The sequence below is a fragment of the Methylococcus mesophilus genome (assembly GCF_026247885.1).
GTDB classification, from domain to species: Bacteria; Pseudomonadota; Gammaproteobacteria; order Methylococcales; family Methylococcaceae; genus Methylococcus; species Methylococcus mesophilus.
In genome coordinates, this window is sequence record NZ_CP110921.1 from 57,672 (window position 1) to 114,466 (window position 56,795).

Genomic DNA, 56,795 nt, shown 5'->3' on the forward strand with positions numbered 1-56,795 from the left:
TGTCCCACTGGGACGTAGTCCTCACCCTGCTGTCAGGCAGCCTCGCCGGGGCCTGGTTCGGCGCGGGCTGGGCGACTCGGCTTCGATCGCAGACTTTGTATCGCGTGATCACCGTGCTGCTGGTCGTCATCGCCGCAGCCTTGCTGTGGGGTCACGGGGTGCAATCTGGGGAGTCTGCTGCGTTCGATGGCCTGAGCCTGGTGCTGGCCGGTTCGTTCGCCGGCGTCGGCATCGGAATCGTGGCGGCGGTATTGGGCGTGGCCGGCGGCGAGTTGCTCATTCCGACCATCGTTCTGCTGTTCGGCCTGGACCTCAAATTGGCAGGCAGCCTTTCCCTCGCCGTGAGTCTGCCCACCATGGTGACGAGCTTCACCCGCTACAGCCAGGACCGGAGCTTTGCGGTGATCGGCACCCAACGCCGCTTCATCGCCGTCATGGCCTTGGGTTCGCTCGTCGGCGCCTGGCTCGGCGGCCTGCTGTTGGGCCTTGTCCCGACGGGCTGGCTGCTGCCGCTGTTGGCGGCCATCCTGGTGGTATCGGCGGTCAAAGTATGGCGCCACGGCTGAACTTTGCCGCCCCATTTTTCTGGTCTTCGCGATATCACCGGACCCGGCCCCGGCTCACAGCGCGCTGCTTGCGCAGCCTCAACGCTCGCGGGGTGGTCGCTTTTCGGCTATCGAGGCGCCTGCAATCGCCGAAAACCGTGATTGCAGGCCAGCATGAAGTTCTCGATGGAAAAAACAGACCCGCCGAGACCACTCAGCGCCGAATACCCAAGTGTCAGGCTTAAGTGTCGCCTGGGCTGGGGAGTGCGCACTCAGGCAGGGCTCGCGCTAGTGTGGATAACCGTCCCAACGTGTTCGCCGCGCAGTGCAGCGGTGAGCCGGCCCGGTACCAGTCCGTTCACGACCTGCACGTGCCCGAGGTGACGCGCGGTTGTCATGACCTCGAGAAGGGCACGGTCGACCGGCAGGGTGCCTTGGAGCTTTGCCAGGTCGGCAACGCTCGTCTCGCGGAGTAACTGCGCCGTTTCTCCGCCGAGGCCGTTGGGGTCGGTGGTGTACACCCCGTCCACGTCCTCCACGATCGTCAGGCCGGCGGCTCCGAGCGCATCGGCGAGCAGGAACGCGCCCGTGTCGGCCCGGTGAGGCGGAATGCGCGAACCCGGAAACTCGTGGTGGTGGTACGGCGGGAAGGCGCTGCCTACGACCGCGCGGGCCGAGGTGAGGTGGATGGCAAGCTGGTTCGCGAGCGTGGGGTGCTCAACGTAGGAGACGCCCTCCGGCGCGAGCAGCGACGCGAGGATGTGGCCGTTCTGGCCGGCCTCGCTCGCGGCGAGGGGAGCGAGCGAGCCGACCGGCAGCCCGAGGTCGAGGCCGACGCTGTAGACGTGGCGGGCACGGATGCCGGCACCGGTCAATATGAGCAGACGGTGCTCCGGCAGCAGTTTGCGAAGCTCGTCCACGATGGGGAGGATTGCGTCCCGGCCGCGATCCATGATGGAGCGGCCGCCGATCTTCACGACCTGCAGCCAGGGGAGGATCCGGATCGGGCGTCCGCCCGCGACGGGGCGGGTAAGTTCACCGTCGAGCAGAGTCTGGCGCGCGAGCGGCGAGGAGACGTGCTTGATATTGTTGGTCTGGTTGGGCATGGCAGTGATCCTTTAGCTCGCGGTGATGATAGTGCCGACGTGCTCGCCGGCGAGCGCGCGGGTCAGATTGCCGGGAACGAGGCCGTTCACAACCTGTACCTCTCGAACGTGGCGTGCCGCCTTGAGCAGGTCGAGCATCGGGAACTCGAGGATCGAGTCGTGCAGCCCCTGTGCCTTCATTTCATCGACCGAGATTTTCGGAATGAAGGTGGCGTTTTTGGCGGTTTTCGGGTTCGCGGTGTAAAGGCCGTCTTCGTCCTTCACGAAGATCATCGCTTTGCAGCCGAACTGCTCGGCGAGGAGGAAGCAGCCGGCGTCGGTGCGATAGGGCGGGATGACCCCATCCGCGGGAGGTCGCATCCAGAGACTGTAGGGCGGCATGCCGCTGAAGATGACGGCGTTCACCTCGGCGAGGTAGAGCGGCACCGCCGAGAGCCCCGCTCCGCTGACTGCGGAGATGCCGTGCTTCGCGAGGAGTTGGCCCAGCATCGCGGCATTCTGGTCGGCAACCGAGTCGCCGAGCTGCGAAAGCACGCCCGCCGGCAGATTGAGTTCCGCCGCGATCGAGTAGAGGTGCCGGGCGCGGGTGCCTGCGCCGGTCCCGATGAGCAGCTTGTGCTCTTTGCGGGCGGCGACGATCTCGTCCACGAGTGGATAGACGGCTGCGCGGCCACGGTCGATGACGCTCTGCCCGCCAATTTTGATCACCGTAGCGTCCGGCAGTATCCGGAAATCCGCCGCCGTTTCCGTTGCGGCCAGAAGCTGCGCGTCGGTCAGTGATCGCTGCATAAGCAGCTCTTCGAGTTCAACTGTTGTATTGGTCATGTGGGATTCCCTAGGTGCATGTGGTGGCCATTCAAAACCTGTCCGGTAAAAATTCAGGCGCATTTAGCAAGCGTCAGCTGGAGCACGACGATGTCAATGATGATCTTGGCGGTGGCGGTAAGGATTCCGCCATCCTTAGCGAGTCTGCCGATTGGCTTTGCCGCTCGTTCTTGATCCAAGACCGGTGCCCCCTTCCTCACTTCTCTTCGGAGCCGCGAGCTTCTCGGGCAATACCCTGGTGAAATATCCGGGTTAGCTTCCGAGAAATTGTTCAGGACCTGTGCGGCGGTTCGTTATATCTTAAAAATCATATCACAGGGCATCGTCAGTGGCGGTGTCCTCGGAGCCTTGCCAACCTTGAAACTGCAGATCTTTCGAGTCGACAGCCGTTCCGCCGGACGGCAGGGAGAATGGTTATCCCTCATCCCAATCCCTCTCTCAGAAGGAGAGGGGCTCGAGGTCCGTTGGGAATGCCCGGCTCAGCGCAGGTTCTGCAGCGCGGCGATGCGCTCTTCCAGCGGCGGATGGCTCATGAACAGCCGGCTCATGCCGCCGCCACCGCCGATGCCGAAGGCGGCGAGCTGGCCTGGCAGGTCGTGCGGTTCCTGCGCCCGCTGAAGTGCGCGCAGGGCGTCGATCATTTTGCCCCGGCCGGCCAGGCTGGCACCGCCGGCGTCGGCACGGAACTCGCGCCAGCGCGAGAACCACATCACGACCATGGTGGCCAGAATCGACAGTACGATCTGCGCGATCACTTGGGTGATGTAGTAAGCCGGGCCGTAACCGCCGCGGTCGTCGTCGGACCGAAACAGCACGCGATCGACCAGATGACCGGCAATGGTCGCGAAGAAATACACGAAGGTGTTGACCACGCCTTGCAGGAGGCCCATGGTCACCATGTCGCCGTTGGCGACGTGGCTCATTTCATGGCCGAGCACGGCTTCGACTGCGTCCGGGTTCATGTTCTGCAGCAGGCCGGTGCTGACCGCGACCAGCGAGCTGTTCTTGCTGGCGCCGGTAGCGAAGGCGTTCGGTTCCGGCGATTCGAAAATGCCGACTTCCGGCATGCCGAGCCCGAGTTGCCGGGCCTGGCGGGCCACGGTGTCGACCAGCCAGCTCTCGGTGTTGTTGGACGGTTGTGCGATGACGAAGACGCCCATGGATTGCTTCGCCATCCACTTGGACATCAGCAGCGAGATGAAGGAACCGCTCATGCCCATGACGGCGGAGAACGCCAGCAGGCTGTTCAGGTTGAGGTCGACGCCCTGCTGCGCCAGCAACTGGCCCAGGCCGAGCACGTTGAAGACGATGCTGATCAGCACCAGCACGGCGGCGTTGGTCAGCAGGAACAAGAGGATGCGCATGGCGGGAATACCCGTGGTTGGTTTGAGTGCTACCATGATCTGCGGCGTCCGGGTGAAAAATCAAGCGCCGGCCGATTGTCCTTCGACGATAGAGCAACTTCCCTTCGATGAACGCGATTCCGAATTCACATACCGCCGAGAGGCTGTTCTCCGGCCTGATAGCCGAAGAATACGAAAAGCTCAAATTGATCTGTCCCGCCGCTGCGGACATGAGCCGGCGCGTCGGCGAGTTTCTGGCCGAATGGGGGCGGGGGCGAGTGGTCCCGAAAACGGTGCTGGAGCTGGGTTGCGGTACCGGGGTGACCACCGCCGCCTTGCTCGCAGCGCTGGGTGCGGCGCCGCTGACCGCCATTGATTCGGAGCCCGCCATGCTGGCCCAGGCCGAAGCGAACCTTGAGCCCTGGATCGAGGCGGGGCGCTTGCGGCTCATCCAGAACGATGCCCTGTCGTTTCTCCGTGCCCAGGCCGATGACAGCGTCGACGCCATCGCTTCCGCCTTCACCCTGCACAACTTCATGTATGGCTACCGCAGCGAGGTGCTGCGGGAAATCTTCCGGGTGCTCAAGCCCGGCGGGCTGTTCGTGAACGGCGACCGCTACGGGCTGGACGACACTGTGGAGCATACCCGGCTGATCCAGGAGGAGGTGAAACAGTATTTCAAGATTTTCCGCGAGCTGGACCAGCTCGACCTGTTGGAACACTGGATCGTCCATCTGTTCAGCGACGAGTCGCCAGACCGAGTGATGCGGCTGGCTCCGGCTCTGGAAAGCATGGCGGAAATCGGATACCAAGCCGTCACCGTGCATTATCGGAACGAGGTGAACGCGCTCGTGAGCGGAGTCAAGCCCTGAGCGCGATTCGTTCCAAGCCCGGCCGGGTCGTCTACCGCTGTACCGAGTGCGGCCAGGCGCAGCCCAAATGGGGAGGCCAGTGCGGCGGCTGCGGTTTGTGGAATACCCTGGTCGAGGAGGTCGAAGCACCCGCGCCGAGCCGGCGCCAGGTCGGCTATGCCGGTGTCGCCGAGGCGAGCGTCCCGGTCTCCCTGGCCGAGGTGTCCCTGGAGGAACTGGCGCGCGTCGGCAGCGGCCTGGCCGAACTCGACCGGGTGCTCGGCGGCGGCGTGGTGCCGGGTTCGGCGATCCTGCTCGGCGGCGATCCCGGCATCGGCAAATCCACCCTGTTGCTGCAGACTCTGGCTTTTCTGGGCAAGAGCGCTCGCACGCTGTACGTGACCGGCGAGGAGTCACTCAGCCAGGTCAGCCTCAGGGCACACCGTCTGGGCCTTGATGGCCACGATATTCAGGCATTGGCCGAGACCTCGCTGGAACGCATCCTCGGCACTGCGAGCCAGTACAAGCCCGAGGTGCTGGTGGTCGATTCGATCCAGACCGTGTACAGCGAGGCCCTGCAATCGGCGCCCGGTTCGGTGGGGCAGGTCCGGGAGTGCGCGGCGCAACTGGTGCGCTATGCCAAGCAGAGTTCGACCACGGTGTTCTTGGTCGGCCACGTCACCAAGGAGGGCGCGCTGGCCGGTCCCCGGGTGCTGGAGCACATGGTCGACACCGTGCTGTACTTCGAGGGCGATGCCTCCAGCCGCTACCGGGTGGTGCGTTCGTTCAAGAACCGCTTCGGCGCGGTCAACGAACTCGGCGTGTTCGCCATGACCGAGACCGGCCTCAAGGAAGTCCGCAACCCTTCGGCCATCTTCCTGTCGCGGGGCGACGAGGACATGCCGGGCAGCATCGTCACCGTGACCCGCGAGGGTAGCCGGCCTCTGCTGGTCGAAGTCCAGGCCCTGGTCGACGAATCCCATCTCCAGGCCCCGCGGCGGCTGGTGGTGGGCATGGAGATGAATCGCCTGGCGATGCTGCTGGCGGTGCTGCACCGCCATGGCGGCGTGCCGGTCGCGGCGCAGGACGTGTTCGTCAACCTGGTCGGTGGGGTCCGCCTCACTGAGACCGCCGGCGACCTCGCCGTGGCCTGTGCCGTGGTCTCCAGTTTCCGCGACCGTCCCGTGCCCGGCGACTGGGTCATCTTCGGCGAACTCGGCCTCAACGGCGAAATCCGCCCCGTGCCCAACGGCGACGAACGGCTGCGCGAAGCCGCCAAGCACGGCTTCAAGCACGCCCTGGTGCCGGCCAAGAACGCGCCGAAGCAGGGCGTGCCCGGCGTTTCCATCATCCCTGCGAAAAATTTGCGGGAAGCGATCAACGCGCTTTGACGGCGCACTTCTCGCCGGCGCATCTGCCGGATTTCCTCCCTCTCACCGGCAAAGTCCGGGCTCGACGCCATCGCGTAAGCGAAACGTAAGCCTCACGAAAGGACTCCCCGAAACCGCACTGCTAACCTCGCGTCGCTTTTTCCGGTTGCAAGCTGACGGATGCAAGGCGGGACCCGGGGCAACTTCATCCACTCCAAGGGTTTCGCTGTAGTCCTGTGCCTGCATTCGGACGGGATGAATCGAAATCATGTAGAGAGGAATCATATGATGATGAGGGATGCAAGCCCGTTATCTTTGAGCCCGGTGCTGAGGTTAGTGCTGGCGCTGGCCGCCGGGCTCTGGGGTCCGGCGGCCGCTCATGCCGCGGCTGTTCCAGCGATTCCAAGCGAACTCGAGACGGCGGTAAGCGCGGATCTGCGCCGCATCGAAGCGGCGGGCGCGAGCGGTTACCGGGGGTTGAATCCGGAAAACCGGATGACGCTGAACTTCGACGGGCACAGCCTCCAGGTTGCCCCGGTCGGCAAGGGCAAGTCCTGGCACTGGGGTCTGGAGCTGGCCGGTTTTGGCACGCCGGGTCATCTGCAACCGGTTCTGCCGGCGGAAGTCGCGGTGTCCGGGCAGCGGATGGAATACCGCCGAGGACCCTTGACCGAATGGTACGAAAACCGTCCCGAAGGGCTGGAGCAAGGCTTTACCCTCGCCAGGTCGCCGGTGGCTGGCGCATCAGAAATCGAGTTGAGTCTGAGCGCGACCGGGAATCTCAAGGCCGAGATCGAAGCGGGAGGGCACAGCGCCAGGCTGCGCGACCCAAGCGGCCGTGTGGAGCTGGCCTACCGCGACTTGCGTGTGGCCGATGCCAAAGGCAAAGCACTCCCGGCACAGATGACCTCGGCCGGAGAAAATCTCGCCATCCGGGTCGATGTCCGCGGCGCGGCTTGGCCCATCGTGGTCGATCCCCTGATTGTCAGCGAGCAGGCCAAGCTCACAGCCAGTGATGGGAGCACGCAAGATTATTTCGGCGGTTCGGTAGCGGTGTCGGGCGACACCGCGGTCGTGGGAGCCCCTGGCGCTGACGGCCCCGGAGTTCCGGGAGCTCCCGACGTGGGCGCAGCTTATGTGTATGTGCGGGTTGCGGGAGGAACGACCTGGGCTCAGCAAGCCAAACTCACGGCCGGCGTCTGGACGCCGGCCGATTATTTTGGCGCGTCCGTCGCCATAGGGGGCGACACCATCGTCGTCGGAGCGCCGGCGGCAGAAGTGCTCAGCGAGTGCTGCGTCGGGGCGGCGTATGTCTTCGTCAAGCCTGCCGGGGGTTGGACGAACGCCACCGAGACGGCCAAGCTGACGGCGAGCGACTGGGTTCAGGGCAGTGATTTTGGCAGGTCGGTGGCGGTCTCGGGGGACACCGTACTGGTAGGGGCACCAGTCGGATCCGCCGGTTACGGCGCGGCCTACGTCTACTCCAAACCTCCGGGCGGCTGGGCGAGCGGGACCGAGACGGCCAAGCTGACCGGAACTGATTCGGTGGTCAACGACAGTTTCGGTTTCTCCGTGGCGCTGACGGGGGAGACCGCAGTCGTGGGCGCGCCGTACGCCATTTTGGGGGGCACCCAGTCCTGGAATGGCGCGGCCTATGTATATGTCAAGCCTGCCGGTGGCTGGGTCGATACGACCGAGCAGGCGAGACTCCGCGCCAGCGATGGCGATACGGGGGATTCTTTCGGTTGGTCGATCGCCACTGCGGAAAACACGATTGTTGCGGGGGCTCCGTATGCGGACACGTCGGCCGCCGCCGATTCCGGCGCCGCTTATGTCTTCGTAAAGCCCCTCGGGGGCTGGGCGAGCGGAACGGAAACGGCCAAGCTCGCCGCCAGTGACGGACAATTCTTTGATTTGTTGGGCTGGTCGGTGGGGGCATGGGGCGATACCGTGTTGACGGGCGCCATCTACGCCCAAGTTGCGGGGGAGGTGAAGGGGGCTGCCTACCTCTATACCCGGCCTGCGGGAGGATGGGCGAATGGAACCGAGGCGGCGAGGCTTACGGCCTCGGATGGCGGCCAGTACGATAACTTCGGCTCTGCCGTGTCGGTATCGGGGGCGACGGCGGTGGTTGGTGCGCCTTACGCCAGTGGGGCATAGCGGCGCCTCAGGCCGGCGCTGCCTACGTCTACGTGCGTCCGGAGCACGCCCTGACCGTGACCAAGAGCGGGACCGGCAGCGGTAAGGTGACGGGCGATCCCGCGGGCATCGACTCCGGCGCTGTGTGCCAGGCGAGCTACCCTGAAGGCACCATCGTCACCCTGACCGCCCAGGCTTCTCCCGGGCCGATCTTCCTGGGGCGGGTCACTTCTTGCAGCTATCAGCCGATCGGCGCACCGGTACTGCCGCTCAGCCAGTGCCAGGTCAAGCTGAACAAGGCCAAGACCGTCAAGGCCAAGTTCGTCAAGGTATTGCCTTAGCCGCAAGGGCGGGTCCGTTTCGACCGGCCTTCGATCTTGATCATTGCGCAATTGTCCTGTTCCAAGTGCGCTTTCGTCCAAGAAAACGTCCGGGCGTTCGTTCAGAATCCACGCATACTTTTGATTGTTGGGCCAGGACAAAGTGAAGACAGCGATATCTACCACTGCCGCATTGCAACCGCGCCGGCTCGATGCGCCGATCGCAAGGTCGGGCCAGCCGTCGCGGCGGAATGCCAGCTTCCTCTTGAGGGGAGTGATCCGGGACTACGTCCGCGCCCGTCATAACAAAGTCCGCTATGAACGGTTGCGGCAGGCGGAAAGCCATCTGGTCCGCTGCGCCGAAATCCTCGGCGACCGGCCGATCGGTGTGTACCGGCCCGAGGATATCCGTATTCTGCTGAACGACCTGCACAGCGCCTATGGCTTGTCCGCCGCGACCGCCAACGGTTATCTCGGTTCGCTGTCGGCGTTGTTCAACTGGGCCATCGCGGAGCGGCGCTACGGCCTTGAGCGAAATCCTTGCAACCGCTGCCGGCTGCCGGACGAGAGCGTCGTGGCGGAACTGCGCCAGCAGAGTGGCGACAAACCGTTCAGCCTGGAGCAGCTGAAAATTTTCTTCGAGTCCGAGCATGCACGGAAAGGCGTCAACACGGCCTACAAGTACTGGATTCCCCTGATCCAGCTCTATGCGGGCGCTCGAATCGGGGAAATTTGCCGGCTCACGTCCGAAGACATCGTGGAGCTTCCGGGTGGCATCCCGGCTTTCCGTCTGGTAGCGGCCAACGCCCGGTTGTCCGTCATGCGCAAATTGCGTTTCGTGCCTGTTCACCCCCAGCTGATAGCCCTCGGACTGCTCGAGCACACAAGAAATCAGCACGGCCGGGACACGCTGTGGCCGGGGCTGAAGATTCCGCGCCTGGGTAGCCAAGGACAGAATCTTGGAATGTGGCTCAACCGGCATTTGAACGTGTTGGGGCTGAAGCGGGAAGGGCGACGTTCCGACGTCTTCCGCGCCACATTCCGGGCTTCTTTGAGGCAGGCGGGCGTAGCCGAAGTCCACGTCGACGCCCTGCTGGGGCTGACCGGACGCGGTGGCGGCGGCTCCGCCAAGCCCCTCTGGGAAACTCATCCGGATGTGCTCCTGCGCGAACTGGCCAAGCTCGACTATGGCATCGAGCACGCCGCGCCTCCGGGGAGATAGCGGCGGAAACCTTCGGTGCGCTATGAGGGCGATGCGAGCGCCTGCGGGCTGAGCGGTCGGAGAGCCCCCATCAGGGTTCCAGCCAGGGTCCTGCTTTCGTCATCGTCGCCTAAGCCATCGGCAAGTCCGCGGAGCACGGTTGCGGCCTGGCGGTGATGTTCCGCCGCAGCAGCGCTATCGCCCCGGCGCTCATGCAATTCCGCAGCCGTGGCATGCACCCGCCAGGCCGCCAGTGGCGCTTGGCCGTCCTCCACGAAAGTCAGCGCTTGCTCCATTCGGGCCGCGGCTTCGTGCCGGTCGTTTTCAGCCTGGGCGCACAACGCGAGAAGCCGGTTGCCGACTGCCTGGAAGTGGCGATTGCCCGGCGGGGTGGCCAGTGCCAGGAGCCGTCCCGCCGCGGAGCGCGCTTTTCCGGAGTCGCCTTCGGCCAGCCAATAGGCGCCGAGGTTTTCGTAGAACATCAGCCGGTAACGCAATTCGATCAGGGTGCCATCGTCCAAAGCTTGCTCGATTTGGTGAAAGAGCTTCCAGGCTTCGGCAAGACGGCCCTGGCCCAGGTAGGTATGCCCGTACATGAGCTGGTAAACGTACTTGGTGTATTGGTCGCCAAGATAGTTGGCCGCATTCATGCGGAAGACTTCGGCGCCTTGAAAATCAAGTGCTTGCAAATGCAGTGCCGCCTTAACCAGTTGATATGCTGTGTCGATGAAGAGGTTGGAGTTTTGGCTGGCGGTATGCAGGCCTTCGTCGATAGCCGCAACCAATTGCGGCCAGTTTCCGGAATATAGCGGTGGCCAGGTGCGGTAATACTGTCCCCCCATGTAATTGAAGCTGTCTCTCTGACGTAGACTGAGCTGCACGACTTCATCGGCTGCGCATAGAGCGTCCAAATAGCAAGACTGCGAACATAGCAGGGCGGATTGCATCGCTCCGAAATGTGCAAGGAGGTTTGCGTCGTTCAGCGCTCGCACGCCTTGGAGTGCGGATTCGAAATCGGCCCGCTCGGTGTCTCTTCATCCGCCGAAATCCAGATGAAAATAAGCCAGATAACCCGACGCGTAAGCCTGGAATCTTGAGTCCGCAATCTCCAGGCTGCGATGGTGCGAAGATTTCAGCAACTCCTGAAAATGCCTGCGGTCGCAAAAGGAAGTCGCCAGGGTCAACAGGTGCAAAGCGCTGATTTCCGTTTCGATACGCCCGGCGTCGCGGGCAAGTTCGACGAGCGCTTCGAGGTCTGAGAGAACCGCGGCCCATTCGGTAAGTGCCCAGTTCACGCGGGACCGCAGTTGGAGGAGCTTCAGCCGGGCATCGATGCGTACGGCTTCGGGCAGACGATCCGTCCAGCCAAGGGCGCGGTTCAGGTAATCCAGCGCCTCACGGTTGGCATAGCGGCGGGCTGAGTGTTCCGCCGCCACGGTCAGGTAATGTGCCGCCTGGGTGGGGCATTCCGGCCCGCCTCGAAATGCCGGGCCAGTTCGGCGGCGATATCGCTCGCCTGCGCGCCATGGGCGGACTCCAGCCGCTCGGCCAGACGCAGATGCAGCGAAATGCGGCAGGCGGGAGTCAGGTCCTGATACAACACGTCGGCGTACAGCGCGTGACGGAAGGCATACTGTCCGGCGACCGTGCCGTCCGGCCATTCTGAAATACCCGTGTTGGCGAGTATCGCCCCGCCTCGCGCCAGTCTTTCACAGACGGCTTCGACGTCCACGACGTCACGATCCAGCGCCGATGCCAGCAGCGCCGCCGAACTCTCCACGCCGGCGGCGCTGGCTACCCCGAGCAACCGCTGCTCCTCGGGCGACAGCCGCGATACCTGGTGCCGGATCATCTGGCGAACGTCGTCCGGAATCTGAGTCTCCAGCGTATCGGCGTCGCTGAAATGCCAGCCGCTCGCCAACGGCTGGAGCTGACCTCGGGAAAGGAGGTAATCCAGCAGGTTCACCAGGAACAGGGGATGGCCTCCGCTTCTGCGGTGGAGGAGGCGCCCGACCGGTTCCGGGGGAGCCTGTTCCGGAAACCGCTTGGCCAGATAATCCTGCACCTCCTCGAAACGCCAGGTGTCCAGCGCCAGCTCGGCGCACAAGCGGTGGGACGCCAGTTCCTGCTGCACCTGTTTCACCGGGTGCTCCCGCAGTGCGGCATCCCCTGCCCGGTAGCTGCCGATGACCAACAGCGCCGCCCGGCCGCGTCTTCGCCCCAAGAGGCTCAAGAGCTCCAGGGTCGCATTGTCGCTCCAATGCAGGTCTTCGAGCACCAGAACCAGCGGCGTCCGGGTACTCAATGCCTCCAGCAGCTCGCAGCCTTCGCGCAGCATGCGTACCCGGTTCGCGCCGATCACTTCCTGCTGCAAGCCGGCACGTTCCTCCGGCGTGACCGCTCCCGGCAACTGCGCTAACCAGGTTGGCGCCCGGCTGCGCAAAACCGACTTACAGCGGGCCGCGTGGCTGCCCAGGGCGCTGAGCAGGGGCAGGAAGGCTTCGCCCGTGCCGAAATGGTCGATGCACTGCCCCCACAGGACAGGCGGCGGGGCAGGCTCCCGGCCCAGGTCGCGCAGCAGCATCTCGATGAGGGTGGTCTTGCCGATACCTGCCTCGCCGGTGAGAAAGAGAATCCGCCGTTCGCCGGCGAGCGTCTCGGCCCAGAGACGGTGGAGCCGGGCCAGTGCTCCCTTCCGGCCCGCCCAACGCTCGGCGTCGGGAGGCGCCGTATGGGCATGGGACGTAACCGCTGTCGCGGTCTCGTCCAATTCGGCACACCGAACCGCGACTTCGGCGATGAAGCGGTAACCCCGTTTGGGAACGGTCTCGATGTCGCGCGGCGACCGGGAGTCGTCTTCCAATGCCTTCCGCAACTGATTGATGCATACCTCGACGACCGAGTCCCTGACATAACCGCGGGGCCAGACCGCATTCAGCAGTTCGTCCTTGCCGACCAGCCGACCCGAACGCTCGACCAGATGGCACAACACCGCAAAGGCCTTGGGCCGCAGCGGCAGCGTCTCTCCCGCGCGCGTAAGCCGGGCGTCGGCCGGTTCGAGCCGGTAGGGACCAAAATTCCACTCGGGAAGGGTCATGTCGGTATGTGGGGCTACGGGGTGAAGTTGCCGGAGGTTTTATTGACGGGCCCTCCCAGCTCTTGCCCGCCTTGGCCGCAGGTCTCGATGCGAAGCAGGATCCGGGGCTGTCGCAGCAGGTTTCGACGTTCACCCAATCGGAATTCAGCCGGACTCTTCAGTCCTGGGGCAACCACCACTTGATGCCGGGCGGCGCTTCGGACGCCGAACCGGCCGCAGAGCTTCCGAATCTGACTTGGTTTCCGGTCGTCGACATCGGGTTCATGGCCTCGTGAAGTCCGTCGCCGGCCTCGTCCGCAGATAGCGAACGATCGCGTCGGCGGTACGGTAGCGCTCGGCTTCGGGCAACAGCGCGTCCAGCGGCGGCATCGAAGTGCCGGGGCGCATTTTCTGGGGTTCGATGATCCAGCTTTGCAGCGCTTGGTCGCTGAGAGGGCGGGAGATTTCGCGCAGGTCGGCGGGAAATTTCTCGCCGCCGATGCCAGCTACCCGGTGACAGGTCAGGCAGTATTTCCTGGCGTGCTTGAAGCCTTCGGTAGCCGCGGTGTCGGCCTCTTGCGGACGCGCCGCGGCGTAGTCCGCCGGCGTGGCCAGGTCGATCCTTACGACCTGGTAGGGCCAGCCGTACGCGCCTTGGGCACGAGCGGCCGGGTCGTGCAGGTTGTCCCAGATGAGGTAGTAAGGCCCCAGCGCCACGCCGCTTTCATGCTGGCTCGGGTTGTCGACCGTAAAGGGCCTGCCGTCGGCTCGGCTGACAGCGAGCCAGGCGGAGCCGGCGAGAAAACGCCCTGAGTCGACGCCGGAGCGGTAGCCGTCGCGGGAGAAAAACACGACCTCTGTGCCAGGAATTTTCCAGCGTTCCCCGAACAGCCGGGTCAATAATCCGGTCATTCCGAACCCCCGGTAGCTGATCCGCAGTTCGTGTCCGGGGCTGGAAGCGTGCGGCTCGACCACCTCGACGGTTTCTGCCGGAACGCGGGCCTCGGATTCCAGTCTGCCCGGCGGGGGGAGTTCGACGGCGAGGACGGGCAGTGCCATGGCCGCGACAGCCGCCCGGACAAAGGTACGAAAAATATCCGCTGCGGCACAGGGCCGCCGGGTGGCGAGCCTTCCGTTGCGAACGGTTACCCTCATGCGGGCACCATGAGGACCGGCACGGAAGTCCCGCGCAGGACGCCCTCACAACTGCTCCCGACGATGAGCCGGGCCAGCAGTCCCTTGCCGTGGGAACCGAGTACGATCATGTCTGCCTGCAGCCGCTCGGCTTCCTTGAGAATCGTGTCCACCGCCGGCCCCTGGATCATGAGTCCGGTGCAGCTGAATCCCTCCGCCCGCAAGGCTTCGGCCGCCTCCTGGACCCGCCGGTGCCAAATCTTGTAGGTTTCGGCGGCCAGGTCGCGCATGACCAGAGGATCGGCGTCGTAGCCGACGAAGTCCGGCTCCGGTTCGGCAACGTGCAGCAGCCATATTTCGGCGGATAACGCTTTGGCCAGGAGCTTGGCCTGGCCCAGTACCTTGTCGGTGATTTCGGAAAAATCGATCGCAACCAGCAGCTTCATGGGTGGTCAGCCTGTTCGATGGATGAGTGGTCATCGGCCCGGTTGCGGGCCGCGGACATTATTGGGCGGGATTTGCGGCAATGTAAACCGGAGCCTTCGTTCGGACGAGGGCTCGAATTCCGGCGATGCCGCCGGGAGGGAAAAATGCGCCATCCATGGCTGAACATTCCTTGATGGGGAATGCCAGGAGACCGTGTCCTGAAGATGGGAGATGATGGACGCACGCATGCCGGCAGAGGTTAAGCGCCGGCATCGGCGTCGGCGTCGGCAAATGACAAGCATGATCGATGCCAGACGCCCTGGGAACGGAGAGGTCGCGGCATCGGACTAGCGGGTTGGCGCAGGTTCACGGAGCCGGTGTCGCTCCAGCACGACCACGAGGGCGAAGATCAGGAGCAGAAGGCTGTTGCTGAAGGTTAATTCGGCCCAGAGCGGCAACGATGGCATCTGGTCGGTCAGCTGCCAGATGCTCACGGCGAGCAGGGGATAGCCAAGAATTCGTCGCAGGTCGTAGCGGACCGGGTAGAACCGCCGGCCCATGACGTAGGACAGCAAGGCCATGCTGCCATAGCAGGCCAACGTCGCCCAGGCGGCGCCCATGTAGCCGAGCCGCGGTATCCAATAGAGGTTGAGCGCTAGGGTGACCGCCGCTCCCCAGAGGGTCAGGTAGGTGCCGAAGCGCGTCTGTTCGGTCAGTTTGTACCAGATGGAAAAATTGAAGAAGACGCCCAGCCACAGGTTCGCCATCAGAAGGATGGGGACGACGCCGATGCCGGCGCGGTACTTGGCTCCGACGAAATACTGGATCCAGCCGAGGTTGAGCATCACACCCAGGAAGATCAGGGAACATGCGATGATGAACCAGTTCATGACCAGGGCATAGAGTTCCCGCGCATCCTTCTGCCGGTAGTAGGAGAAGAAAAACGGCTCGGCAGCATAGCGGAACGCCTGGATGAAAAGGCTCATCAGGATGGCGATCTTGTAGCAGGCACCGTAAATGCCGAGCTGTTCCATGGCGATGTCCGGCGGCAACAGATACTTCAGCAGAATGCGGTCTAGGGTCTCGTTGACCATGCCCGCAAGGCCGGCGATCAGGAGCGGCAGGGCATAGGCCAGCATCCGTCGCCACAGTGCGACATCAAACCGAAGTTTCACCGCGGCCAGTTCGGGCACCAGCAGCAACAGGGTCAGGCCGCTGGCAATCAGATTGGCAATGAACACATAGCCGATGCCGATGGCGGGATCATAGAGCCGTGCCGCCCAAGCCAGCGAATCTTCCGCTCCGCTGTCATATGCCCATTTGCACAAGCCGATGAGAAAGGCATTGGCTGCGATGTTGACGAGGATATTCGTGGTCTTGAGCACCGCGAAACGCTTCGCTTGCTGTTGCTCCCTCAGCTTGGCGAAAGGGATGGCGGCGAGCGTGTCCAGGGCGATGATCCAGGCGACCCAGCGTACGTAATCGGTGTGGTCGGGATGGCGAAGCACGGCGGCAAGGGTGTCGGCTTGCCATGACACCGCTGCCAGGTACAGCGCTGTCGACAGTGTCAGAGACAGCAGCGCGGTGCTGTACACTGTGGCTTTGCCTTCGGATTTTGCAGAAAAGTTGAACAGGGCGGTTTCCATGCCGTAGGTCAGGACGACGTTCAGAAACGACGTATAGGCATAGAACTCGGTTATGACGCCGAATTCGCCCGGATCGGCGAACTGGTAGGTGTACAGCGGGACCAGGAAGTAATTGAGCAGTCTGCCGATGATGGTGCTGAGGCCGTAGATCGCGGTCTGGCCTGCCAGCTTCTTGAGCGGATTCATGATCGGGGGATGCGGTGCAAAGCGTCAATGCTACCACTGCGGGTGTTGGCGGATACGGAGTGTGGACAGGAGGGTGGATGCTGCGTGAGTTTCTGGGATGGCGCCGGTGCCTGGCGGTTGCATTGGGGATGCTTGCGATCGCCGGTTGCATCGAGGCTTACCGCACCGATTATGACACGCGCTACGGTCCGCCCGTGCCGCGGGAGCGGCGCCTGAGCGAGGAGGCCTATCTGGCGCAGCTCGCCGCCGGCAAGGCGTCCTATGCCCGCGATGTCCAGCCTATCCTCGATTCGCGCTGTGTCGTCTGTCATGGTTGTTATGACGCGCCTTGCCAGTTGAAGCTGGAGTCTTTCGAGGGTCTGGAGCGCGGCGGCAGCAAGACATCCGTATACGACACCACCCGCCTCCAGACCGCATCGCCGACGCGCTTGTTCATCGATGCCGACGGCGTCCCGGCTTGGCGTTCGAAGGGGTTCTTCCCGGCGCTGAACGAACGGGGCGATTCGTCCGAGGCGAACCTGCTGGGCTCCTTGCTGTTTCGGATGCTCGAGTTGAAGAAGGCGCATCCCCTGCCCACTTCAGGCGTGTTGCCTGACACTTTCGACTTCGGCCTCGACCGCACGCTGAACTGTCCCGCCATCGAGGAGTTCGACGATTTCGCCGGCGATCACCCAGAATGGGGCATGCCTTACGGTTTCCCCGGCCTGAGCGAGCGTGAGCACGATACCTTGGTAAGCTGGCTGCGCCAGGGCGGGTTCGCGCCGCCTCCCGATCCCGTGTCGCCCGAGGCCGGGGCGGCCGTGGCACGCTGGGAGGCGTTCCTCAATGGCCCGAGTCCGAAGGAGCGGCTGTTCGCCCGCTACGTTTACGAGCATCTGTTCATCGGCAACCTCCATTTCAGCGGATTGGCACCCCGCGAGTTCTTCCGGCTGGTCCGCTCCCGCACGCCGCCCGGGGAGCCCATCCGGGAAATCGCGACGACCCGGCCGTACGATAGTCCGGGACCAGGGGAATTCTATTACCGCTTGCGGCCGGTGCGGCAGAGCATCGTCGACAAGATACACATGGTCTACGAACTCGACGACGCACGGATCCTCCGTTACCGGGCGCTGTTTCTGGAGCCTGAGTACACGGTCGACCGGCTGCCGGGTTATGCCGCCGCCGACGCCGCCAACCCATTCAAGACTTTCGTCGCCATTCCTCCCAGGTCGCGCTACCGGTTCCTGCTCGACGATGCCCATTTCTTCTTTTCCGGTTTCATGAAGGGGCCGGTCTGCCGGGGACAAGCTGCGCTCAACGTGATCCAGGACCGTTTTTGGGTCGCCTTCACCGATCCCGATGCTGATCCCGTCAGCAACGACGCCCAATTTCTGGCGAACCAGGCGGAGCGCCTGCGGCTGCCGGCCGAGAAGGAAAATTCTCCCGGCATCGGCGACATCTGGTACACCTACCGGGTGCTGGAAGAAGACTATCAGGCAGCGAAGGCGGGCTGGCTACGGATCCACGGCGATCGCGGCGGCACCGCGCTGCACGACCTCTGGGGCGGCGACGGCAACAATCCCGATGCCTTGCTGACGGTGTTCCGACATTTCGACAGCGCTTCGGTCGAGCGGGGCCTGGTCGGAGACACGCCGCTGACCGCCTGGGTCGTCGACTACCCCTTGCTGGAGCGGATTCATTATCTGTTGGTCGCGGGGTTCGATGTGTTCGGCAATGTCGGCCATCAGCTGGCGACCCGCTTGTACATGGATTTCATGCGCATGGAGGCGGAGAACAATTTTCTCCGGTTCCTGCCGTCGGACATGAGGCAGGCCGAACGTGCTAGCTGGTACAAAGGCGTTGGCGGCGAAATCAACGGCCTCTGGCAGAATCCGCTTTGGGGGCTCGCCGGTGAGACGGTCATCGGTTACCGGACCGGCGATCCCAAGAAGGAATTTTTCGATCTGGTCCGGCGTCGCTTCGGCGATGCGGTGGGTCAGCCAGACCCGTTCACCGGCTGCGGTGTCGCGGGATGCGGGCAGGGCGGTACGCCGACGGATCCGCCGGCGCAGGCATCCGTGGAGCGCGAACTGCGGCGCCTGGCGTACGCCAAGGGCGGCGGGATCGCCTTTCTTCCCGAGTTGTCCTATCTGCGCATCCGGACCGGGACGGGCGGGACGGACGACGGCTGGATCTACAGCCTGGTCAAAAACACCGCGCTCGAAAATGTGTCGATGCTGTTCCTCGAAGAATTGCGGCGGACGCCGGCGGAAGACACACTGACGCTGGTCCGAGGCATCGTCGGTAGCTATCCGAATTTCTTTTTCGACCTCCACGAAGCCGAGGCCGGCGAATTCGTGGACGCCATCCTGAGCCTGGACAGCCCGAAAGCGTTCGGTCCGAAGCTGGCCGAGCGCTTTGGCGTCCGCCGCAGCAATCCGGGATTCTGGAAGATATCGGACTGGTTCAACCGGCATCACCTCGAGGCGAACCCCGTCACGGCGGGCTGGCTGGATCTGAGCCGTTACGACAATTTATGACGGTTTCCGGGTTCCAGCGGACGACAACGTTGGCCTGTTCCGGGGGACCTGCGAACTCGGAAGCCAGCCAACGGTTGTCGCCGATCGCGGCGATCCTGCCGTCGATACAGACGATGGGCTGGCGGTTTCGCAGCCACGGCGGCAGCCCCGCCTCCTGGAACAGTTTCTTGAGTTCCCGGTGTCCCTTGCGGCCCGCCGGTTCGATCCGGTCGCCATCCCTCCGGTAACGTACGGAGATGCGCCCGCCACGCCATTTGTCCGGATCGATGCCGGGGCCAGGTTGCAGCGAAGCGTCGAGGCTGCCATTGCCGGCCAGCATGAGCGGCGTCTCGCCGCTCCAGGCGGCCGTCCAGGAAGCGTCGAAATCCGCTGAGGCAGGAACCAGATAGATGCAGTGACGGTAGCGCCGCATCTCTCCGTCGGTCCAGGCAATCGTCGGCGAATGCTCGCCGGCCGTTTCGACGATTTCCCTCCTCATCCGCTCCAGCAGCTTCGCGGGGGGGGCGCGCAGACCCCGGTTCCGTATCCAGCGGCGCAGCAGGAGCCGTTGTTCGTCCGGCTGGAATTTCCGGACAGCATCGAGGTCTAGGCTGCCCGAATCAACCGCGGCCGCCGCGGCGGCCGTCAGGACGTCGGCGTGCTTATCCAGGAGTTCGACGGCTTCGGCACAGTGTCCGGCGCTGCGGGACAGATTGGCCACGACTGCCGGCCAGCGTCCGGCGAGCTGCGGCATGATCCGCCGACGGATGAAATTGCGATCGTAGCGCTCGTCGCGGTTGCTGGGGTCTTCGATCCAGTTCAGGCCTCGGGCTCGCGCGTACGCCAGAACTTCCCGGCGGCTGAAAGGGAGGAGGGGCCGGTGCAGGAGGCCCGGGCCGAAAGGGGCGGCGTTCGGCATGGCGGCGAGGCCGGCCAAGCCCGCCCCGCGCAGCAGTTGAAGCAGCAGCGTTTCGGCTTGGTCATCGAGATGTTGTGCCGTCACGAGGATATCTCCCGGACGCAGCAAGCCTTCGAGGGCCAGGTAGCGTGCGGTACGCGCCGCCGCCTCGGGACTCTCGCCGGGCTTGGGGCGTCCGTCGACCCGAAGAATGTCCAGAGCGATGCCGTACTTGTCGGCGACCGCCGCGCAGTGCCGGCACCAGGCATCGGCTTCGGGCAGGAGTCCGTGGTGAATGTGGATGGCGCGCAGGTCGATGGCGGAGAGGCGGCGAACCTCCTGCATCAGATCGAGCAGGACGGCGGAGTCCAGCCCGCCGCTGAAAGCCACCCGGTAGGCGGTGCCAGTGTGGAGGCCGGCGCGGAAACTCTCGAGGCTCAATCTCACCGGATTCGCCTCTCGCCGGCGGGCTTTCCTCAGGCGGCCGGCTCTTCGTAAACGCCGTAGCCCATGAGGCGTTCGTAGCGCATGGCCAGGAGTTCGTCCATCGGCAAGGCGGCGAGTTCCTCGAGATTGCGCTTGAGTTCGGTCTTGAGGTTGTCGGCCATCCGCTCCCGGTCGCGATGCGCGCCTCCCAGTGGCTCCGGCACGATCGAATCGATCAGCCCCAGCTCCATCAGGCGCTCGGACGTGATGCCCATGGCTTCCGCTGCCAGCTCGGCCTTCTCCGCGCTCTTCCACAGAATGGAGGCGCAACCTTCGGGCGTGATGACGGAATAAGTGCTGTACTGGAGCATCACCAGACGGTCGCCCACGCCGATGGCCAAAGCGCCTCCGGATCCGCCTTCGCCGATCACCACACAGACGATGGGGGTCTGCAGCTGCGCCATTTCGAACAGGTTGCGGGCGATCGCCTCGCTCTGGCCGCGTTCCTCGGCATTGATGCCCGGGTAGGCGCCGGGGGTGTCGATGAGGCAGACGATGGGCAACTGGAAGCGCTCGGCGAGCCGCATCAGCCGCAGCGCCTTGCGATACCCTTCCGGCCTCGGCATGCCGAAATTCCGGTAGATTTTTTCCTTGGTGTCGCGTCCTTTCTGGTGCCCGATGACCAGCACCGCCGTGCCGTCGAGCCGGGCCAGGCCGCCGATGATGGCGGGGTCGTCGGCGAAGGCTCGGTCGCCGTGCAGTTCGTGGAACTCCTGGAAGATCAGGTCGATGTAATCGCGGCTGTGCGGCCTTTGCGGATGCCGGGATATCTGGGAAATTTGCCAGGCGCTGAGGGAGGAAAAGACCGATTCGGTGAGCTTGCGGCTTTTCTCTTCGAGTTTGGCGATTTCCTCGGAGATGTTGATTTCGTTGTCGAATCCGACGTGTCTGAGCTCTTCGATCTTGGCTTCGAGCTCGGCGATCGGCTGTTCGAAATCCAGGAATTTCAGATCCATTTAGGTCTTGTTTTTGAATGCCGGGAATGATGCGGCCAATTAGTTTAACACTTCAGTCAGGAAATTCTGCATAGCCTGCCAGGAGCGTCGGTCGGCCGTCGGATCATAGACGGTGCCGAAGGACGGGTCGTTGGCCAAGGGGTTGGTAAAGGCATGGACAACGTGGCCGTACATATGGATCTGCCAGTCGGCACCGGCTTCAGTCAATTCGCGGCTGAGGGCGATGACCTGATCCGGCGGTGTCATGGGATCCTCGTAGCCGTGCAGCACCAGTACCTTGGCGCGGATTTTCCGGCCCGCGGTATTGCCGGGCGGGGTGAACAGGCCGTGGAAGCTGACCACGCCGCGGAGATCGGCGCCGGTGCGGGCGAGATCGAGGACGCACAGGCCGCCGAAACAGAATCCCATCGCGGCGATGTGCGCCGGATCGACCTCGGGAAGCGCCCGCAGGGTGTCCAGGGCGGCGGTGATCCGCGCCTGCAGCAGCCCGCGGTCGGACACGAACGGCTGCATGAGCCTTACGTTCTGCTCCGGCCCTTCGCCCAGCACGCCCTTGCCGTACATGTCCAGGGCGAAGGCGACATAGCCCAGTTCCGCCAGTCGGCGCGCCTTGGTACATACGAATTCGTCGCGGCCGCCCCAGGCATGTGAAATCAGGACGGCGGGGCGGGGCAGGGAGAGGTCATCGTCGTAGGCGAGGAAACCGGACAGAAGCGCATCGGCGTGGCGGTAATCGATGTCCCTTGTTTGCACGGCCATGGGGTATTCCCCTCAAAACGTTTAGCGGCGGGCGGTGATTTTGCCCCGGCTTCCCGGCCTCCCGCAAGCCGGTCGGATGGCGGGTGATACAATCCGCGGCCTGTGCATTCCACGGAGTGGCATCCGATGAGTTCCGACCGTTTCAACGCGGCGTTGCGGGCGATCGACGCGGCCAACGCCCAGGATCCAAACCTTGAGGAATGGGAGGGCGCTTTGCATCCCAAGGAGCTGCTCTATGGCCGGCGCATGACCGAATGGCAGGCGCGACTTTGTCCCGAGGCTTCGGAAGCATTGCGGCTGGCAGCGCGGGGACAGCATATCAAACGCTGGGAGGTTCCCCGCAGCGACTACCCCAAGACCCGCGAGGGTTATCTGCGCTGGCGGACCCGCCTCTATGGTTTTCACGGCGATCAGATCGGGCTGATCATGGCCGAAGCCGGTTACGACGAGGCTTCGATCCAGCGGGTGAAACGCATGTTGACCAAACGGGATCTGCGCACCGACTCCGAATCACAGGCTCTCGAAGACACGGCTTGCCTGGTTTTCCTCGAACACTATTTCGCCCCGTTTGCTGCGGGTCAGGACGAGTCCAAGCTCATCGACATCGTCCGCAAGACCTGGAGAAAGATGTCGGATGCGGCTCGGACCCATGCACAGGAACTCGATCTTCCTGGCAATCTCGGCGCCGTCGTCGCGAAGGCGCTGGATACTGGGATTTCCTGAGGCGGCGTTCGCGGATATTGCGATGATTCGGCCGGAATCCCTGACCCGCTACGCTTGGCTGTCGATCTTCGTAGCGCTCTTCACCATGGCGGTCAAGGCCGCGGCTTACCAAGTGACAGGATCGGTGGGTCTGCTGTCGGATGCCATGGAGTCGATAGTCAACCTGTCGGCCGCGGTCATGGCGCTGGCGATGCTGAGGTTTTCGGCGCAGCCGGCGGATGAACATCACCACTTCGGGCACGGCAAGGCCGAATATTTCGCCAGCGGATTCGAAGGCGTACTAATCATCGCGGCTGCGGCGGCGATTCTGTTCGCGGCTTGGGAGCGCTATCTGCACCCACGCGCGCTGGCTTCGCTCGATCTCGGCCTGGGGCTGTCGGCCGCTGCGGCGGCGGTCAACGGTCTGGCCGGTTGGTTCCTGGTATCGGTGGGTCGAAAGGCCGGCTCGATTGTGCTGGAGGCGGACGGGCACCATCTCTTGACCGATGTCTGGACTTCGGTCGGCGTCGTATTCGGCGTGGCCGCAGCCGGTCTTAGCGGCTGGCACGATTTCGACCCAGGTGTTGCCGCGCTGGTGGGACTGAACATCGTATGGACCGGCGCCGGACTTATCCGGCGCTCGATCGCCGGTCTGCTCGACGCCTCGCTTCCGAAGGAAGAAAACCTGAGGATACGAGGGGTTCTCGAGACGTTCCGCGAGCGTGGCGTCGGCTTTCACGACTTGAGAACCCGCCAGTCCGGAGCGCATCGCTTCATGAGCGTGCACCTCCTAGTGCCGGGAGCCTGGACGGTGCAGGCGGCGCACGACCTGGCGGAGGAGATTGAGGCGGCGCTGTGCGCTGCACTGGCGAATCTCACCGTGGTCACGCACGTCGAGCCGATCGAGGATCCTGCGTCATTCGACCATCAGGAGCCGTTTCCGGAGATCGCTCCGGAAATCGCGAATCCGTGTTCTATGCAGATTTCCCGACCGTCTCACCGGACTACGCGGCGGCGCCGGACAGTTTCCGCGACAGGAATGGTTTTGCTCGTGGGCGGCAGCGCTTCCAGCATGATGGTGTCGGGAGCCTGGACCGATCTTTCGCTGGCCGCGGCCCTGCTCGGTTTCGTCCTGATTCTGGCGGCGCGAAGGCGGGTTGGTGTTCGAGGCCGGAAGAGCGGCGTCAGTAGCCGAAGACGTCTGTCCTGAAATTGCGCTGCCAGGCGCGGGCATAAATCGCCTCGCGCAGGCGATCGCCGTGAGGTGACGTTTCGCCCGCCGACCGGGTTTCGAGCTGGCCGTCGTTTCGCGAGTAGCCGTAAACGCCGGTGATGGAGATGGCTTCGTCGGGTGCGACGAAACTGTAGCAGTGATTGATCAGCAGAGGTTGCGGCGGTGGCTCGCCCGCAAGCGAAGCAACGACGGCTGCCGCGCAGACCTTGGCCTGGGAGTTGGCCGAAAAGGCCGATTTGGGCATGGGGGCCGCCCGGCAGGCGTCGCCGATGATATGGATCGCGGAATCGTACGGTGATGCGAAGGTCACGGGATCTATCGGGCACCAGCCGGAGGCGTCCGTCAAACCCGACGTTTCAGCCAAAGCCCCGGCCTTTTGCGGCGGGATGACGTTGAGCACATCCGGACGGAAGGCATCGAATTCGGTCTCGACGGTCCGCGCGACCGCATCGATTCGTTCCAGCCTCCCCTGTTTTTCCGAGGAAATCCATTCCACCATGTCGCCGTAGAGTTCACGCCAAGCCTGTTCGAACGCCGGTTGCTTGGAAAACCGGGTTTTAGCGTCCAGTATCAGAATTTTGGAGCGGGGTTTGTGCTTCTTAAGGTAACAGGCGATGAGCGAGGCCCGTTCGTAGGGGCCAGGCGGACAGCGATAGGGATTGGGTGGGGCGGTGATCAGTACCACGCCACCGTCGGACATCGTGCGGATTTGCCGAGTGAGCAATGCGGTCTGGGGACCGGCTCTCCATGCGTGGGGAACGGTTCGGCTCGCCGCTTCGTCATAGCCTTCTATCGCATCCCAGCGAAAGTCGATGCCGGGAGAGAGGACCAACCGGTCGTAGGGTACCTCGGCACCGTCAGTCAGCACTGCGCGCCGTCGAGACCGGTCCAGCCGGGCAACCTGGGCGTTTACCGTCTTTATGTCCAGTTCCCGTCGTAAGGAATCATAAGAACGCACGAGTGTGCTCATGTCTTTGAGGCCGGCGACGGTTTCGTTCGAGCCGGGGCAGGACAGATAGCTGTCGCGCGGCTCGATGAGCGTGACGGTAAGGTCGGGATTCATAAGCTTCAGATAGCGAGCCGCTGTGGCGCCGCCATAGCCGCCGCCGACGACCACGACCCGGCCGGAGCCATTGCGGCGAACAAATCTACCGAAAGTGCATCCACACAAACCCCAGCCGAAGCCGCAGCCGGCCAACAGATGCAGGAATCGACGCCGGGGGTTCACGGCCTCTTTCCTAGCAAGCCGGCAATTTCTTCGATTTCACCATCTTTGAGACCGGCTGCGATCCGGTTCATGACTGTGCCCGATCGCTTGCCGTCACGGTAATCCCGCAAGCGCGAGGCTATTTCGCCCGGTGCAAAGCGACGGAGCGATGCCAGATCGGAAAGCTGCCCGTTTTCTTGCCCTTCCTTTTCCGCATGACAGCCGCGACACCCGAGGGACGACAGAGCAACATCCGGAGTTTCGGCGTAGGCGGGGAGGCGGAGCGTGAACGCGATCGTGGCGGCCTGGGCGGTCCTCGTAAACCATCGAAAGGTGCAACGGGTGTTCAACTGGTGACTCACGGCGGGTCATCCTGTAGCGTTCGGCCTTACCGATATTATGCAAGGCATCGATTCCTCCAAGTCGAGATTCAACGAGAGATGCCACATAAATCGCACACAACCTGTTGATTTATATTGAATCACCCCTGCGTCAAAATGTCGCAGATTTTTCTTGACAGTTTGATGAAGGGTGATAGACTCCCTCGCACCGAAGGACCGGAACCGCCTCTGTTGCGGGACCAATAGAATGCCCGTTAGAGGCAAAAAGATAGGGAATTAGAGAAGTGGGGTGTCGGTTGAAACACCGGCCCCTGTTCAACCATAACGAGGAGGATAAAACAATGGCAGCAACAACCATTGGTGGTGCAGCTGCGGCCGAAGCGCCGCTGCTGGACAAGAAGTGGCTCACGTTCGCGCTGGCGCTCTACACCGTGTTCTACATGTGGGTGCGCTGGTATGAAGGCGTTTACGGCTGGTCCGCCGGCCTGGACTCGTTCGCACCGGAGTTCGAAACCTACTGGATGAACTTCCTGTACACCGAGATCGTCCTGGAAATCATGACGGCTTCGATCCTGTGGGGCTACCTGTGGAAGACCCGCGACCGCAACCTGGCCGCGCTGAGCCCGCGTGAAGAACTGCGCCGCAACTTCACCCATCTGGTGTGGCTGGTGGCCTACGCCTGGGCCATCTACTGGGGCGCTTCCTACTTCACCGAGCAGGACGGCACCTGGCATCAGACGATCGTGCGCGACACCGACTTCACCCCGTCGCACATCATCGAGTTCTATCTGAGCTACCCGATCTACATCATCACCGGCTTTGCGGCGTTCCTCTACGCCAAGACGCGTCTGCCGTTCTTCGCGAAGGGCATCTCGCTGCCGTACCTAGTGCTGGTGGTGGGTCCGTTCATGATTCTGCCGAACGTGGGTCTGAACGAGTGGGGTCACACCTTCTGGTTCATGGAAGAGCTGTTCGTGGCGCCGCTGCACTACGGCTTCGTGATCTTCGGCTGGCTGGCGCTGGCCGTCATGGGCACGCTGACCCAGACCTTCTACAGCTTCGCTCAGAGCGGGTTCGGTCAGTCCATCTGTGAAGCCGTGGACGAAGGCTTGATCGCGAAATAAGGAACTGTCAGGCCGGCGGCCGGTTTTCGGGGTTCTGGCGACAGGCCTCAAGCCGGTCCGGCGGCCGGAAGGGACTCGCGGCGATGGGTGTCCGGGGATTCCCGGGCACCGTCGAAAATAAGAAAACGACAAATTTGGAGGTAACTTTAATGAGTGCTGCGCAATCTGCGGTTCGTTCGCACGCCGAAGCGGTCCAGCTGTCCCGGACCATCGACTGGCTGGCCTTGTTCGTGGTGTTCTTCGTGATCGTGGGCTCGTACCACATTCACGCCATGCTCACCATGGGCGACTGGGACTTCTGGTCGGACTGGAAAGACCGTCGACTGTGGGTCACCGTGACCCCGATCGTGCTGGTCACCTTCCCGGCGGCCGTCCAATCCTACCTGTGGGAACGGTATCGTCTGCCCTGGGGAGCGACCGTCTGCATCCTCGGCCTGCTGCTGGGTGAGTGGATCAACCGGTACTTCAACTTCTGGGGCTGGACCTACTTCCCGGTCAACTTCTGCTTCCCCGCCTCGCTGGTGCCGGGCGCGATCATTCTGGACACGGTCCTGATGCTGTCGGGCAGCTACCTGTTCACCGCCATCGTCGGTGCCATGGGCTGGGGTCTGATCTTCTACCCGGGCAACTGGCCGATCATCGCGCCGCTGCACGTACCGGTGGAGTACAACGGCATGCTGATGTCGATCGCCGACATCCAGGGCTACAACTACGTCCGCACGGGTACCCCGGAATACATCCGCATGGTAGAGAAGGGCACCCTGCGTACCTTCGGTAAGGACGTCGCCCCGGTATCGGCATTCTTCTCCGCGTTCATGTCGATCCTGATCTACTTCATGTGGCACTTCATCGGTCGCTGGTTCTCCAACGAACGGTTCCTGCAGGCCACCTGATCGTCACGATCGGGCCCGCGCAAGACCTATGTGAGAGAGCGTCCGGCCGGGTGACTGGCCGGCGAGAGACCCAACAGCAAGAACTCGAAAGAGGAGAGATCATGAAAACAATAAAGGACCGGATTGCAAAATGGTCTGCAATCGGACTGCTGTCCGCCGTGGCAGCGACCAGCTTCTACGCCCCGAACGCTGCCGCCCACGGTGAGAAATCGCAGGCCGCGTTCATGCGTATGCGTACCATCCACTGGTACGATCTGACCTGGTCGAAAGAGAAAGTCAAAATCAACGAAACCGTGGAAATCAAAGGCAAGTTCCACGTGTTCGAAGGCTGGCCGGAAACGGTCGACGAACCGGATGTCGCGTTCCTCAACGTCGGCATGCCGGGCCCGGTGTTCATCCGCAAGGAATCGTACATCGGCGGTCAGCTGGTGCCGCGTTCGGTGCGCCTGGAAATTGGCAAGACCTACGACTTCCGGGTTGTTCTCAAGGCCCGTCGTCCGGGTGACTGGCACGTCCACACCATGATGAACGTCCAGGGCGGCGGTCCGATCATCGGCCCCGGCAAGTGGATCACCGTGGAAGGCTCCATGAGCGAGTTCCGGAACCCCGTCACCACCCTGACCGGGCAGACGGTGGACCTGGAGAACTACAACGAAGGCAACACCTACTTCTGGCATGCCTTCTGGTTCGCCATCGGCATTGCCTGGATCGGCTACTGGTCGCGCCGACCGATCTTCATCCCCCGTCTGCTGATGGTGGATGCAGGCCGTGCGGACGAACTGGTGTCCACCACCGACCGCAAGGTGGCGATGGGCTTCCTGGCCGCCACCATCCTGATCGTGGTCATGGCCATGTCCAGCGCCAACAGCAAGTACCCGATCACCATCCCGCTGCAGGCCGGCACCATGCGTGGCATGAAGCCGCTGGAAATGGCAGCGCCGACGGTTTCGGTGAAAGTGGAAGACGCCACCTACCGGGTGCCGGGTCGCGCCATGCGGATGAAGCTCACCATCACCAACCACGGCAACAGCCCGATCCGGTTGGGTGAGTTCTACACCGCGTCGGTACGTTTCCTGGATTCCAGCGTCTACAAGGACACCACCGGCTATCCGGAAGACCTGCTGGCCGAAGACGGCCTGAGCGTCAGCGACAACAGCCCGCTGGCTCCGGGTGAGACCCGCACGGTCGACGTCACCGCGTCGGACGCAGCGTGGGAAGTGTATCGTCTGTCCGACATCATCTACGATCCGGACAGCCGTTTCGCCGGTCTGTTGTTCTTCTTCGACGCAACGGGCAACCGTCAGGTCACCCAGATCGACGCACCGCTGATCCCGTCGTTCATGTAATCGCTCACGGGGAAGTCCTTCGGGGCTTCCCCTCGGCGGTAAAGGTAAAAGCAAAAACCCCCGGCCGGCAACGGCTGGGGGTTTTTGTTTCATGAAGCCGGGGAGTGCGCGATCAGGGTTCTAGAGCCGTCCGGCCGCACCGGTCACGTGCGAATTGCCAAGCGACTCGCCCACTACGCGATCCGCGAGCGAGCGCCCAGCGCAAGGCCTCTGCGCGGATGTCGATCCAATTGGTTCTTAGTTCAGGGGTTCCCAGCTTTTCCAGCCAGTATTCGACCGTCGTCAAATAATCGTCCTGGGAGAATGGATGGAACGATATCCACAAGCCAAACCGCTCGGATAGCGAAATTTTCTCCTCGACCGAATCGCTGTGGTGGATTTCATTTTCAGCGCGACGCGCTTCCAGGTTTTCCGCCATATATTCCGGCAACAGATGCCGCCGGTTGGATGTGGCGTAAATCAGCAGATTGGCGCTCAATACACTCGTAGAACCATCCAGCACCGATTTCAAGGCCTTGTAGCCGGGTTCTTCGCTTTCGAATGACAAATCGTCGGAAAATAGAATGAAGCGCTCGGGGCGATCGTGAATATACTCGAGTATGTCCGGCAATTCCGCAAGACGGTTTTTGTCCACTTCTATCAGGCGGAGTCCGGATTCGGCGTAATCGTGGAGCAGCGCCTTGACTAGGGACGATTTTCCAGTTCCCTTTGAGCCCCAGAGCAGCGCGTTGTTGGCAGGCAAGCCCTGGAGAAACTGCCGGGTATTGCGTTCGAGCGCCGCTTTTTGGCGATCAATGCACAACAGGTCGCAGAGGCCGATGTCGTGCGGTCGCCGCACAGGCTTCAAAGATGGTCCGCAGCCGCTTCCGCTCCACCGATACGCCACGTACGTCCAATCAATAGGTGAGGGAACTGGCGGAGCGAGGCGTTCCACGGCGTCTGCCAGCCTTTGCAATTCCGCCAGCAGATTGGTGCGGTCCGGTATCATGCGATGCTTGGTTCAAGCGTCAATTCGCTTGTACTTGATCCGATGCGGAGTGCTCCCTTCCTCGCCAAGACGGCGGCGGCGATCCGCTTCGTAATCGGCGTAGTTGCCTTCGAACCAGACCACTTCGCTTTCCCCTTCGAACGCAAGGATGTGGGTGGCTATGCGATCCAGGAACCAACGGTCATGGGAAATCACCACTACGCAGCCGGGAAAGTCCAGCAGGGCATCTTCCAAAGCCCGTAGCGTTTCGACATCGAGGTCGTTGGTGGGTTCGTCAAGCAGCAGGACATTGCCGCCGCTGCGGAGCAGCTTGGCGAGGTGGACCCGGTTGCGTTCGCCGCCCGAGAGTTCGCCGATGCGTTTCTGCTGGTCCGAACCCTTGAAGTTGAAACGTCCCACGTAGGCGCGCGACGGCGTTTGGTAGGCTCCCACCGTAATCATGTCGAGACCGTCGGAAATTTCTTCCCAAACGGTTTTGCTGTCGTCCATATGTTCACGGAACTGCTCCACGTAGGCCAGTTTGACCGTTGGGCCGATGCGGATGGAGCCCAGGTCGGGCGAATCAAAACCGGCGATCATGCGGAACAGCGTGGTTTTGCCGGCGCCGTTGGGTCCGATCACGCCGACGATGCCCCCCGGTGGAAGCCGGAAGCTCAGATTTTCGACCAGAATACGTCCCTTGAATCCCTTGCATACGTCTTCGAATTCAACGACGAGGTCACCGAGGCGAGGGCCCGGCGGAATATAGATTTCTTTGGTTTCGTTCCGTTTCTGCACATCGCTCTGGCTCAGTTCCTCGAACTTGGCCAGACGTGCCTTGCTTTTGGCATGGCGGCCTTTCGGGTTGGATCTTACCCATTCGAGTTCCGCCTTCATGGCCTTCATGCGGGCGGTTTCCTGCTTTTCTTCCATCTCCAGCCGGGCTTCCTTTTGCTCCAGCCAGGAGGAGTAATTGCCTTCCCAGGGAATTCCGCGGCCCCGGTCGAGTTCGAGAATCCAGCCGGCCACGTTGTCCAGGAAATAACGGTCGTGGGTAACGGCCACGACCGTTCCATTATAGTCGTGGAGAAACCGTTCCAGCCAAGCCACGGACTCCGCGTCGAGATGATTGGTTGGCTCGTCGACCAACAACATGTCTGGGTTGGACAGCAGCAGGCGGCACAGGGCAACGCGGCGGCGCTCGCCTCCGGAGAGTTTGGTGACGTCGGCATCCCAGTCGGGAAGTCTTAATGCGTCGGCGGCGATTTCGAGTTTTCGGTCCAGTTCCCATGCGCCGGCAGCATCGATCTTGTCCTGGAGTTCGGCCTGTTCGGCAAGGAGCTTGTCGAAGTCCGCATCCGGGTCGGCGAAGGCGTTGCTGATTTGGTTGAATCGATCCAGGAGGGCTTTGGTCTCGGCGACGCCGTCCTCGACGTTTCCCCGCACCGTTTTCGCCGGATCGAGCTGGGGTTCTTGCGCCAGGTAGCCGATCTTGATGCCGGATTGCGGCCGCGCCTCCCCGTCGTACTCCGTGTCGACGCCCGCCATGATGCGAAGGAGGGTAGATTTGCCCGCGCCGTTGAGGCCGAGTACGCCGATCTTGGCGCCCGGGAAGAAGGAGAGGGAGATGTTTTCCAGGATCGTCCGCTTGGGGGGAACGATCTTGGAAACCCGGTTCATGGTGTAAATATATTGTGCCATTTTGAGTGCGTTATGGGACTTCCGATCATAGTATTATTTCACGTTCGCGCCCGTGAGTGACAGGCTTGCTTGAGAAGAGAGGACAGCGGATGAACGCCGAATTCAGCGTGCGTGTACATTCGAGACTGGCAGAGTTGCCGGCGAAGCTGTGGGACACATTTGGCAGTCCCGATGCACCTCTGAGCCACGAATTTCTCTCGGCGCTGGAGGAGGCCGGGTGTCTGGGTGAAGCCGTCGGCTGGATTCCCATGCACCTCTCGTTCGCTGCGACGGGTAGCGCCTCCCCATTCGCCGCCATGCCCGCCTACGTCAAGACCAATTCGTTCGGTGAATTCGTATTCGATTGGGCATGGGCCGAAGCGTATTCGCGGGCCGGCTTGGCATATTACCCGAAGTGGGTTATAGCGTCGCCCTTCACGCCTGTCACGGGGCGGCGTCTGCTGGCGCCTGCGGCGGTGCCGGAATCCTTACGAGAGGTGATGCTGGAGCGCGCCGTCACGGCGGGTGAGTCCGCTGGCGTATCGTCCATGCATTGGCTGTTCTGTACCGATCCGGTGCTGCTTGAAGCGCCGATGCTCGTTCAGCGCATGGGATGCCAGTTCCACTGGAATAACGCCGGTTATAGAGATTTCGCGGATTTTCTGGACCGATTCAATGCGAAAAGGCGAAAGGAGCTGAAACGGGAGCGGCGTCAGGTCCTCGAAGCCGGGATAGAAATCGAAAGGGTCTCCGGAAACGACGTGGACGCTGACACCTGGAACCGGTTTCATGCTCTGTACCGGCGCACATTCGACAAGCATGGCAACTATCCCGCCTTGAGTTCGGGCTTTTTTCAACGCATCGGCGAGACCATGGGCGAAAAGATCATGCTCGTCGTCGCGAGGCGGAAGTCCGATCTGATCGCCGCCGGGTTTTTTCTCGTGGGCGACGACACCTTGTACGGGCGCTACTGGGGGGCTTCGGAGGACGTGCCTTCGCTCCATTTCGAGGTTTGCTACTATCAGGGCCTGGAGTTTTGTCTTGAACGGGGTTTCAGTTGTTTCCAGCCCGGTGCGCAGGGCGAACACAAGGTCAGCCGCGGCTTTGAACCTGTGCCGACCTGGTCGGCGCATTGGATCGCCGATTCGCGTTTGCGGGTGGCCATTGCGCGTCACGTCGAAGCCGAGCGTCTGCATGTGGAAAGTTACATGCGGGCGCTCGAGTGTCGACTGCCGTTCAAATTGGAATCCGGATGCTGACGCTCATCGACCCTAACGACGAGCGGCAGGCGTTCCCGCCAATCGACAGCGCATTGAAGGAGCCGAACGGTCTCCTTGCGGTCGGCGGTTCGTTGAGTTCTGCTCGCCTGGAACTCGCGTATCGGCACGGGATATTTCCCTGGTACGGCGACGGCGATCCGATTCTATGGTGGTCGCCCGACCCCCGGCTGGTGCTGTTTCCGGGAAATCTGCGGATTTCCCGGAGTCTGCGCAAGACGCTGAGTCGGCGGATATTTCAATTCAGCTTCGATCGGGCGTTTGGGGCGGTGATAGCGGCATGCGCGGAGCCGCGTGGGAAATCGGAAGGAACTTGGTTGACTGACGACATGCGGTCGGCCTACATCGATTTCCATCGCGCCGGTTTTGCACACTCTTTCGAGGCTTGGCAGGACGGCTGTCTGGTGGGAGGGCTATATGGAGTGGCGATGGGGCGGGTCTTTTACGGAGAGTCGATGTTTCACCGAGTGACGGACGCCTCAAAGGCGGCGCTGGCGTTCGCAGTGGCCTGCCTGTCTAGCTGGAATTACCGACTGATAGATTGCCAAGTTTACACTTCGCATCTTGCCGGCCTGGGAGCTTTCACCATTCCGCGCAGCGAATTTCAGGCCTTGGTGTCCGATTATTCGCAAATGTCCGTAAATCCAGAAGCCTGGAGGCATGCGCCGGGGGAGTTTCCTTGAACCCTGAGCGCATGGAGCTTTGGACGGGCCCTGACCATCCATGCAGCTACTTGCCGGGGCGGGACGCGCGTTTTGCTTATATTTCACCGGATCGGCCGCTTTCCCCACAAAGGTACCGAGCGCTGTTGGAGCAGGGGTTCCGGCGCAGCGGGAACTGGGTGTACCGGCCCTGCTGTATCGGCTGCAGCGCCTGCGTCCCGGTGCGCCTTCCCGTGAAGGATTTTCAGTTGACTCGCGGTCAACGGCGTATTCTCAGGCGGAATGCAGACATCGAGATTCATGTTTCCGCCGCTCGCTTCGACGAACGGCAGTTTCAGCTTTATGTCCGATATCTGGCTGCGCGGCATCCACCCGACACGCCGGTCTCGCGAGACGACTATTGGTCGTTCCTGGGGAGTTCGTGGGCGGAAACCCGCTTCGTGGAGTTTCGCTCACACTCGGAATTGCTAGGCGTTGCGGTCGTCGACCATGTGCCCGGAGCCATGTCAGCCGTCTACACCTTTTTCGACCCGGACGCCGCAGAGCGAAGTCCGGGCTCACTGGCCATCTTGTGGCAGATATTGGAGGCCCGGCGGCTGGGACGGGACTGGCTTTATCTTGGCTATTGGATAGACGGCTGTCGCAAGATGGAATACAAGGCGAAGTACCTGCCCTTGGAGGCGCTTATCGCGGATCGATGGTGCAGATTCGAGGTGGATGAGCCCCTGCCTTCGAGCATGCTATAATCTGAAAAATTTTTTACCCTGCGAACAGATGTCGAAAGAAGATCATATCGAAATGGAAGGCAAGGTGATCGAAACCCTGCCGAATACGACTTTCCGCGTTCAACTGGATAACGGGCATGTGGTCATCGCCCATATTTCCGGAAAGATGCGGAAAAACTATATCCGGATTCTGACCGGCGACCGCGTCAAGGTCGAACTCACGCCGTACGACCTGAGCAAGGCTCGTATCACCTTCCGCCATCGCTAGCGCCAGCCCGTGATCACACGGGCTCGGCGGCTTTCTGGCGCGTTTCGTAGGTAAAAGTCAGCCTGTCCGCTGAAGCGCCGACGCGCACCGTACCTCCGTGTGCCAAGCGGCCGAACAGGATTTCTTCGGCCAGCGGCTTCTTGATGTTTTCCTGAATCACGCGGGCCAACGGACGGGCGCCCATTTTCGGGTCGAAGCCGTACTCGGCCAGCCACGCTCGTGCGTCCGGGTCGATGGCCAAGGCTACCTGCTTCTCGGCCAACTGGGCTTCGAGCTCGAAAATAAATTTGTCCACCACATGCCCGATCGTTTCCGTGCTGAGCGGGTTGAACTGGATGATCGCATCGAGCCGGTTTCTGAACTCGGGCGAGAATATCCGCTCGATCGCTTTCAGGCTGTCCGTCGAGTGGTCTTGCAGTGTGAACCCTATCGACGGACGGGTCCCCTCGAAGGCGCCGGCATTGGTCGTCATGACCAGGATGATGTTGCGGAAATCTGCCTTGCGACCGTTGTTGTCTGTCAGCGTACCGTGATCCATCACCTGTAGAAGCAGGTTGAAGACGTCAGGGTGCGCTTTTTCGATCTCGTCGAGCAACAGCACTGCGTGCGGATGCTTGTTGATGGCTTCGGTCAGGAGGCCGCCCTGGTCGAACCCTACATAGCCCGGCGGTGCGCCGATCAGTCGCGACACGGTATGTCGCTCCATGTATTCGGACATGTCGAAGCGGATCAGCTCTACGCCGAGCATATGGGAAAGCTGGCGTGTCACCTCGGTCTTGCCTACGCCGGTAGGGCCGGCCAAGAGGAATGAGCCGATAGGCTTCTGGCCGTCGCGTAGCCCGGCGCGGGACAGCTTGATGGCCGAGGATAATGCGGAAATGGCCTCATCCTGGCCGAAGACCAGCATCTTGAGGTTGGATTCCAGATCGCGCAATTTTTCCTTGTCGTTTGCCGACACGGTCTTGGCGGGAATCCGCGCGATTTTCGAAACGATGTCCTCGATATCGACCGTGCCGATGGTCTTTTTGCGGCGCGAGGGAGGCAGCAGGCGCTGGTTCGCTCCCGCCTCGTCGATGACGTCGATCGCCTTGTCGGGGAGATGGCGGTCGTTGATATACCGGTCTGACAACTCCACCGCAGTGCGAAGTGCAGCGAGGGAATATTTGACGTCATGGTGCTGTTCGAACCGTGTCTTCAGTCCTTTGAGAATCTGGTAGGTTTCTTCGACCGATGGTTCGGGTACATCAATTTTCTGGAAGCGGCGGGCGAGCGCACGGTCCTTCTCGAAGATGCCGCGGTATTCCTGGTAGGTTGTCGAACCGATGCAGCGCAATTCGCCCGAGGCCAGGACCGGCTTGATCAGATTGGACGCATCCATCACTCCTCCCGAGGCAGAGCCAGCGCCGATGATGGTGTGGATCTCGTCGATGAACAGGATTGCGTTCGGCTCTTTCTTGAGTTGTGCCAGGAGCGACTTCAGGCGCTTCTCGAAATCGCCGCGGTACTTGGTTCCCGCCACCAAGCTGCCGAGATCCAGCGAATAGATCGTGCTGTCCTTGAGCACTTCAGGCACGTCGTTTTCGACGATTTTCTTCGCCAGACCTTCGGCGATGGCAGTCTTGCCCACCCCGGCTTCGCCGACGAACAGCGGATTGTTCTTCCTTCTACGGCATAGCACCTGGACGGTGCGTTCCAGTTCGTCCTTGCGGCCGATGAGGGGGTCGATTTTCCCGCGCCGGGCGGATTCGTTAAGGTTGGTGGCGAACTTTTCGAGCGGGTTGGCGCTGCCTCCGCTTTCGGTGTCGTCGGCTTCGGATGCGGCGCCCCTCGATGCGCCTTCAGCTTCATCCCGCACCTTGGAGATGCCATGAGAAATGAAGTTCACCACGTCAAGGCGGGTGATGTCCTGTTTGTGCAGCAGGTAAACGGCGTGCGAGTCCTGTTCGCTGAAGATCGCGACCAGGACGTTGGCACCGGTGACCTCCTTTTTCCCGGAGGATTGCACGTGGAAGGCCGCGCGCTGGAGTACCCGCTGGAAACCCAGCGTAGGCTGGGTGTCGCGCTTGACGCCAGCCGGAATCAGTGGCGTGGTCTCATCCAGGAATTCGTTCAATTCGGTGCGTAGCAGGTCAAGATTGCCGCCGCAGGCTCGCAGGACTTCAATGGCGGCGCCGTTGTCGAGCATAGCCAGCAGCAGGTGCTCCACGGTGATGAACTCATGGCGCTTCTCGTATGCTGTACGGAAGGCTGAATTCAGTGATTGTTCGAGTTCTTTGCTCAACATAGCGGAACCTGCTCGAGACTGGTGAAAAATTACGCTTCTTCCATGGTGCAGAGGAGAGGATGCTGGTTCTGGCGCGCATGGGCATTCACCTGCTGTACCTTGGTTTCCGCCACATCCTTGGAAAATACCCCGCACACCCCCACGCCCCGCGTGTGAACATGCAGCATTACCTGCGTCGCTTTCTCTCCGTTCATGCCGAAAAACTGTATCAGTACCTGAACGACGAACTCCATCGGGGTGAAATCATCATTCAACAGCATGACTTTGTACAGCGGTGGGCGCTTGACTTTCGGTTGGGCTTCCTGGAGCGCCAACCCGTCGCCCGAGCCGTGATCCGATTCCTGAGACATCTGTCCGTCGTTCCCACGAGAAAATGTTTGTCTTTGCTATGAATATGGGCCGAAATTTCCCGAGATCAAGCCAGCGGGCACCGTCAGCACCGCCGGAGCGCATCCCTCTGGTCCAGATAGGGCAACTGCCGCGGGAGGATCCACATTTCGTACATCGAGACCACCCACATGAACACGAAAGCCATCGCGAGGCCCCCGCCGCCCATGACGACGAGAAGGGCGAAATGGCGGTCGAGTTTCGTAAGCCACCAGGACGCGATGTCCAGCAACAGGAAAATATACGGCATGAGGATGGCCGAGCATTTGAGCTTGCAGGGTACTCCGGAAGCTAAGGCGAAAATCATGCCGACGAACATGAAAATGAAAGCGATGCCGAACATGTGAATGTGCGACACCCGCGTCAATGACGAAAAAGTTGCGCCTTCGTCCGACTGTGCCCGCGCCTTGACGCTGTCGTAGCGGGTGAAATCCGGCAAGCCGCTGTCGGCATTGTGACAAACGGTACAATGCGCTTCGAACAGCGGCCTGATCTGCCTGGTGTAAGCGTTTTCGTCGGCACCGTCCCGAACCCATTGGATAATCTGAAACCGTACCGCGTCCGGCGCATTGGCCTTCATCGAGCCGTTGAGCTTAGCCTCCAGCACCGAGCCCGAGCGGTTGCCGTAATAGCTGTAGACGATATCCTCGATTGACAGTCCGAACTTGCCATCGGCCATGCCATGCGTAAATAAGATCTGCACCATCGCCAAGCCGTAGCCGATTGCGACGACGATCAAATAACCGGAAAATAACAACTTGATCGATGTGCCCAAGTTGCTCAAGTTCAGCGGCATTCCCGCGGCTCCCACGAATCATCACGAACTTTGCAGGTGAATCCTGCGTCTTAACGGCTTAATAACATACGCGAATTGACAACTCAATTCGCTTCCAACTGAAAACAGTATGCAAAATTTGGAAACCCCGGCGGACGGCCGTCCTCGGGTCACGGTAGCCGCCGTCATCGAACGCGATGGCCGTTTTCTATGCGTGGAGGAACGCGCCGGTGTCTCCTCTGAACTCGTCATCAACCAGCCGGCGGGCCACGTCGAAGCGGCGGAGTCCGTGGTCGAGGCGGCCGTCCGCGAAACCCTTGAAGAAACCGGCTGGCGCTTGGTGCCCGAGGCGGTGACCGGTATCTATCTCTGGCGCCATCCGGAATCTGGCAGGAGCTTCCTGCGCATCGCCATTACCGGGAGCGCTTCGGCGCCTGAGGGCGAGGTGCGGCTGGACGAGGGCATCGAGCGGGCGGTATGGCTGAGCCGGGAGGAACTGCTGCGCGAACGGGAGCGCCACCGCAGTCCGCTGGTGTTGCACACGGTGGAGGACTACCTCCGCGGCGAGCGGCATCCGCTCAGCCTCCTGAAGCACATGCTCGGCTGAGACGGACATGAAGCCGCATGTGATCGTTGGCATGTCGGGCGGGGTGGATTCGTCCGTCACGGCTTTGCTGCTGCTCCAGCAGGGCTATCGCGTCAGTGGCCTATTCATGAAGAACTGGGAGGAGGATGACGGGACCGACTACTGCACGGCGGTACAGGATTTCGCCGACGCCAGGCAGGTGTGCGAGCGTTTAGGGATCGAACTGCATGCGGTGAATTTCGCCGCGGAATATTGGGACGACGTGTTCGAGGTGTTCCTGAGCGAATACCGGGCCGGCCGGACGCCGAACCCCGACATCCTCTGCAACAAGCAGATCAAGTTCAAGGCCTTCCTCGATTATGCCGAAGACCTGGGCGCCGACCTGATCGCCATGGGCCATTACGCCCGCGTGGTGGAGGAGGGCGGTCGGTTTCAACTCCTCAAGGGGCGCGACGCCGGCAAGGACCAGAGCTATTTCCTTTACACGCTGCAGCAGGAGCAGCTCGCCCGCACCTTATTTCCGCTGGGCGAGTTGCACAAGACCGAGGTGCGTGCGCTGGCCACACAGGCCGGTTTCGCCAACGACGCCAAGAAGGACAGCACCGGCATCTGTTTCATCGGCGAGCGGCGCTTCAAAGACTTTCTGGAACGGTATATGCCCGCCCAGCCGGGCGAGATTCGCACGCCGGAAGGCATACTGCTCGGCCGCCACGACGGCCTGATGTACTACACGCTGGGCCAGCGTTCCGGCCTCGGCATTGGCGGCACCAAGGACGGCGGACAGGAGCCTTGGTATGTACTGGACAAGGATCTGGCCAACAACGTGCTGGTGGTGGGGCAAGGCCACGATCATCCGCTGCTCTACCGGGAAGGACTGGAGGCCGGCCGGCTCGACTGGGTCGACGGCTCCGGCCCCGCCGCCGGCGAGGCGCTGCGCTGCGCCGCCAAGATCCGCTACCGCCAGAGCGACCAGGATTGCCGTATCCGCATCATCGGCGAAGACCGCCTGGAGGTCGTGTTCGACCGGCCCCAGCGCGCCGTCACTCCCGGCCAGTCGGTCGTGTTTTACCAGGGCGACCGCTGCCTCGGCGGCGGCGTTATCGACCTGACCTTCAATACGGCTTCGAAGGCCGAAGCCGCGTAAGACTTAAGAGCTAAAGGAAAACCATGAATTCCATCAAGGCATTATCGCCGGTAGACGGGCGTTACGCCGACAAGGCCGACGCCCTCCGCAACACCTTCAGCGAATACGGGCTCATCCGGTTCCGGGTCCTGGTCGAGCTGCGCTGGCTGGAGGCGCTGGCGGCCGAGCCCGCGATCGCCGAGGTTCCTGCTTTGAGCGGCGAGGCGCGCGATCGTCTGAACCGGATCGCGAATGAATTCGGCGAACAAGAGGCCGAGCGTGTCAAGACCATCGAGCGGACCACCAACCACGACGTCAAGGCGGTCGAATATTTCCTGAAGGAGCAGATCAAGGGTTGTGCCGAGTTGGAGCGGATCGCCGAATTCATCCATTTCGCCTGCACCTCGGAGGACATCAATAATCTCGCCTACGGCCTGATGGTGAAGGAGGCCCGCGACACGGTCCTGCTGCCCGAAATGGACAAGCTGATTGCCGCGGTACGCGAGCGGGCGCATGCCTATGCCGGCCAGCCGATGCTTTCGCGGACGCATGGGCAGCCGGCGACGCCCACCACGGTGGGCAAGGAATTCGCCAACGTTGCCGCCCGTCTGGCGCGGCAGCGCGACCAAATCGCCGCGGTGGCGCTGATGGGCAAGATCAATGGCGCGGTCGGCAACTTCAACGCCCACGCCGTCGCTTACCCCGAAGTCGACTGGCCCAAACTGGCGCAAGGCTTCGTCGAGTCGCTGGGGCTCGCCTGGAATCCCTACACCATCCAGATCGAGCCGCACGACTATCTGGCCGAGCTTTCCCATGCCCTCGGCCGCTTCAACACCGTGCTGATCGACTTCGACCGCGACGTCTGGGGTTACATCTCGCTGGGCTTCTTCAAGCAGAAGACCGTGGCCGGCGAAGTGGGCTCCTCTACCATGCCGCACAAGGTCAACCCGATCGATTTCGAGAATTCGGAAGGCAACCTCGGCCTCGCCAACGCGCTGTTCTCGCATTTCGCCGAGAAGCTGCCGATCTCCCGCTGGCAGCGCGACCTGACCGATTCCACGGTGCTGCGCAACCTCGGCGTGGGTTTCGCCCATGTGCTCATCGCGCTCAGTTCCACTTTGAAAGGCCTGGGCAAGCTGGAGCTCAATCCGCAGGTGCTGGAGGCCGATCTCGACGGCAACTGGGAGGTGCTGGCGGAGGCGATCCAGACCGTCATGCGCCGCTACGGTGTGGAGCAGCCCTACGAGAAGCTCAAGGCTCTGACCCGAGGCCAGCGGGTGGATGCCGCCGGCATGCGGACCTTCGTCGAGACCCTGGAAATCCCGGAAGAAGCGCGCCGCCGCTTGGCCGAACTGGCCCCGCGCGGCTACATCGGCTACGCTGAAACCTTCGCCAAAGCCATCTGAGCCCATGTCCGCATTCCGATACCTGTTCGCACTGCCTCTGCTGTTCTTAGGGTTCGCCGCCTCGGCGGAGGTCACGCCGCAGAGCCGGCTGAAGACCTTCCTCGATTCCGCCCGCACCCTGCAGGCCGAGTTCACCCAGGTCCAGCTCGACGAAAGCGGGCGGCCCAAGCAGGAGAGCAAGGGTACCTTCTATCTGCAGCGGCCCGGCAAGTTCCGCTGGGACTACGCCAAGCCTTATCACCAGGAAATCGTGTCCGCCGGCGGCAGGGTCTGGTTCTATGACGTCGATCTGGAGCAGGTCACGGCGAAGAGGCTCGGCCAGGCCGTGGGCTCGACGCCGGCACTGCTGCTGAGCGGCGAGATGGCGCTGGAGGACAACTTCACCATCGAGGACCAGGGCGCAGACGAAGGCATGTTCTGGATCAAACTGGTGCCCAAGTCGGAAGAGGGCGGATTCCGCTACGTACTGATCGGGCTTGAGGGCGACAAGCTCGCCGGCATGGAGCTGAGCGACAATTTCGGCCAGTTGACCCGCATCTATTTCTCCAATCTCCGGACCGGCGTTGCGCTGGATCCCAAGCTGTTCCAGTTCAGCCCGCCGGCCGGGGTGGACGTGTTCGAGGACAAGTAGCCTGCGGTGTTTGCAGATATCTCCCAGCCGCTGGCCGACCGGCTGCGTCCCCGGACGCTGGACGAGTACATCGGCCAGACCCATCTCATCAATCCGGGCCGGCCCCTGTACGAATCGATCCGGCGCGGCCGCATCCATTCGATGATTTTCTGGGGTCCGCCTGGTACCGGCAAGACGACCCTGGCGCGGCTGGTCGCCCGCCATGCCGACGCCGAGTTCCTGTCGGTCTCGGCGGTGCTGTCGGGGGTGAAGGAAATCCGCGAAGCATTGGCGCAGGCGGCGAAATTCAAAGCCGCCGGACGCAGCGCCATCCTGTTCGTCGACGAGGTGCACCGCTTCAACAAGTCGCAGCAAGACGCGTTCCTGGCCCACGTCGAGGACGGCACGGTGAGCTTCATCGGCGCCACCACCGAAAATCCCTCGTTCGAGGTCAACAGCGCCTTGCTGTCGCGGGCCCGGGTGTATGTACTGAAGGCACTGGCCGAGGCCGATTTGCTGGGCGTCATCGAGCGCGCGTTGTCGGATACGGATCGGGGCCTGGGCCGGCAGGGGTTGGACATGCCCGAGCCGGTGCGCTTGGCCTACGTCCGCGCCGCCGACGGCGACGCCCGGCGCTTGTTGAACCTGCTGGAAATCACTGCGGACCTGCTGGACGAGGGGCAGACCACGGTGAGCGAGGAGATCGCCCACCAGGTCCTGTCGTCGGGAAGCACGCGCCGCTTCGACAAGCAGGGCGAGGAGTTCTACAACCAGATTTCCGCCTTGCACAAATCGGTGCGCGGCAGTTCGCCCGATGCCGCGCTGTATTGGCTGTGCCGGATGCTGGACGGCGGCTGCGATCCGCTCTATCTGGCCCGGCGCCTGGTCAGGATCGCCTCGGAGGACATCGGCAACGCCGACCCCAAGGCGCTGGAACTGTGCCTGAACGCCTGGGCTGCCCAGGAGCGCCTGGGCAGCCCGGAAGGCGAGCTGGCCCTGGCGCAGGCGGTGGCCTATCTGGCGGTCGCCCCCAAGAGCAACGCGGTCTACGAGGCTTACAAGGCCGCCCGTGCCGATGCCGCCCAGTCCGGCAGCCTGCCGGTACCCCTGCATCTGCGTAACGCGCCGACCGGGCTGATGAAGAGCCTGGATTACGGCACGGAATACCGCTACGCGCACGACTACGCCGACGCCTATGTGCCGGGCGAAAACTATTTCCCCGACGAGCTGGGGCGGCGGGAGTATTACCGGCCGGTCAACCGCGGCATGGAGATCAAGATCGCCGAGAAGCTGGAGCGCCTCAAGACCCTGGACAAGGAGGCAGGCAAGCGGTGAGCGCTGCCGCCAGCCTTTCTCCGGCTTCCCGAAGCCTGCTGACGCTGCTGGCGGACGGCGGTTTCCATTCCGGCGCGGCCATCGCGGCGAGCGCCGGTTGCAGCCGCGCCGGCATTTGGAAGCGCATCGAGGAATTGCGCGCCCTGGGGGTGGAAGTACACGCCGTTCCCGGCACGGGCTACCGCCTGGCGCATCCGCTGGAGCTGCTGGACGGAGAAACGATCGCGGGCGCCTTGACCGGCGCGGCCGCGGAATCCGTCGGCGGCTTTGAAATTCATCATCAGCTCGATTCCACCAACAGCCATCTGATGCGCCGGGCCGCCGAGGGCGCGCCCACCGGTACCGTCTGCCTGGCCGAGCGGCAGACCGCGGGCAAGGGGCGGATCGGGCGGGACTGGGTGTCGCCGCTGTCCGGCAACGTCTATCTCTCGCTGCTGTGGCGGTTCAGCAGGGCCGGGTTTTCCGGGCTCAGCCTCGCAGTGGGCGTGGCCGTCGTACGGGCCTTGCGGGCACAGGGCATCGCCGATCCGGCGCTCAAATGGCCGAACGACATCCTGTGGTCGCGCCGCAAGCTGGGCGGCATCCTGATCGAGGTGACGGGCGAGGCCAACGGCCAGTATGCCGTGGTGATCGGGATCGGCCTCAACGTGAATCTGCCTGACCGCCACGCCGGGGCGATCGACCAGGACTGGATCGACCTGGCGCGAATTCCGGGGGGCGCGGGCGTATCGCGCAATCGGCTGATCGCCGAAATGCTCAACGAATTGGCACCGATGCTGGCGGATTACGAAACGACCGGGCTTGCGCCGTATCTCGACGAATGGCGCCGCTACCACGGCTTCGAAGGCGCGCAGGCCAGCGTGCAGCAGGGCAACTGGGTGCGGACGGGCCGGATCGTCGGCGTCTCCGCGGAAGGCCTGCTGATGCTGGTGTGCGAGGACGGCAAAGTCCGCGAATTCGCATCCGGCGACGTGCGGGTGAGGCCGCTGTGAAGCTGCTGATCGACATCGGCAACTCGCGGGTGAAATGGGCGAGGTCCGAGCCGGGACAGTGCGTCTTTGGCGGGGCCTTTGCCACGGATGCATTCAGCCTGGTGGACGCGTGCGAACGTCAGATGGCGGAGCTGGCGCGGCCGGAGGCCGTGCTGGCATCCAACGTTGCCGGCGAACGGGTGGGCGAGGTGCTCGCGGGTTGGATGTCGGCCCGCTGGGGCGTGCCGGTCCGCTTCGTACGCAGCGAGGCCTCGGCCCTTGGAGTCGTCAACGCCTATGTGAACCCTGCCCAATTGGGCGTCGATCGTTGGCTCGGCCTGATCGGAGCCTGGCGGATACGTCGAGATGCCTGCTGCATCGTCAGCGCCGGCACCGCCTTGACCGTCGACTTGCTGGACGCGGAGGGCAGGCACCGGGGCGGTGTGATCGGCCCCGGTTTGGCGATGATGCGTACCGCCCTCGCGTCCCTGGAGGCCTTGGGGGGAGCGGCGGAAAGCGGGGATGGCTTTTTCTGCAACAGCACCGGGCTCGCGCTGTCCAGCGGCATTCTCCATTCCGCCGTGGGTTTGATACGGGAGTCCTTGGGCCGGGCGGCAGCGCTCCTGGGGGCCGAGCCCGAACTGGTGCTGAGCGGCGGCGATGCCGAAACGCTCCGCCCTCACATCGAGGCTCCGGTCCGGCTGGTGCCCCACCTCGTCCTTGAAGGTTTGCACGCCTTAGCAGAGCGATCGACATGAGATTCCTTTTCTACTTCCTCCTCGTCGCCAACGTGGCTTTCTTCTTCTGGAGCCTGGGGCATCGGGATACCAAGCGGCACGTCGACGTCAAGGCCGTTGAGGCGGCCGGGAGATTGTTGTTGCGTTCGGAGGTTGCGGACGTTCACGGTGAAATCCCGAGTCCGCCGGTAGAGACCCCGCCTCCGGCCAGGGCTGATGTTGCCCTGCCGCCCGGCGAGGGGGCCTGCTATCGTATCGGGCCGTTCGCCGAATCCGCGGAAGCCCGGAAGGTGCTCGGGCTCGTCAAGGAGTGGATCGAAAGAGCGAGCACGACCAGCGAGTCTTCGGAGTCCCTGGACGGCTACTGGCTGCTTTATCCCAAGGCCGAGAACATGGACGAGGCCAAAGGCAACCGCAAGATGCTGATGGACAAAGGCATCAAGGACGTCTGGCTGATTGATAAGGGCGATATGGCCGGCACGATTTCGCTCGGCATTTTCAAGACCCGGGAGGAGGCCGAAACCGAGTTGCTCCGCTTGTCCAAACTCAACGTGCGGGCGCAGATCCGGCCGCGGATCACGCAGTCTGAGACGGTCTGGATACAGTTCGCCTGGGACAAGTCGCCGCTGGAGCTGGACGAGGTCATGATCCAGTTGCGCGGCGAGAATGCAGCGGTATCGATGCCGCCGCTCAGGCTTTGCCCGCCGCCCAAACTTTAACGACGGGCGTAACGGCCAGCGACGAACAGGAAAAACTGGGTGCCGAAGATCAGGTTCGCCAGCACCAGATGCAGCGGCTGCGCGATAGCCGGGAAACCGAGCCGGTCCAGCGTGACGCCGGCGGCGACGGCGGCGGCGACGAGTCCCGCCAAGGCCATTCCGAAACGGGCGTAGAGCGAGCCCGCCGGCAAACCCTTGACCATCTTCCACGCCAGCCACAAGTTGATGCCGAGGATCAAGGCGGAGAAGGACCGGTGGACGTAGAAAATGAGCGGGAAGTTCTCGCGCCACAGGCCGCGGTCGGTCGAGGCGGCTGCGGCCATGACGTCCACCGACTCGCGGATCTGGGTGCCCATGGCGATCTGCAGTAGAGTCATTCCCATGGCGGCCATCAGGACCGTGCGGAAGCGCGGAGGCAGGCGGGTCAGGTCCAAGGTTTCCAAATAACGCCGCTGGGAGCGCGTGACCGCATAGATCAGCAGGCAGACGATGGCGAAGGCCATCAGCATGTGGGCCGTGATCATGACGGGGCGCAGATTGCTGGCGACGACCGCAGAGCCCAGCCAGCCCTGGAAGCCCACCGCCAGGAACACCGCCAGCGCAAGCCAGGTCACGGCCCGGTCAGTCTTCCAGAAGGCGAGGGAGCGGTACAGCGTGGCGATGATCAGCAGGCCGATGCTGACGCCTACCAGCCGGTTGACGTATTCGGTCCAGGTCTTGACCGGGTTGAAGCGGGTGTCGGCATAGCCGCGTTCGGCGTAGATTTCGTGATAATTGGCCGGGAGCTGTGACTCGTCGGTCGGTGGCACCAGCCGGCCGAAGCAGGTCGGCCAGTCCGGGCAGCCCATGCCGGCGCCTGAGGCTCTGACGATGCCGCCTACCATGATCAAAAAATAGACGGCGGCGATGGTGATGATGCCGATGCGGGCGAAGCGGGTAACCGCGGCGGAGTCGGCGGTGGTTTGCATGATGCAATCTCGAAGTCATTTTCCCTCTCCCTTCGGGAGAGGACTGCGGTGAGGGAAGAGGCCGGGCGAATCATAGCACCGGTGCGGTGCGGCGGTAATCGGACCGGCCCTGGATACGGAAATTGCGCCCGGCCGGCCTTGATAAAGAATTCAGGCGTTCATATATGCGCCTTTGGTCCTTCAACAAACTGAGGAGTTTTTCGATGCCGATTTACGAATATCAGTGCAAATCCTGCGGCCACAGTCTCGAAGCCATGCAGAAGATCAGCGATGCGCCGTTGACCGATTGCCCGGCCTGCGGCCGGCCGGACCTGGCCAAGCAGGTCTCCGCCGCCGGTTTTCGGCTCAAGGGCGGCGGGTGGTACGAAACCGATTTCAAGGGCAGCAAGGACAAAAAGAAGAACTTGGCCGGCGATTCCAAGCCGAAGTCGGAAAGCAAGCCGGCGGATAGCGCCGCTGCGTCCAGCAAGCCGGCAGCCAAGGAGGCTTAAGCCGGCTTGCGTTGGCTCAAAGCCAACGCGTAACATCCGAAGTTTTTGAAGTCGATCAACAGAGTTTGAATATGCGCAGTCACCGTTGCGGGGAAGTGAATGAGGGCCTTCTGGGCGAGGAAGTCGAATTGTGCGGATGGGTGCACCGCCGCCGCGATCACGGCGGGGTGATTTTCGTCGATCTCAGGGACCGGGAAGGGCTGGTCCAGGTCGTGTTCGATCCGGACTACCAGGAATCCTTCAAGCTCGCCGAGACGGTCCGCAGCGAGTACGTCATCCGCGTGGTGGGTAAGGTCCGCAGCCGGCCCGAGGGGACGGAGAATCCCAACCTCAAGAGCGGCAAGGTCGAAGTGCTGGCCGGCTCGCTGGAAATCCTCAATCGTTCGGAAACCCCGCCGTTCCCCATCGAAAGCGACATTGAGGTGAACGAGGAGATGCGGCTGCGCTACCGCTACATCGACCTGCGCCGGCCGGTGATGCAGCAGCGCATGCGGATGCGCCGGGACATCACCCGCTTCCTGCGCAATTTCCTGGATCATCATGGCTTCTACGAGATCGAGACGCCGTTCCTCACCAAGGCGACGCCGGAAGGCGCGCGCGACTATCTCGTGCCCAGCCGCACCCATCCGCATTCGTTCTTCGCCCTGCCGCAGTCGCCGCAGCTGTACAAACAGCTGCTGATGATCTCAGGCATGGACCGCTATTACCAGGTCGTGCGCTGCTTCCGCGACGAGGACCTGCGCGCCGACCGCCAGCCGGAATTCACCCAGCTCGATATCGAGACCTCGTTCATGAGCGAGGACCAGATCATGTCTCTCATGGAGGCCATGATCCGCGATCTGTTCCGGGAGACCCTGAACGAGGAACTGCCGGAGCCGTTCCCGCGCATGACCTATGCCGAAGCCATGCGGCGCTTCGCCTCCGACAAGCCGGATTTGCGCATTCCGCTGGAGCTGGTGGACATCGCCGATCTCATGGCCGGGGTAGAATTCAAGGTGTTCGCCGGGCCCGCCGCCGATCCGGAAGGCCGGGTGGTGGCGCTCAAGGTGCCGGGCGGCGGCGACATCTCGCGCAAGGACATCGACGACCTGACCCGCTTCGTCGGCATCTATGGCGCCAAGGGCCTGGCCTATGTCAAGGTGAACGACCTCGGCGCCGGGCTGGAGGGCCTGCAGTCGCCGATCCTCAAGTTCATGCCGGAAGCCACGATTCGCGGCATTCTGGAGCGTACCGAAGCGCAGACCGGCGACCTGATCTTCTTCGGCGCCGATAAGGCGCGCATCGTCAACGAATCCGTGGGCGCGTTGCGGGTGAAGCTGGGTCAGGACCGCGGCTTGGTCGAGCCGGGCTGGCGGCCGCTGTGGGTCACCGATTTCCCCATGTTCGAGTGGGACGAGAAATCCAACCGCTGGATGGCTTTGCATCATCCCTTCACCGCCCCCAACTGCTCCGAGGAAGATCTCAAGCAGAACCCCGGCCAGGCCCTGTCCTGCGCCTACGACATGGTGCTCAACGGCACCGAGATCGGCGGCGGCTCTGTGCGTATCCACCGTACCGAGATGCAGCAGACCGTATTCGGGCTGCTGGGCATCGGCGACGAGGAAGCGCAGCAGAAGTTCGGCTTTCTGCTCAATGCCCTGCGCTACGGCTGTCCGCCCCACGGCGGCCTGGCCTTCGGCATGGACCGCCTGGTCATGCTGATGTCCGGGGCTTCTTCCATCCGCGAAGTCATGGCCTTCCCCAAGACCCAGTCGGCCTGGTGCCCGCTGATCGACGCCCCGGCCCAGGTCAACGACGCCCAGTTGCACGAACTCGGCATCCGTTTGCGGAAAAATCCGGCGGCGGAAGGCGGCAGCGCGCCTTCCACGTGAGGGCGCACTCCGAGGAGAGTAAATATCCCTGGATATACCCGATTCAGGCGGGTCCCTAGGCGGCGCCACCGGTCCTGTGAGAGGTCAGTAATTCTCGCTCCAAGTTGGCAAGGCAGTTCTGGAACGGACGGGTCGTACCCATCCCGCGGGAGACCACCAGGCTGCCCTGCAAGAGCGCTATGGCGCGTTCGGCCCGGAAACGGGCCGTATCCTCATCGAAGCCGGCATCGGTGAGGACGGCGGAAAGCGCTTCGATCCAGGCCTCGAATGCGTTCTTGATCAGGTTCGCGAACGGACCCTGGTCGGCGCGGGGCGACGACAGCATGTTCAGCAGACAAGCCTGTCTGCCGCCGGAATAGAATGCATCGACACTTCTGATCATGGCCCGGATCCGCACTTCCGGTGCTCCCCCCGACTTGAGCGGCGCGAGGATATGCTCGCTCAGCCACGCTTCCGCACGAGCCATCACCTCATGCGCCATCTGTTCCTTGCCGCCGGGGAAACGGTGGTAGAGGCTCGCCTTCTTGAGCCCTGAGGCTTCCGACAGCACGGCAAGCGAAGCGGCCTCATAGCCGACTTCGCGAAAGACATCGCTCAGCCTTTCGAGCAGAGCCGAATCCTCGATCTTAGCGGGTCGCGCCACGACATTTCTCCCTGCAAAGCATTACCTTAGCATATTACCGAACGAACGGTTAATTTGTTCTGGACAAAGGCCGTTGCATCGCATAATATACCGATCGTTCGGTAAAAAAGCCGAATGACACCCAAGATGAGGAGAAACACCATGTCCAAGACCGCCATCGTCATTCTGTCCGATCCGCAGTCCGGCTCCGAGGAAGCACTGGGACGCCTCTTCAACGCATTGTTCGTCGCCTACGAGCTGAAGGAGAAAGGCCAGGAGGTTGCCCTGATCTTCCAAGGCACCGGCACGCGTTGGGTCAGTGAGATCGCCAAGCCCGGCCACCCCGCCCATGGCCTCTACGAAGCCGTCAAGGACGTCGTCGTCGGCGTCTGCGGCGGCTGTGCCGACGTCTTCGGCGCGACCGCCGGCGCCGAAGCGACGGGTCTGCCCCTGTTACGGGAAAGGAACATCGCCGGCATCGCTGGTATCATCGACCTGTCCCGCTATCTCGACGAGGGCTATCGCCTGCTCATGTTCTGAAGTCATCCGTTTGCGCCGCCCTTCAGGGCGGCGCCCCAGGCATATCACGGAGGCCGAAATGCACGATCCTTTCCACCGCGGCGAACGTGCGATCCAAGAGCGGACAGGCGAACGCGACACCGCTCTCAGAAACGGGCGCTTGATATCCGATCGGATTCCAGCGGCCGCGGCGTCATTTGTAGTTCAGCAGCATTACTGTGCGCTCGGTTGGGCCTCGCCTGGCGGCGAACTGTGGGCGAGTTTACTCGCGGGCCCGCCAGGTTTCGCCCGTACCGACCAGAACCGGCAAACTTTGTATCTGCGACCAGGCGACGATGCCGGCACCCCGGCCCGAATGTCCCCCATGGCTGCGATGCGGGAGGGTGATCACCTAAGCGTATTGCTGATCGACTTCGCGACGCGGCGGAGGCTGCGCGTCAACGGCAGGGTCGAGCGGTGCGAGGAAGTGGAGATCGTCCTCGCAATCGATCAGGCCTATCCCCAGTGTCCGAAATACATCCGGAGCAGCCAGCATGGCGGGCGGGTGTCCGATCCTCCGGCGCTGGTGATCCGGGAGGGGGAGACCCTGAGCGACGATCTGATCGAATGGATTCGCGGCGCGGACACGTTCTTCGTAGCCAGCGCCCATCCAGACGGGCCGGCCGATGTTTCGCACCGCGGCGGCAGGCCTGGTTTCGTCAAATTCAAGGACGGCGTACTACGTATCCCCGACTATGCCGGCAACGCCATGTTCAGCACGCTGGGAAATTTCGCGCTCAATCCGCGAGCGGGTCTTGTTTTCGTCGATTTCGAGTCGGACCGCAGGCTTCAGATGACAGGCGATGTCCGCCTCGATCTCGAAGCCGCCGAGCCGGATGGCGAGATTGGCTGCACCGACCGGTGGTGGGAATTCACCCCGCGCAAGTGGGTCGTATCCCCGCTGAACAAGGTCACGCCTCGCGGCTAATCGGCAAATAAACCGCTTCGGCCTCGGCAGGCGATACGTTTCCTATTTTCCCGCCTCGCGCTGACCGGGTCAGACAGTAAATGCAACTATTTGGTTGCTTTATGCAGCGACTGAATCCATACTGCTAACCGCAACAATTGGGTTGCATAAAGGAGACGTCCCATGAGCCATTATCGACAGGGCCTCGTCCTCGAGGCTGACCCCGCCGCAGTTTATGCAGCGCTCACCACGCCCAAGGGCCTGCGCGGCTGGTGGACGCAAAATTGCGACGTCGCGACCGAAGTGGGCGGAATTCTCCGAGTCCGCTTCGGACATAGCTACAAGAACATGTGCATCGAGCGGCTGGAGCCTGGCCACGAAGTGCGCTGGTGCTGCACGGGTGCGCATATCGCCGTCGACCAACTCGCGCAAAAGGACGAATGGGTGGGTACGCATCTGGTCTTTCGCCTGACGCCGGACGGGGAAGAGCGAACACGCCTGGACTTCGAGCACGTCGGCCTCGTACCCGCTTTCCAGTGCTACGACCTGTGCAGCAATGGCTGGCGCCATTACTTGAACAGCCTGCAACAGTTCGTCGAGACCGGCCGCGGCACGCCTCATGAACTCGAGGCTGAATGCGTGAACTGAAACCTGAAAATAAGGAGTGAACCGAACATGAGTACGACCTCAAACACCACCGACCGCATCGAACGCAGTGTCGTCATCAGAGCCCCGCGAGAACGCGTGTGGCGGGCGCTCTCGAACGCGGAAGAATTTGGCACTTGGTTCGGTGCCAACCTGAAGGGACAGACCTTTGCCCCGGGCCAGCGCGTACGCGGCCAGATCACCGTTTGCGGGCACGAGCATGCCTGGTTCGATGTCGTCATTGAGCGCATCGAACCCCAGGATTTGCTCTCCTACCGCTGGCATCCGTACGCCGTCGACCCAGCCGTGGACTACACCGAGGAACAGCCGACGCTCGTGACGTTCACGCTGAAGGACATGCCCGGCAACAGTACGCTGCTGACGATAGTGGAATCAGGCTTCGACCGGGTGCCGCCGCACCGCCGGCTGGAAGCGTTCCGCATGAACAGCCGTGGCTGGGAAGCCCAGTTGAACAACGTCGTGCGCCATGCCAGCGCTTAAGGTCAAGGCAAATGGCATGGGCAAACCCGACGCCGGCCTGCCCGCGATAGTCCAATCGAGCGAAACTCTCGCGAACGTATTTGCGGCGCTGGGCGACCCAACGCGCCTGAAGCTCGTAGCCGTGCTCTGTGCGGGCGGTGCTTTATCGATCGCACAGCTCACAGCGAACACAGAAATCAGCCGGCAGGGTGTGACAAAACATCTTCATGTGCTGGCCGACGCGGGCGTAGTGCGCAACGTGAAGTCGGGACGGGAACGGCTCTGGCAACTGGAACTGGGGCAGATCGAGGAAGCGAAGCGAACGCTCGAGAGGATTGGGAGGGAGTGGGAGGTGGCATTAGGCAAACTCAAGAGATTTGCGGAATCACTCTGATCGGCTCCGCCGCAAGGACCAACCCATACAGAGGGCAATTTGCCCTTGAGTGTTGTGCTGGGTGCCCGGAGGATATCGACTGGGTCAAGGGGATGGTTGAACCGATAGTCATTGGTGTCCTGGATATAATCTGTGCGTGTGCGGCCGGAACGCTTTAGGTGTTCAGTCCATTGGATCGGCTATGGACCGGCGCACCGTCAGGGTGCCTTGGCTACGGCCTTTTCCATCGAGGCAGCGCAGGCGTTACCAGCCGGCTTCCTTCTCCGGGCTCGCGGAAATCTGGTGCAGTGTCAGGTCGGCACCTTCGAATTCCTCCTCCGGAGTCAGCCGCAGGCCGATCAGCATTTTCAAGCTGCCGTAAACGGCGAAGCCGCCGGTCAGGGCGATTGCAATCCCCAGTCCCGTCCCCAATACCTGCGCCATGAAGCTGATGCCGCCGATCCCCCCCAGCGCGCTCTGGCCGAAGATGCCGGCGGCAATACCGCCCCAGGCGCCGCAGAGGCCGTGCAAGGGCCAGACGCCGAGCACGTCGTCGATTTTCCAGCGGTTCTGGGTCAGGGTGAACAAATAGACGAACAGGAAGCCGGCGACCGCGCCGACGACCAGGGCGCCGGCCGGGTGCATCAGGTCGGAGCCGGCGCAGACGGCGACCAGGCCGGCCAGCGGGCCGTTGTGCACGAAGCCGGGATCGTTGCGGCCGGCGAGCAGCGCGGCAAGGGTGCCGCCGACCATCGCCATGAGCGAGTTGACGGCGACCAGACCGCTGATGCCGTTGAGGTTCTGCGCGGACATGACGTTGAAGCCGAACCAGCCGACGGTGAGGATCCAGGCGCCGAGCGCGAGGAAGGGAATGCTGGATGGCGGGTGGGCGGCGATCATGCCGTCGCGGTGGTAGCGTCCGCGCCGCGGTCCCAGCAGTAGCACTGCGGCCAGGCCGATCCAGCCGCCGACGGCATGGACCACCACGGACCCGGCAAAGTCATGGAACTGTGCGCCGAAGCGCGTTTGCAGCCAGCCCTGGAAGCCGAGGTTGGAATTCCAGGCAATGCCTTCGAACAGCGGATAGACGAAGCCGACCAGCAGGAAGGTGGCGGCGAGCTGGGGATTGAACTTCGAGCGTTCGGCGATGCCGCCGGAAACGATGGCCGGGATGGCGGCGGCGAAGGTCAGGAGGAAAAAGAACTTGACCAGACCGTAGCCGTTGTCCACCGTGAGCGTTTGCGCATCGTCGAAAAAATGGACGCCATAGGCGAGATAATAGCCGATGAAGAAATAGGCGATGGTGGACATCGCGAAGTCGCTGATTATCTTGACCAGTGCGTTCACTTGGTTCTTGCGCCGTACCGTGCCGACTTCGAGGAAGGCGAAGCCTGCATGCATGGCCAGCACCATGATGGCACCGAGCAGTACGAAGAGTACGTCTGCACTTTTTGTCATTGTTTTCCCTAAATAGCGGTTTTTCATTGAGTAGCGCGACTGAAGCAATATGCGGGCCACTACGGCGGAGTCTGCTATTGCCTTGTTTTGGCGCCATACGTCCAACTGTGGGGCGCAATCGGCATGATTTGTTATGGTGCATACAGTGACGGTGCTGGTATCTATTGGTGCATGGTCATGAGCATTTCGGCATGAGCATGGAAGGCTTCCACCCCATCGTCGGCGCATGGTTCGAAACCGCCATCGGTACGCCGACACCGGCTCAGCTCCGCGCCTGGGCAGCCGTGCAGGCCGGGCGCGACGTGCTGGTGGCGGCGCCCACCGGTTCGGGCAAGACCCTGGCGGCATTTCTGGCCGCCATCGACGAACTGGTTCGGGAGGGGGAGGTGTTTGGCCTGCCGGACGAGACCCGTATCCTTTATATCTCGCCGCTCAAGGCGCTGAGCAACGACATCCACAAGAACCTGCAGCTGCCTCTGGAAGGCATACAGCGGATGCTGTTCGAAGCAGGCCGGACCGCTCTGGCGATCCGCTCCCAGGTCCGCACCGGCGACACGCCGGCCACCGAGCGCGCCGCGATGAAGCGCCAGCCGCCGCATATCCTGGTGACTACGCCGGAATCCATCTACATCCTGCTGACCAGCGCCAGCGGGCGGCGGATGCTGGGTTCTGTGCGGACAGTGATCGTCGACGAAATCCACGCCGTGCTGGGCAGCAAGCGCGGCTCGCACCTGGCGCTGTCGCTGGAGCGGCTGGAAAGGCTCACCGGGCGGGGCCTGCGGCGGATCGGCTTGTCCGCTACCCAGCGTCCGGTCGAGGAGGTCGCGCGTTTCCTCACCGGCGGGCGCGGCGAGTGCATCATCGTGGACGAAGGCCACCGGCGGCGGCTGGACTTAGGGATCGAGCTGCCGGATTTCCCGCTGGAGGCCGTGCTGTCGAACGAGGCCGCCGGGCAGGTCTACGACCGCATGGCCGAACTGGTCCGCCAGCACCGCACCACCCTGGTGTTCGTGAACACCCGCCGCATGGCCGAGCGGCTGGCGCGGGCGCTGGCCGAACGGGTCGGCGAAGACAGCGTCACCTCGCATCACGGCAGCCTGTCCAAGGAGCAGCGGCTGGAGGCGGAAACCCGGCTCAAGGCCGGCGAGCTGAAGGCCCTGGTGGCAACGGCTTCGCTGGAGCTGGGCATCGACATCGGCGACATCGATCTGGTGTGCCAGTTCGGCGCGACCGGGACCATCGCCGCTTTCCTGCAGCGCGTCGGGCGTTCCGGGCATTATGCCGGCGGCCTGCCGAAAGGCAGGTTATTTCCGACCAGCCGCGACGATCTGGTCGACTGCGTCGCGCTGGTCGATGCGCTGCGGCAAGGCGAACTCGACCGCATTCCGATCCCGGCCCAGCCGCTGGACGTGCTGGCCCAGCAGATCGTCGCCATGGTGGCCTGCGAGGAATGGGGCGAGGACGAACTCTACGCCGCCGTGCGCGGCGCCTATCCCTACCGCGAGCTCGAACGCGAAGCCTTCGGCGCGCTGCTCGCCATGCTGGCCGACGGCTACAGTACCCGCCGCGGCATCCGCGGCGCCTATTTGCACCGCGACCGCATCCACGGCCGGCTGCGGCCCCGCAATGGCGCGCTGCTGACGGCGGTCACCTGCGGCGGCGCGATCCCCGACAATGCCGAGTACCGGGTGATCGTCGAGCCGAGCGGGGAAGTCGTCGGCAGCGTGGACGAGGACTTCGCCATCGAAAGCATGTCGGGCGACGTGTTCCAGCTCGGTAACACCAGTTGGCGGGTGTTGCGGCTGGAGGGCGGGGCGCTCAGGGTGGAGGACGCCGCCGGCATCCCGCCCAGCATTCCATTCTGGCTGGGCGAGGCGCCGGGACGCTCGTACGAGCTGTCGCTGGCGGTGTCGCGCCTGCGGACGCGGATAGAGGACAGCCTGGAGCAAGCGGCGCCGGAAAGAGTCGCCGCGGGACTGTCCGCCGAACTGGCGCTGGCGCCGGGGCCGGTGGAACAGGCGGTCAACTATCTGGCCGCCGCCAAGGCGGTGCTGGGCGTGCTGCCGACCTTCGACACGGTGGTGTTCGAGCGCTTCTTCGACGAATCCGGCGGCATGCAGTTCATCATCCACGCCCCCTTCGGCAGCCGGGTCAACCGCGCCTGGGGGCTGGCGCTGCGCAAGCGCTTCTGCCGCACCTTCAACTTCGAACTCCAGGCGGCGGCGACCGAGAACGCGCTGATCCTGTCGCTCGGCGTGGCGCAGAGTTTCGCCTTGGAAGAGGTCAAGCGGTTCCTGAGCGTCGACACGGTGAGGACCATCCTGGTCCAGGCGATGCTCGATGCGCCCATGTTCAAGGTGCGCTGGCGCTGGAACGCGGTCTGCGCCCTGGCGCTCAAACGCTTCCAGGGCGGCGGCAAGACCCCGCCCTATCTGCTGCGGATGCAGGCGGAAGACCTGGTGACCTGCGTGTTCCCCGACCAGCTTGCCTGTTTCGAAAACATCGTCGGCGACCGCGAGGTTCCCGACCATCCCCTGGTCAACCAGACCGTGCACGATTGCCTGACCGAGGCCATGGACCTGGAGCGGCTGATCGAGGTGATCCGGGGCATCCGCGAGGGGACGATCCGGGTCGAATGCCGTGACCTGACCGAGCCTTCGCCGCTGGCCGCCGAGATCGTCAATTCCAAGGTCTACACCTTCCTCGACGGCGCGCCGCTGGAAGAACGGCGGACCCGCGCGGTATCCATGCGCCGCTGGCTGGAGCCCAGTGCCGCCGACGACCTGGGCCGGCTCGATGCGGCGGCGATCGCCCGCGTGCTCGAGGAGATCGAGCCGCAAGGCGGTTCGGCGGAAGCGGTGCACGACGCGCTGAGCGTCTCCGGCTACGTCACCGTGCAGGAGGCCGCCCAAAAGGGCTGGATGCGCTTCCTGGCGGAACTCGCGGGCTCCGGCCGCGCCGCCCGTCTGCCTTGCGGCGGTGCGGGGCTGTGGCTCGCCGCCGAACGCTGGCCGCAGTTCCGGGCCGTCTATCCCGGCACCGCGACCGAACCTTCGCTGAGATTGCCGCCGGCCCTGAACGCCGAATTCTGGGAGCCCGAGCCGGCCCTGGTCGAGATTCTGCGCGCCCGCCTCGGCGTGACCGGGCCGGCGACGGTGGCGCGGCTCGTCGCCCAGACCGGGCTGGCCGCGGCGACGGTCGAGGCGGCCCTTTACGCGCTGGAAAACGAAGGCACGGTGCTGCGCGGCCATTTCACCCCCGGCGGCAGCGAAACCGAATGGTGCGAGCGCGGCATCCT

At 62.9% G+C, this 56,795-nt stretch carries 55 protein-coding genes (2 of these 55 cut by a window edge); 33 read left to right on the forward strand and 22 right to left on the reverse strand.

The window, feature by feature from the left end:
- Positions 1–566, forward strand: the 3' portion of a protein-coding gene (locus OOT43_RS00365) for a sulfite exporter TauE/SafE family protein (RefSeq protein ID WP_266022633.1). Its footprint begins 238 nt before the window's first position; only the last 566 of its 804 coding nucleotides appear in the window; its start codon lies off the left edge, out of view; the stop codon is at positions 564–566.
- Positions 567–817: 251 nt separating this feature from the next.
- On the opposite strand, the gene OOT43_RS00370 is transcribed toward OOT43_RS00365, so the two are convergent.
- The 3 genes from OOT43_RS00370 to htpX form a co-directional block, all read right to left on the reverse strand.
- The gene (locus tag OOT43_RS00370; RefSeq protein WP_266022634.1) at positions 818–1,651 is read right to left on the reverse strand and encodes an amino acid kinase family protein; all 834 of its coding nucleotides are present in this window, start codon (positions 1,649–1,651) and stop codon (positions 818–820) included.
- Positions 1,652–1,663: 12 nt separating this feature from the next.
- The gene (locus tag OOT43_RS00375) at positions 1,664–2,476 is read right to left on the reverse strand and encodes an amino acid kinase family protein (protein WP_266022636.1); all 813 of its coding nucleotides are present in this window, start codon (positions 2,474–2,476) and stop codon (positions 1,664–1,666) included.
- 479 nt (positions 2,477–2,955) lie between these two features.
- Positions 2,956–3,840, reverse strand: coding sequence for a protease HtpX (gene htpX / locus OOT43_RS00380; RefSeq protein WP_266024967.1), 885 nt, complete (start codon positions 3,838–3,840; stop codon positions 2,956–2,958).
- Between the two features lie 107 nt (positions 3,841–3,947).
- Between htpX and OOT43_RS00385 the strand changes: the two genes are divergently transcribed.
- From OOT43_RS00385 to OOT43_RS00405, 5 genes are all read left to right on the forward strand, one after another.
- Positions 3,948–4,691, forward strand: a complete 744-nt coding sequence (locus tag OOT43_RS00385) for a class I SAM-dependent methyltransferase (protein WP_266022637.1) — start codon at positions 3,948–3,950, stop codon at positions 4,689–4,691.
- Between the two features lie 5 nt (positions 4,692–4,696).
- On the forward strand, positions 4,697–6,061 hold the full coding sequence (radA, locus tag OOT43_RS00390; RefSeq protein WP_266024968.1) for a DNA repair protein RadA: 1,365 nt from the start codon (positions 4,697–4,699) through the stop codon (positions 6,059–6,061).
- 267 nt (positions 6,062–6,328) lie between these two features.
- Entirely contained in the window at positions 6,329–8,200 is a 1,872-nt protein-coding gene (locus tag OOT43_RS00395) for an FG-GAP repeat protein (RefSeq protein ID WP_266022638.1), read from the forward strand.
- Positions 8,201–8,256: 56 nt separating this feature from the next.
- A complete protein-coding gene (locus OOT43_RS00400) occupies positions 8,257–8,520 on the forward strand; it encodes a hypothetical protein (RefSeq protein ID WP_266022639.1) in 264 nt (87 codons plus the stop codon).
- 142 nt (positions 8,521–8,662) lie between these two features.
- Complete coding sequence (locus OOT43_RS00405; protein WP_266022640.1) at positions 8,663–9,721, forward strand: integrase; 1,059 nt, start codon at positions 8,663–8,665, stop codon at positions 9,719–9,721.
- A gap of 20 nt (positions 9,722–9,741) precedes the next feature.
- Here OOT43_RS00405 and OOT43_RS00410 read toward each other — a convergent pair whose 3' ends face one another.
- The 3 genes from OOT43_RS00410 to OOT43_RS00420 form a co-directional block, all read right to left on the reverse strand.
- A complete protein-coding gene (locus OOT43_RS00410; protein WP_266022641.1) occupies positions 9,742–10,611 on the reverse strand; it encodes a tetratricopeptide repeat protein in 870 nt (289 codons plus the stop codon).
- A gap of 123 nt (positions 10,612–10,734) precedes the next feature.
- Positions 10,735–11,136 (reverse strand): hypothetical protein, encoded by a 402-nt coding sequence (locus OOT43_RS00415; protein ID WP_266022642.1) that lies wholly within the window; start codon positions 11,134–11,136, stop codon positions 10,735–10,737.
- A gap of 2 nt (positions 11,137–11,138) precedes the next feature.
- Positions 11,139–12,797, reverse strand: coding sequence for an ATP-binding protein (locus tag OOT43_RS00420; protein WP_266022643.1), 1,659 nt, complete (start codon positions 12,795–12,797; stop codon positions 11,139–11,141).
- Positions 12,798–12,859: 62 nt separating this feature from the next.
- Here OOT43_RS00420 and OOT43_RS00425 point away from each other — a divergent pair, with 62 nt between their 5' ends.
- Positions 12,860–13,072, forward strand: a complete 213-nt coding sequence (locus OOT43_RS00425) for a hypothetical protein (protein WP_266022644.1) — start codon at positions 12,860–12,862, stop codon at positions 13,070–13,072.
- Here OOT43_RS00425 and OOT43_RS00430 read toward each other — a convergent pair.
- The 3 genes from OOT43_RS00430 to OOT43_RS00440 form a co-directional block, all read right to left on the reverse strand.
- On the reverse strand, positions 13,059–13,835 hold the full coding sequence (locus OOT43_RS00430; RefSeq protein WP_266022645.1) for a c-type cytochrome: 777 nt from the start codon (positions 13,833–13,835) through the stop codon (positions 13,059–13,061). The two genes, OOT43_RS00425 and OOT43_RS00430, sit on opposite strands and share 14 nt — an antisense overlap.
- A 92-nt stretch (positions 13,836–13,927) precedes the next feature.
- Positions 13,928–14,356, reverse strand: coding sequence for a universal stress protein (locus tag OOT43_RS00435; protein ID WP_266022646.1), 429 nt, complete (start codon positions 14,354–14,356; stop codon positions 13,928–13,930).
- A 327-nt stretch (positions 14,357–14,683) separates the two neighbouring features.
- Complete coding sequence (locus tag OOT43_RS00440; protein WP_266022648.1) at positions 14,684–16,168, reverse strand: oligosaccharide flippase family protein; 1,485 nt, start codon at positions 16,166–16,168, stop codon at positions 14,684–14,686.
- Between the two features lie 77 nt (positions 16,169–16,245).
- Between OOT43_RS00440 and OOT43_RS00445 the strand changes: the two genes are divergently transcribed.
- Entirely contained in the window at positions 16,246–18,687 is a 2,442-nt protein-coding gene (locus OOT43_RS00445) for a fatty acid cis/trans isomerase (RefSeq protein ID WP_266022650.1), read from the forward strand.
- Here OOT43_RS00445 and tilS read toward each other — a convergent pair.
- Genes tilS through OOT43_RS00460 form a run of 3 tightly spaced genes read right to left on the reverse strand, consistent with a single transcriptional unit; the run spans position 18,644 to position 21,765 of the window.
- Entirely contained in the window at positions 18,644–20,011 is a 1,368-nt protein-coding gene (tilS, locus tag OOT43_RS00450) for a tRNA lysidine(34) synthetase TilS (protein WP_266022653.1), read from the reverse strand. The two genes, OOT43_RS00445 and tilS, sit on opposite strands and share 44 nt — an antisense overlap.
- A 29-nt stretch (positions 20,012–20,040) precedes the next feature.
- Positions 20,041–21,006 (reverse strand): acetyl-CoA carboxylase carboxyltransferase subunit alpha, encoded by a 966-nt coding sequence (locus tag OOT43_RS00455; RefSeq protein ID WP_266022656.1) that lies wholly within the window; start codon positions 21,004–21,006, stop codon positions 20,041–20,043.
- 39 nt (positions 21,007–21,045) lie between these two features.
- On the reverse strand, positions 21,046–21,765 hold the full coding sequence (locus tag OOT43_RS00460; protein ID WP_266022659.1) for a dienelactone hydrolase family protein: 720 nt from the start codon (positions 21,763–21,765) through the stop codon (positions 21,046–21,048).
- A 126-nt stretch (positions 21,766–21,891) separates the two neighbouring features.
- On the opposite strand from OOT43_RS00460, the gene OOT43_RS00465 reads away from it, so the two are divergent.
- On the forward strand, positions 21,892–22,488 hold the full coding sequence (locus OOT43_RS00465; protein ID WP_266022661.1) for a DUF4202 domain-containing protein: 597 nt from the start codon (positions 21,892–21,894) through the stop codon (positions 22,486–22,488).
- 22 nt (positions 22,489–22,510) lie between these two features.
- The gene (locus OOT43_RS00470; protein WP_266022663.1) at positions 22,511–23,677 is read left to right on the forward strand and encodes a cation diffusion facilitator family transporter; all 1,167 of its coding nucleotides are present in this window, start codon (positions 22,511–22,513) and stop codon (positions 23,675–23,677) included.
- Here OOT43_RS00470 and OOT43_RS00475 read toward each other — a convergent pair.
- On the reverse strand, positions 23,652–24,929 hold the full coding sequence (locus OOT43_RS00475) for an NAD(P)/FAD-dependent oxidoreductase (RefSeq protein WP_266022665.1): 1,278 nt from the start codon (positions 24,927–24,929) through the stop codon (positions 23,652–23,654). The genes OOT43_RS00470 and OOT43_RS00475 overlap by 26 nt on opposite strands.
- Positions 24,926–25,270: a c-type cytochrome gene (locus OOT43_RS00480; protein WP_266022667.1), complete on the reverse strand. Its 345-nt coding sequence runs from the start codon at positions 25,268–25,270 to the stop codon at positions 24,926–24,928. The genes OOT43_RS00475 and OOT43_RS00480 overlap by 4 nt, the downstream gene beginning before the upstream one ends.
- 320 nt (positions 25,271–25,590) lie before the next feature.
- Between OOT43_RS00480 and amoC the strand changes: the two genes are divergently transcribed.
- From amoC to amoB, 3 genes are all read left to right on the forward strand, one after another.
- Complete coding sequence (amoC, locus tag OOT43_RS00485; RefSeq protein WP_266022670.1) at positions 25,591–26,373, forward strand: bacterial ammonia monooxygenase, subunit AmoC; 783 nt, start codon at positions 25,591–25,593, stop codon at positions 26,371–26,373.
- A 149-nt stretch (positions 26,374–26,522) separates the two neighbouring features.
- Entirely contained in the window at positions 26,523–27,266 is a 744-nt protein-coding gene (gene amoA / locus OOT43_RS00490) for a bacterial ammonia monooxygenase, subunit AmoA (protein WP_266021197.1), read from the forward strand.
- Positions 27,267–27,367: 101 nt separating this feature from the next.
- The gene (gene amoB, locus OOT43_RS00495; RefSeq protein ID WP_266022672.1) at positions 27,368–28,612 is read left to right on the forward strand and encodes a bacterial ammonia monooxygenase, subunit AmoB; all 1,245 of its coding nucleotides are present in this window, start codon (positions 27,368–27,370) and stop codon (positions 28,610–28,612) included.
- A 112-nt stretch (positions 28,613–28,724) separates the two neighbouring features.
- Here amoB and OOT43_RS00500 read toward each other — a convergent pair whose 3' ends face one another.
- Both OOT43_RS00500 and ettA read right to left on the reverse strand, forming a co-directional pair.
- Complete coding sequence (locus OOT43_RS00500) at positions 28,725–29,600, reverse strand: ATP-binding protein (RefSeq protein ID WP_266022674.1); 876 nt, start codon at positions 29,598–29,600, stop codon at positions 28,725–28,727.
- Positions 29,601–29,612: 12 nt separating this feature from the next.
- Entirely contained in the window at positions 29,613–31,280 is a 1,668-nt protein-coding gene (ettA, locus tag OOT43_RS00505) for an energy-dependent translational throttle protein EttA (protein ID WP_266022675.1), read from the reverse strand.
- Positions 31,281–31,369: 89 nt separating this feature from the next.
- Between ettA and OOT43_RS00510 the strand changes: the two genes are divergently transcribed.
- From OOT43_RS00510 to infA, 4 genes are read left to right on the forward strand one after another with little or no spacing between them, the layout of a single operon-like run.
- Positions 31,370–32,518, forward strand: a complete 1,149-nt coding sequence (locus OOT43_RS00510; protein WP_266022677.1) for a GNAT family N-acetyltransferase — start codon at positions 31,370–31,372, stop codon at positions 32,516–32,518.
- Positions 32,512–33,219 carry a leucyl/phenylalanyl-tRNA--protein transferase gene (gene aat, locus OOT43_RS00515; protein ID WP_266022679.1) on the forward strand — a complete coding sequence of 236 codons (708 nt, stop codon included), beginning with the start codon at positions 32,512–32,514 and terminating at the stop codon, positions 33,217–33,219. The genes OOT43_RS00510 and aat overlap by 7 nt, the downstream gene beginning before the upstream one ends.
- 11 nt (positions 33,220–33,230) lie before the next feature.
- A complete protein-coding gene (locus OOT43_RS00520; RefSeq protein WP_266024970.1) occupies positions 33,231–33,944 on the forward strand; it encodes an arginyltransferase in 714 nt (237 codons plus the stop codon).
- Between the two features lie 28 nt (positions 33,945–33,972).
- Entirely contained in the window at positions 33,973–34,191 is a 219-nt protein-coding gene (gene infA / locus OOT43_RS00525; protein ID WP_010961043.1) for a translation initiation factor IF-1, read from the forward strand.
- A gap of 13 nt (positions 34,192–34,204) precedes the next feature.
- Here the strand turns inward: infA and clpA are convergent, their stop codons facing one another.
- From clpA to OOT43_RS00540, 3 genes are all read right to left on the reverse strand, one after another.
- Entirely contained in the window at positions 34,205–36,475 is a 2,271-nt protein-coding gene (gene clpA / locus OOT43_RS00530) for an ATP-dependent Clp protease ATP-binding subunit ClpA (RefSeq protein WP_266022685.1), read from the reverse strand.
- A gap of 29 nt (positions 36,476–36,504) precedes the next feature.
- Positions 36,505–36,825 carry an ATP-dependent Clp protease adapter ClpS gene (gene clpS / locus OOT43_RS00535; RefSeq protein WP_266022686.1) on the reverse strand — a complete coding sequence of 107 codons (321 nt, stop codon included), beginning with the start codon at positions 36,823–36,825 and terminating at the stop codon, positions 36,505–36,507.
- A gap of 83 nt (positions 36,826–36,908) precedes the next feature.
- A complete protein-coding gene (locus OOT43_RS00540) occupies positions 36,909–37,658 on the reverse strand; it encodes an elongation factor-1 alpha (protein WP_266022687.1) in 750 nt (249 codons plus the stop codon).
- 109 nt (positions 37,659–37,767) lie between these two features.
- On the opposite strand from OOT43_RS00540, the gene OOT43_RS00545 reads away from it, so the two are divergent.
- Genes OOT43_RS00545 through OOT43_RS00580 form a run of 8 tightly spaced genes read left to right on the forward strand, consistent with a single transcriptional unit; the run spans position 37,768 to position 45,124 of the window.
- Positions 37,768–38,244, forward strand: a complete 477-nt coding sequence (locus OOT43_RS00545; protein ID WP_266022688.1) for an NUDIX hydrolase — start codon at positions 37,768–37,770, stop codon at positions 38,242–38,244.
- A 7-nt stretch (positions 38,245–38,251) separates the two neighbouring features.
- Positions 38,252–39,367, forward strand: coding sequence for a tRNA 2-thiouridine(34) synthase MnmA (gene mnmA, locus OOT43_RS00550; protein ID WP_266022690.1), 1,116 nt, complete (start codon positions 38,252–38,254; stop codon positions 39,365–39,367).
- Between the two features lie 23 nt (positions 39,368–39,390).
- Complete coding sequence (gene purB, locus OOT43_RS00555) at positions 39,391–40,752, forward strand: adenylosuccinate lyase (protein ID WP_266022691.1); 1,362 nt, start codon at positions 39,391–39,393, stop codon at positions 40,750–40,752.
- A 4-nt stretch (positions 40,753–40,756) separates the two neighbouring features.
- Complete coding sequence (gene lolA / locus OOT43_RS00560; protein ID WP_266022693.1) at positions 40,757–41,383, forward strand: outer membrane lipoprotein chaperone LolA; 627 nt, start codon at positions 40,757–40,759, stop codon at positions 41,381–41,383.
- 6 nt (positions 41,384–41,389) lie between these two features.
- Positions 41,390–42,697 (forward strand): replication-associated recombination protein A, encoded by a 1,308-nt coding sequence (locus OOT43_RS00565; protein WP_266022694.1) that lies wholly within the window; start codon positions 41,390–41,392, stop codon positions 42,695–42,697.
- On the forward strand, positions 42,694–43,689 hold the full coding sequence (locus OOT43_RS00570) for a biotin--[acetyl-CoA-carboxylase] ligase (RefSeq protein WP_266022695.1): 996 nt from the start codon (positions 42,694–42,696) through the stop codon (positions 43,687–43,689). Before OOT43_RS00565 ends, OOT43_RS00570 begins: the two co-directional genes overlap by 4 nt.
- Positions 43,686–44,426 (forward strand): type III pantothenate kinase, encoded by a 741-nt coding sequence (locus OOT43_RS00575; protein ID WP_266022696.1) that lies wholly within the window; start codon positions 43,686–43,688, stop codon positions 44,424–44,426. Before OOT43_RS00570 ends, OOT43_RS00575 begins: the two co-directional genes overlap by 4 nt.
- Positions 44,423–45,124: a hypothetical protein gene (locus OOT43_RS00580; RefSeq protein ID WP_266022697.1), complete on the forward strand. Its 702-nt coding sequence runs from the start codon at positions 44,423–44,425 to the stop codon at positions 45,122–45,124. The genes OOT43_RS00575 and OOT43_RS00580 overlap by 4 nt, the downstream gene beginning before the upstream one ends.
- Here OOT43_RS00580 and OOT43_RS00585 read toward each other — a convergent pair.
- On the reverse strand, positions 45,121–46,092 hold the full coding sequence (locus OOT43_RS00585; RefSeq protein ID WP_266022698.1) for a COX15/CtaA family protein: 972 nt from the start codon (positions 46,090–46,092) through the stop codon (positions 45,121–45,123). The two genes, OOT43_RS00580 and OOT43_RS00585, sit on opposite strands and share 4 nt — an antisense overlap.
- Before the next feature lie 203 nt (positions 46,093–46,295).
- Here OOT43_RS00585 and OOT43_RS00590 point away from each other — a divergent pair, with 203 nt between their 5' ends.
- Together OOT43_RS00590 and aspS are read left to right on the forward strand one after the other, a co-directional pair.
- Positions 46,296–46,583, forward strand: coding sequence for an FmdB family zinc ribbon protein (locus tag OOT43_RS00590; protein WP_266022700.1), 288 nt, complete (start codon positions 46,296–46,298; stop codon positions 46,581–46,583).
- A gap of 71 nt (positions 46,584–46,654) precedes the next feature.
- Positions 46,655–48,454 (forward strand): aspartate--tRNA ligase, encoded by a 1,800-nt coding sequence (aspS, locus tag OOT43_RS00595; RefSeq protein WP_266022701.1) that lies wholly within the window; start codon positions 46,655–46,657, stop codon positions 48,452–48,454.
- A gap of 55 nt (positions 48,455–48,509) precedes the next feature.
- Here the strand turns inward: aspS and OOT43_RS00600 are convergent, their stop codons facing one another.
- Positions 48,510–49,097: a TetR/AcrR family transcriptional regulator gene (locus OOT43_RS00600; RefSeq protein WP_266022702.1), complete on the reverse strand. Its 588-nt coding sequence runs from the start codon at positions 49,095–49,097 to the stop codon at positions 48,510–48,512.
- 141 nt (positions 49,098–49,238) lie between these two features.
- On the opposite strand from OOT43_RS00600, the gene OOT43_RS00605 reads away from it, so the two are divergent.
- The 5 genes from OOT43_RS00605 (at position 49,239) to OOT43_RS00625 (ending at position 52,060) form a co-directional block, all read left to right on the forward strand.
- Positions 49,239–49,616: a DsrE family protein gene (locus OOT43_RS00605; protein ID WP_266022703.1), complete on the forward strand. Its 378-nt coding sequence runs from the start codon at positions 49,239–49,241 to the stop codon at positions 49,614–49,616.
- Positions 49,617–49,959: 343 nt separating this feature from the next.
- On the forward strand, positions 49,960–50,562 hold the full coding sequence (locus OOT43_RS00610) for a pyridoxamine 5'-phosphate oxidase family protein (RefSeq protein WP_449406827.1): 603 nt from the start codon (positions 49,960–49,962) through the stop codon (positions 50,560–50,562).
- A 162-nt stretch (positions 50,563–50,724) separates the two neighbouring features.
- On the forward strand, positions 50,725–51,189 hold the full coding sequence (locus OOT43_RS00615; protein WP_266022705.1) for an SRPBCC family protein: 465 nt from the start codon (positions 50,725–50,727) through the stop codon (positions 51,187–51,189).
- Between the two features lie 27 nt (positions 51,190–51,216).
- Positions 51,217–51,687, forward strand: coding sequence for an SRPBCC family protein (locus OOT43_RS00620; RefSeq protein WP_266022706.1), 471 nt, complete (start codon positions 51,217–51,219; stop codon positions 51,685–51,687).
- Between the two features lie 16 nt (positions 51,688–51,703).
- The gene (locus OOT43_RS00625; RefSeq protein ID WP_266022707.1) at positions 51,704–52,060 is read left to right on the forward strand and encodes an ArsR/SmtB family transcription factor; all 357 of its coding nucleotides are present in this window, start codon (positions 51,704–51,706) and stop codon (positions 52,058–52,060) included.
- Positions 52,061–52,303: 243 nt separating this feature from the next.
- Here the strand turns inward: OOT43_RS00625 and OOT43_RS00630 are convergent, their stop codons facing one another.
- Positions 52,304–53,497 (reverse strand): ammonium transporter, encoded by a 1,194-nt coding sequence (locus OOT43_RS00630; RefSeq protein WP_266022708.1) that lies wholly within the window; start codon positions 53,495–53,497, stop codon positions 52,304–52,306.
- Between the two features lie 191 nt (positions 53,498–53,688).
- Here OOT43_RS00630 and OOT43_RS00635 point away from each other — a divergent pair, with 191 nt between their 5' ends.
- Positions 53,689–56,795 carry the 5' portion of a DEAD/DEAH box helicase gene (locus OOT43_RS00635; protein ID WP_266022709.1) on the forward strand. 1,138 nt of this gene lie beyond the right edge of the window, so 3,107 of the gene's 4,245 nt are visible here — the first part of the coding sequence; its start codon is at positions 53,689–53,691; the stop codon falls past the right edge of the window.

Bases quoted from the DNA above. Each gene is read 5' to 3' on its own strand.
- OOT43_RS00370 (WP_266022634.1), bottom strand. From the start codon at position 1,651: ATGCCCAACCAGACCAACAATATCAAGCACGTCTCCTCGCCGCTCGCG.
- OOT43_RS00375 (WP_266022636.1), bottom strand. From the start codon at position 2,476: ATGACCAATACAACAGTTGAACTCGAAGAGCTGCTTATGCAGCGATCA.
- htpX (WP_266024967.1), bottom strand. From the start codon at position 3,840: ATGCGCATCCTCTTGTTCCTGCTGACCAACGCCGCCGTGCTGGTGCTG.
- OOT43_RS00385 (WP_266022637.1), top strand. From the start codon at position 3,948: ATGAACGCGATTCCGAATTCACATACCGCCGAGAGGCTGTTCTCCGGC.
- OOT43_RS00395 (WP_266022638.1), top strand. From the start codon at position 6,329: ATGATGAGGGATGCAAGCCCGTTATCTTTGAGCCCGGTGCTGAGGTTA.
- OOT43_RS00420 (WP_266022643.1), bottom strand. From the start codon at position 12,797: ATGACCCTTCCCGAGTGGAATTTTGGTCCCTACCGGCTCGAACCGGCC.
- OOT43_RS00430 (WP_266022645.1), bottom strand. From the start codon at position 13,835: ATGGCACTGCCCGTCCTCGCCGTCGAACTCCCCCCGCCGGGCAGACTG.
- OOT43_RS00435 (WP_266022646.1), bottom strand. From the start codon at position 14,356: ATGAAGCTGCTGGTTGCGATCGATTTTTCCGAAATCACCGACAAGGTA.
- OOT43_RS00440 (WP_266022648.1), bottom strand. From the start codon at position 16,168: ATGAATCCGCTCAAGAAGCTGGCAGGCCAGACCGCGATCTACGGCCTC.
- OOT43_RS00445 (WP_266022650.1), top strand. From the start codon at position 16,246: ATGCTGCGTGAGTTTCTGGGATGGCGCCGGTGCCTGGCGGTTGCATTG.
- OOT43_RS00455 (WP_266022656.1), bottom strand. From the start codon at position 21,006: ATGGATCTGAAATTCCTGGATTTCGAACAGCCGATCGCCGAGCTCGAA.
- OOT43_RS00460 (WP_266022659.1), bottom strand. From the start codon at position 21,765: ATGGCCGTGCAAACAAGGGACATCGATTACCGCCACGCCGATGCGCTT.
- OOT43_RS00465 (WP_266022661.1), top strand. From the start codon at position 21,892: ATGAGTTCCGACCGTTTCAACGCGGCGTTGCGGGCGATCGACGCGGCC.
- OOT43_RS00470 (WP_266022663.1), top strand. From the start codon at position 22,511: ATGATTCGGCCGGAATCCCTGACCCGCTACGCTTGGCTGTCGATCTTC.
- amoC (WP_266022670.1), top strand. From the start codon at position 25,591: ATGGCAGCAACAACCATTGGTGGTGCAGCTGCGGCCGAAGCGCCGCTG.
- amoA (WP_266021197.1), top strand. From the start codon at position 26,523: ATGAGTGCTGCGCAATCTGCGGTTCGTTCGCACGCCGAAGCGGTCCAG.
- amoB (WP_266022672.1), top strand. From the start codon at position 27,368: ATGAAAACAATAAAGGACCGGATTGCAAAATGGTCTGCAATCGGACTG.
- OOT43_RS00500 (WP_266022674.1), bottom strand. From the start codon at position 29,600: ATGATACCGGACCGCACCAATCTGCTGGCGGAATTGCAAAGGCTGGCA.
- ettA (WP_266022675.1), bottom strand. From the start codon at position 31,280: ATGGCACAATATATTTACACCATGAACCGGGTTTCCAAGATCGTTCCC.
- OOT43_RS00510 (WP_266022677.1), top strand. From the start codon at position 31,370: ATGAACGCCGAATTCAGCGTGCGTGTACATTCGAGACTGGCAGAGTTG.
- aat (WP_266022679.1), top strand. From the start codon at position 32,512: ATGCTGACGCTCATCGACCCTAACGACGAGCGGCAGGCGTTCCCGCCA.
- OOT43_RS00520 (WP_266024970.1), top strand. From the start codon at position 33,231: ATGGAGCTTTGGACGGGCCCTGACCATCCATGCAGCTACTTGCCGGGG.
- infA (WP_010961043.1), top strand. From the start codon at position 33,973: ATGTCGAAAGAAGATCATATCGAAATGGAAGGCAAGGTGATCGAAACC.
- clpA (WP_266022685.1), bottom strand. From the start codon at position 36,475: ATGTTGAGCAAAGAACTCGAACAATCACTGAATTCAGCCTTCCGTACA.
- clpS (WP_266022686.1), bottom strand. From the start codon at position 36,825: ATGTCTCAGGAATCGGATCACGGCTCGGGCGACGGGTTGGCGCTCCAG.
- OOT43_RS00540 (WP_266022687.1), bottom strand. From the start codon at position 37,658: ATGCCGCTGAACTTGAGCAACTTGGGCACATCGATCAAGTTGTTATTT.
- OOT43_RS00545 (WP_266022688.1), top strand. From the start codon at position 37,768: ATGCAAAATTTGGAAACCCCGGCGGACGGCCGTCCTCGGGTCACGGTA.
- mnmA (WP_266022690.1), top strand. From the start codon at position 38,252: ATGAAGCCGCATGTGATCGTTGGCATGTCGGGCGGGGTGGATTCGTCC.
- purB (WP_266022691.1), top strand. From the start codon at position 39,391: ATGAATTCCATCAAGGCATTATCGCCGGTAGACGGGCGTTACGCCGAC.
- lolA (WP_266022693.1), top strand. From the start codon at position 40,757: ATGTCCGCATTCCGATACCTGTTCGCACTGCCTCTGCTGTTCTTAGGG.
- OOT43_RS00580 (WP_266022697.1), top strand. From the start codon at position 44,423: ATGAGATTCCTTTTCTACTTCCTCCTCGTCGCCAACGTGGCTTTCTTC.
- OOT43_RS00585 (WP_266022698.1), bottom strand. From the start codon at position 46,092: ATGCAAACCACCGCCGACTCCGCCGCGGTTACCCGCTTCGCCCGCATC.
- OOT43_RS00590 (WP_266022700.1), top strand. From the start codon at position 46,296: ATGCCGATTTACGAATATCAGTGCAAATCCTGCGGCCACAGTCTCGAA.
- aspS (WP_266022701.1), top strand. From the start codon at position 46,655: ATGCGCAGTCACCGTTGCGGGGAAGTGAATGAGGGCCTTCTGGGCGAG.
- OOT43_RS00605 (WP_266022703.1), top strand. From the start codon at position 49,239: ATGTCCAAGACCGCCATCGTCATTCTGTCCGATCCGCAGTCCGGCTCC.
- OOT43_RS00610 (WP_449406827.1), top strand. From the start codon at position 49,960: ATGGCTGCGATGCGGGAGGGTGATCACCTAAGCGTATTGCTGATCGAC.
- OOT43_RS00615 (WP_266022705.1), top strand. From the start codon at position 50,725: ATGAGCCATTATCGACAGGGCCTCGTCCTCGAGGCTGACCCCGCCGCA.
- OOT43_RS00620 (WP_266022706.1), top strand. From the start codon at position 51,217: ATGAGTACGACCTCAAACACCACCGACCGCATCGAACGCAGTGTCGTC.
- OOT43_RS00625 (WP_266022707.1), top strand. From the start codon at position 51,704: ATGGGCAAACCCGACGCCGGCCTGCCCGCGATAGTCCAATCGAGCGAA.
- OOT43_RS00630 (WP_266022708.1), bottom strand. From the start codon at position 53,497: ATGACAAAAAGTGCAGACGTACTCTTCGTACTGCTCGGTGCCATCATG.